We start from the raw sequence: 57671 nt of genomic DNA, 5'->3' as shown, positions 1-57671 counted from the left end.
GACCCGTCGGTGCACCGGCTGTGCGTGAGTCCGGACGCGACGCTCACCGTCGCTCCCAACGAAACCGCCGCCCGCCAAGCCCAAGCGCTCGGAGCCGATCGCACGCTCGTCTCGCGTCCGCTGGTCGCGCCCGCCTTCCGGCCCGCGGCCGGAATCGCCGAACGGCTGCGGCTCCGGCTCGCCTTCGGCCTTCCGCACGACGGCCCGCTCGCGTTGATCGTGGCCGGATCCTGGGGCGTCGGCCAAATCGGACAGACCGCCGGCGACCTTCTCGCGACCGGACTCATCGAGCCGGTCGTAGTGTGCGGGCGCAACGAAGCGCTGGCGGAAAAACTGCGGAAAACCGGACACCGGCACGTATTCGGCTGGGTCGACCGGATGCCGGAACTGATGCGCGCGTGCGACGTCGTGGTGCAGAACGCGGGCGGGTTGACGACGTCGGAGGCGCTCGCGACCGGCCTTCCCGTGCTGACCTACCGTTGCCTGCCCGGCCACGGCCGAGCCAACGCCGCCGTGCTGCACAATGACGGCATCGTCCCGTGGGTCCGTTCGCCGAGCGAGCTGGCCGAGGCACTGGAGTGGTTGCTGCCCCGACCGGTCAAGGCGGCCGGATGATCCGCGGTCTCGCCGCGGCAGCCCTTGTGCACGGAGCACCAGCCGCGTTCTTCGTACCGCAGCTGAGAACGCCCCGGCTTGCCGGACGAGGCGAGTTTGGCCACGTGGCATTGACCTTCGACGACGGCCCGAAACCGGAGTCAACGCCGCGATTCCTGCGAGTGCTCGAAAAACTGGACGTCCGTGCGACCTTCTTCGTGCTAGGCCGGGAACTGGCCGCCGCGCCGGAACTAGGCCAGGAGATCGCCGCGGCGGGGCACGAGATCGCAGTGCACGGCTGGGATCACCGCTGCTTCCTGCGCCGCTCGCCGAAGGCCCTTCACGACGAACTGGCGCACACCGTCGACCTGATCGAACTCGTCACCGGCACGCGACCACAGTGGCTGCGCGCGCCGTACGGAGTGTTCAGCGCGAGTGCCTTGGTCTCGGCACGAACGCTCGGACTTCAGCCCGTTTTATGGAGTACCTGGGGATTCGACTGGACCAGTCGCGCCACTCCGCGCTCAGTCGTGCGCACCGTGTGCCGAAAACTGACCGGCGGCGGCACGATTCTGCTGCACGACTCCGACGTCGCCGCCGCGCCGGGAGCGTGGCGATCAGCGCTCGGCGCAGTCCCGGTGCTGGTGTCGGAATGCCGGGAGCGCGGACTCGCCGTGGGTCCCCTGCGCGAGCACGCAAGCGGCGTGCTGCGCGGTCTCGAGTCCGGAGTGGAGATCGGTCGCCGCGTCGAGCGTGCTGGCCGCTGACCAGGTGCACGCGCCGAGCACGACCGCCACCGCCACGGCCGCCAACGGATTCCGCCGCGAACCGGACGGCGGGGCGGAAAGCAGTGCACGCACGCGTTGCGGCACCGGTCCGCCGGTCGCGGCAAGCGCGAGCGACGGCTGGGACCGGCTGGCCAGTGCGGCCTTCGCGACCGCCGTGGCCACCAGTTTCCGGTCGCCGAGGCGGTCCGCGGCCGCTTCGTCCGCCCAGCGTTCGAGTGCGAACCGGGCCGCCGAGCCGAGCGGTCGTAGCACCGGGTTGACCGTGGTCGCGACCGTCACGATCGCGGCGAAAACGTGGTGCCGCAGCCGCAGATGTGCGCGTTCATGCGCAAGCAGTGCGCGGCGTTCCTGGGGTTCCAGCACCGCGAGCATCCCGCTGGACACCGCGATCCGGCCGCCGCCTCCAGCCACCGCGAACGCGACCGGTTCCGCACCCGGCAGCAGAACGAAGCCAGCCTCGCGGGTGTGCGTGTTCAGCTCGGCGTGCACCTTCCGGTGCCAACGTGCGTGCCGCATCGCCGCCCGCGTCAACGCGACAGCGGTGACGACGAGCGCGACCCCGCTGACGATCGCCAGCGGCAGGTTCACCGCGTCGGCTCCGTGGAACGCGATCGCGGAGAAATCGCCCAGCTCGCCGACAAACGGCAACTGCGCGAGACCCGCCGCCGCGAGGACCGCGAGCGTCGCCGTGCTGCCGACGGCGAGCACCAGCGCGGAACCGGCGAGCAGCCAGCTGCCGAGCCGCGGCGGCAATCGGGGTGCGATCCAGCGCGCCACCGGCCAGGACGCCAGCGGCAGCAGCAGCGGAGCGAGCAGGTCGGGGTTCACGGTCAGCCGCCGTTCTGGCGCAGCAGGTCGCGCAGCACGGCCTCGTCCGATTCGGACAGGTTCGACACGAATTTCGCCAGCACGCTGGACCGGTCCGCTTCGGCGTCGAGCACCTTGCTCATCCGGCGGGCGGCGAGCCCGGGTTCGTCGTCGGCGGCGCGGTAGGTGAACGAGCGGCCCTGCTTCTCCCGGGTTGCCACGCCCTTCTCGAACAGCCGGGACAGGATCGTGACGACGGTGGTGTAGGCCAGCCCGCCGCCGATCCGCTCCTGCACGCCGGCGGCCGACATCGGCTCGTCGGATTCCCACAGCACCGCGAGCACCTCGGCCTCCAGCTCGCCGGGAGCCCGCCGGGCACTCTCGCCCCGTCCGTTGCGCATGCCCCAAATTCTACCTGCTTGTCGAAGCAGTTCAGTCAGCTACTACGTTCATGTAGAATTTCGACAGTTATGTAGTAATTGGAGGTGGGGCATGCTCGACCCGAAGTGGCTGCTGGCCGCGTTCGGCCCGCTCGGCGTCTTCGCGGTGATGTTCGCCGAGACCGGCCTGCTCGTGGGCTTTTTCCTGCCCGGCGACTCGCTGTTGTTCACCGCGGGGGTGCTGGCAGCCTCGTCGAAGCTGCACCTGCCGCTCGCGGCCGTCATCGTCGCAGCGGCGGCCGGAGCGCTGCTCGGTGCGCAGACCGGGTATGTCCTCGGCCGGCGCGGCGGCGGCGCGCTGCTCGCCCGGGTGCGCAGCAAGCACCTGCACGAGGGCGTCGCGCGCGGATCGGCGCTGCTCACCCGGTACGGACTCGGCAAGGCGGTAGTGCTGGCGCGGTTCATCCCGGTGGTCCGGACCGTGTTGAACCCGCTCGTCGGCATCGCCGGGATGCCCGCCGCGAAGTTCGCGTTGTGGCAGGTGCTCGGCGGTCTGCTGTGGACGGTCGGGGTGACGCTGGCCGGGTACGCGCTGGGAGCGTCGGTGCCCAACATCGACACGTACCTGCTGCCGATCATCGCTGTCGTGGTGCTGCTTTCGCTGAGCCCGCTGCTGGTCGAACTCGTCCGCGCACGCCGGAGCGTGCCGCGATGATCGACGCTGGCTGGTATCGCGATGTCACGGATTTCGCCTGGTCACAGCACTGGCTGGCGGGAATCGCGACGACGTTCAGCGAGTACGGGGTGTTCCTGGTGGTGCCGGTGATCCTCGCGGTGCTCTGGCGGGCGCGGACCAGGGGACCGGCGGCGCTGGCGGCCGCGGCGTGGGTGCCGATCGCGATCGCGGTGGCGCTCGCCGTGGACACCGTGCTGAAGTCGGTGTTCGCCGAGGTCCGGCCGTGCCGCGTGGTTCCGGGGGTGCACACGCTGCTGCCCTGCGACCCGCCGGCTGACTACGCCTTTCCCAGCAACCACACGGTCATCGTCGCCGCGTTCGCGGTGGCGTTGTTGCTGGTCAACCGCAAATGGGGACTCTGGGCGCTCGTTTTCGCGGTGCTGATGGGGATTTCGCGGGTGTACGTCGGGGCGCATTATCCGCACGACGTGCTAGCGGGATTCGTGGTCGGTGCCGGGATCGGGGCACTCGGGCTCGTGGTCGGCGAACGGCTGGCGAAGATGGCGGTTCGGCTGAGCCTGGCCGGGCACCGATGAGCTCTAAACTGGCTTTGTGCAAAGGGAAACGGGCGTCGCCTTGGTCACCGGCAGTTCGCGCGGGATCGGCCGGGCCATCGCGGAACGACTCGGCGCGGACGGGTTTTCCGTCGCGCTCAACTACCGCTCCGATCAGGACTCGGCCGAGGCCGTCGTCGCCAAGATCCGCGCGGACGGCGGGCGGGCAGTCGCCCTGCGCGCGGACGTCACTGACGACGCCGAGCTACGTGGCCTTTTCGACCGCGCGGAACAGGAATTCGGCGGCCTCGACGTGGTCGTCGCCAACGTGGGGATCGCCCGGTTCGTGCCGCTCGCCGAGGCCTCCGACGAGATCTTCGACCTGATCTTCACCACGAACCTGCGGCCCACCTTCGTGTCCTTGCGCGAGGCGGCCCGGCGAGTGCGCGACGGCGGCCGGATCGTCGTGGTGTCGAGCGGAGTGGTCCAGACGGCCCGGCCCGGCACCGGGATCTACGGTGCCGCGAAAGCAGCCGGAGACCAGTTCGTGCGGGTGCTGGCTAAGGAACTCGGCCCGCGCGGCGTGACGGTGAACAGTGTGCTGCCGGGCGCGGTCCGCACCGACGCGCTCCTCGCCGACGGGCCGCCCGGGGTGGTCGAGTACAGCGCGAGCCAGACGCCGCTCGGCCGGATCGCCGAACCCGGCGACATCGCGGACATCGTGGGGTTCCTGGCCTCGGAGCGGGCCCGCTGGGTCACCGGCCAGACGGTGCACGCGGGCGGCGGGCAGTTCTGACCCGGCGAGTTGTCGAGACGGACAAGGTCGTCTGTGCCGCGTCACTCGGTTACCCCGCCCGAGTGGCGATGCCGGGTGCGCTCGCCCGTCCGTGGTTAGGATGCGCTCGGACGGTCACCGGGCGAGAAGGGGTGCGCGAGCGTGCAAGCGGGGGACCTTGAACCGCCGGGGCCGCAGGCCGTTTCCGCACCGTTGACCAGGGCGGCGATCTTCCTGATGGTCCAGGTCGAGGCCGGTGCCGAGCAGACCGCGAAAGACCTGCTCGCCGACTTGGCCGGGCTGCAGCGCGCGGTCGGTTTCCGTGCCGCCGGGGCCGGGCTGACCTGTGTCGCCGGGATCTCCTCGGCGGCGTGGGACCGGATCTACGGCGGCCCGCGGCCCGCCGAGCTGCACGAGCTGCCGGTTTTCTCCGGCGAGAAGCACACGAGCGTCCGCACCGCCGAGGCCGACCTGCTGTTCCACCTCCGTGCCGAGCGGCTCGACCTGTGCTTCGAGCTGGAATCGCTGATCATGGACCGGCTGCGCGGTTCGGTGAAGGTGCTCGACGAGGTGCAGGGCTTCCGGTACTTCGACGCGCGCGACGTGCTCGGCTTCGTCGACGGCACGGAGAACCCGACCGGCAACGGCGTCAACCAGGCGGTGCTGGTGGACGACGACGAACCGTTCAACCGGGGCAGCTATGTGGTCGTGCAGAAGTATCTGCACGACATGGGGGCGTGGAACGCGCTCACCACCGAACAGCAGGAACTGGTGATCGGACGGCGCAAACTGTCCGATGTGGAGATGTCGGACGAGGAAAAGCCCGCCGACGCGCACATCGCGCTCAACGTGATCACCGACGACGAGGGCAACGAACTCGACATCCTGCGCGACAACATGCCGTTCGGCCGTCCGGGGCACGACGAGTTCGGCACCTATTTCATCGGCTACACCAAATCTCCGGCGGTGATCGAGAAAATGCTGGAGAACATGTTCGTCGGGTCGCCGCCGGGCACCTACGACCGGATTCTCGACTTCTCCACGCCGCACACCGGCGCGCTGTTCTACGTGCCGACCGCGGACTTCCTCGAAGATCCGCCGGACGCCCCGCCCGAGCCGGAACCACCGGCTGCCGCGACGCCCGCCGGGACGTCGCTGGGCATCGGAAGCCTGCGAAGGAGCATTCGGTCATGAACAACCTGCATCGCGAACTCGCCCCGATCTCCGCCGCCGCGTGGGCGGACCTGGAGGAGGAGGCGAAGCGCACCTTCGCCGAGTTCGCCGCGGCGCGCCGAGTGGTCGACGTCGTCGTCACCGATGACCCGGCGCTCGCCGCGATCGGCACCGGACGCCGCGAGCGCGTCGGCGGCAAGTTCGACGGCGTCGCGACGAGCCTGCGCACGGCACAGCGGATCGTGGAGCTGCGGGTGCCGTTCACGGTCTCGCGCGAGGAAGTCGATTCGGTCGAGTGGGGCGCGAAAGACGCGGACTGGCAGCCGGTGAAGGACGCCGCGCAGCAGATCGCGTACGCCGAGGACCGGATCGTGCTCGACGGTTTCGCCGAAGCGGGCATCACCGGGATCCGGCCGGCTTCGTCGTTGTCGCCGATCGCGCTGCCGTCGGAGGCCCCGAGCTATCCGAAGGCGATCGGAGACGCGATCGCCGAACTGCGCGACGCGGGCGTGGCCGGGCCGTACACCGTCCTGCTCAGCGACGACGAGTTCACCGCCGCGTACGAGGCGGCCAACCACGGTTATCCGGTGCTGGAACACCTGAAGCAGATCGTGGACGGCGAACTCATCCGCACGCCCGCGATCAGCGGCGCCTGTGTCCTGTCCACCCGCGGCGGCGACTACGAGCTCCACTTCGGACAGGATCTGTCCATCGGGTACTCCAGCCACGACGCGTCCACTGTGGAGCTGTACTTCTACGAGACGCTGACCTTCCTGGTCAACACCGCCGAAGCGGGGATCGGGCTGACTGCCTGAGGCGTTACCTGATCATGCGGTCTTGTTACGCGGCGCGGACGTTCGCCGAACCCTCCGGGGACACCCGCTCGCGATAGTTGCGGCGTGCTGCGGAACAAGATCAAACCAGTGTTGCTCGCGCTGCCCGCGGTCGTCGTCGCCGGGTGCTCCGGTCTCCCGGCGCTCGACGGCGATCCAGACCACGACCCGGCTCAGGGCGGCGCCCCGGAAGGCGTCACGCTCACGCCCTTCGACACGAGCTACCCCGCGGTCGGGAATCTCGATCCGGCGCTGCGGAAAGCGTTGCAGGAGGCGGCAACCGACGCTCGTCAGCGCAAAGTGGACATGCACATCGCGTCGGGCTGGCGGACGAAGGAGTATCAGCAGAAGCTGCTCGACGGCGGCATCGAAAAGTACGGCAGCCTGGAAGAGGCGCGGAAGTTCGTGAACACGCCGGAAAAGTCGACGCACGTGTCCGGCAAGGCCGTCGATGTCGCCCCCACCCGAGCCGCCGACTGGCTCATCCAGCACGGCGAGAAATACGGTCTGTGCCAGGTGTACGCGAACGAGATGTGGCACTTCGAACTGCTGACCACCCCAGGCGGAACGTGCCCGCCTGCCCGCACGGACGCCGCCGGTTAGCCGTCCGCGCGGGCGGGCCCGGGGTCACGGGGCCCAGTAGTTGCCGGACATCACCAGGTAGACGAGCAGTTTGATGGTCTCGCCGTAGTAGGTGTCGTCGTAGGGGTTGCCCGCCAGGTACTTCCACAGCGAATCGGTCCAGGCCTGGTCGCCCGCGACCATCGCCGCGACCCCGACCGGGTTGGCCGCGACCTCGGACTGGTCACTGGTCTTGGTCGGCGTGCCGTCGAGCCTGGTGTGCGGATAAATCTTGGCCGGGTTACCGCCGGAGTGGCTCTGGTAGCTGGCCGATTCCTTCTTGGCGACCTCGGTCGCGACCTTGCCGCCGTACAGCAGCGCATCGGTGCCCAGGTGCCAAGGCACCCGGACGGAGTTGTAGCCGACGATGTTGTCCGGCTGGTTCTCCAGATGATCCGCGGGCGCGGGTTTCGGGCTGGTGGTGTTCGCGCCGACCACGAAGTCCGACAGCAGATTCGCGTTCGGCGAGTACTTGGCGGTGAACTGCGTGATCAGCTGCTCGGTGCGGGTGACGACCTTGTTCCAGTCGTGCGCGGTGTCGTACTTCGCGAACGCGCGCAGGTGGTCAAGCATGAAGTCGGAGGGCCGGGTGTCGTCGTCGCCCGCGTCGTCGGCGATCTTGAGATGCCCATCGGAGGCGACGTCGTACTTGTAGATCTTGGCAAGCCAGTCCTTGGCGGCGGAGCGGTAGCCGCCCCATTGCTTGTCCGCGAGAATCAGCCCGTAGCCGACGTCGAGGTCGCCGTCGGTGGCCGAGTCAGGGGTGCCGTCGTCGGCGTACTCGCAGGTCTTGCCGTCGATCACCCACTGGAAGAGCCCCTTGCTGTCCCGGTGGTCCTGGACGAACTTCCACATCCCGGCGAAAATCGTCTTGGCCTGGTCGTCATACCCCGCCATCAACGGGACGATGTTCATCCCGTATCCCTGTGCCTCGGAAACCGTGCCCTTGTTGGGCGCGTCGTCGGTCGCCCAGACGAGGTAACCGCCGCAAGCCTGGCGGAGGTAAGTTTTCTTCCAGGAGTCGTACTGCTTCTTGACCGCGGCGTCCTGCTCGGTCTGACTGACCGAGGGGCGGACACCGGTCTGATAGGTGACGTGCGCCGGAAACGGACGCGCCACGGAAGCCGCGGCAGCGGGCCCAGCGCCAGCCAGCGCAGCAGCAAGCGAGACGGAAGCGGCGGCGAACAACGCCACCTTCCGGGAAGCGGGCATTTTCGGAGTCTCCTTGTTAGTAAACTTTCCTAACTAGGCGGCGTGAGAAGAGCCTGCTGTACCGGGTGTTTGGTGTCAAGATGTCCGGCCTCGAAGTCCAAGGTGAACCGGTTCCGTAGCGGTACGTGAGGGGAACCCTCACGGCCCCTGATTCCCTGAGGGTTCCCCTCACGACCAGCGACGGGTCCCTCCGCGGACAGCCCGCGCGCCCGCTGGCCCCACTCGCGAAACCGCAGCCAACGCACCCAGTGAACGGTGCACCCACACCGCCCCCGCACCCCGATACGAAGCCAGAATGCGGTCTGAGGATGCTTGTCAAGGCATCTTTCCCGCCTTGACAAGCACCCTCAAACCGTCAGCACAATCAAGCTTCGGGGTGCCCCACCGCGCGACCGACCCGCGATGTGCGAAGCACGAGCCGTCCAAAACGCCCCAGCGTTCCCAGCCCCACCGGCGCTCCCATGGGATCATCACCCCCGGCAACACCCCCAGGACCAGGGAGCCAGCATGACCACCGGCCGTCCGGCCCGTACCGAACTCAACAGCGGCATCCTCCCCGGCAACGTCCGGGCCGACGACTGGATCATGCTCGCCCTGGCGGTCGTCTCCACCGGAATGCTGGCCTGGCTCCTCATCAGCCCGCCCCCGTCGGACATCAGCCACTGGTTCTTCCTCGCGGACTGCGTCATCTGCGGCATCTTCTTCCTGGAACTCCTCCACCGCTGGCGCAAACAAGGCTGGCGCGCCGCCTTCCTGGCCCGCACCTGGTACGAAGTCTTCGCGATGATCCCCGTCGCCCACCCGGACTTCACCGCGAACCATCACGTCCTCGGCGTGATCCTCCTGATCATCCGGCTGGGAAGGGCCGCCGACCGCGCCGTGGGGGAGCAGTTCACCTACCGCCTGGTGGACAAGCTCTCCGAACCCATCGTCCGCGCCATCAAAAAACCGGTGACCATCGCCGTCCTGGACGAGGTGGTCAAGGTTCTCGAAACCGGAAACTACCCGGAGAACCTCGCCAAATCCCTCAACGAGAACAAGACCGAACTGCGCGCCATCATCACCGAAAAGATCTCCGAAGACCCGCAGCTGGGCAGACTGCGCAGGCTGCCGTTCCACGACGAGATCGTCCGCGCCACCGTGGACACGTCCTTCCGGGTCCTGCTGGAAGTCCTTCTGGACCCGCGGATCGACGACTTCTTCTCCTCCGTCGTGCGCGACAACCGCGAGCAGATCCGCCGTGCGGTCTCGCTCGGGCTGGCCGATGTGGACGACTCCCCGGACGAGCAGCTCCTGCGCGCCCGCACTCAGCGCACTGCCGCGCACGAGTACGACGCGAATCATCCGCGACGTTGATCATCCATTGTGGACGTATCTACGGTATGCCGTCGGGTGCGCACTCTCCGTTGCGGCACAGGAGATTCACAGCTGACGCCGGGCGGCGAAGGCGTCAACCGCTGAAAGAGTGCACTGTGGTCGCGCGGCACGCGCGCAGGTGGCTGGAGTAGGGTGAGATCTCCCGTTCCGTTGCTGCACAAGGGTTGTGTTGGCGCGAGTACGGGGCGTTCCCGGCGGAGCCGAGGCAGACTGGAGCCGGCGGGGAGGTTGAGCGCGGTTTGGAGTCGTGGACGTGATTGATAGCGGGCAGCAGGTACGCAGGTGTCGCAGGCGGGACTGCACGGAGGATTCCTTGTGGCGCGGACTGTGTTCCGTGCACTGGAACCGCTGGCAGAGCGGCGCGGACGCACTCGAGCTTCCAGACGATGACGTTCCCCCGCCGCCCGCGCAGGTCTGGTGGCCGCCGGAGCGTTCGCACGCGCCGCTGAGCAGCCGGGTGCCGGGCTCGTAGCAGTCTCCGGCGCGCGGCGAACACGGTCGGCGCGCGCCTGGTTACCTCACGCCACCGGAATCTGTTCCCAGGCCCGCGCGGATCCGGGAGCAAACGGCTTACCGGCGCGAACGCGGGATGTGCGGCTCGCCTGGTGCGGCGAGCATCCGCACCAGCCTGGCCCGCGCCACTCGGTAGAGCAGGTCGCCGTGCTCGTCGGGGACGACCCTGCCGTCGAGGTCCCGTCCGGCCGCCCGCACCACCACCTTGACCGCCTCGGCGGGCACCCGGCCCGCGAATTCCCCGGTCAGCCACGTGGTGACCTCGTCGGTCGCCCGGCTCCGCACCGTCATCGGACACTCCAGTCTCCGCTCGCGGGGCCGTTCGGGGCAGCCCCGGCACTGGTCCGACGGCCGCGCCCGGACCCCGTGACGCGAAACCCGGAGAGAAAGTCTTTCCCGGCGGTGCGGGTGAACCCGGGAGTAGGTCACCGCACCGCGTTACGGGCGATCACCTCCGCATACCACCGCGCGCTGCGCTGCTGGGTGTGGAAGTCGACGTGCACCAGGCCGAAGCGCTTCGCGTACCCCTCTGCCCATTCGAAATTGTCCAGCAGCGACCAGTAGAAATACCCGCGGAGATCAACGCCATGGGCCAGTGCGTCGTGCGTGGCTCGCAGATGCGCGTCGAGGAAGGCGATGCGGTCGTCGTCGGATACCTCGCCGTCGCGGATCGGGTCCGGATACGCGGTGCCGTTTTCGGTGACGTACAACGGCATCGGCGGATAGTCCCGATGCACTTGCCCCGCAGCGATTCGGTCAGCCCGCCGGGACGCACCTGCTTCCCGGCCGCGCCGAACCGGCCACCCGGTAGCCGCGGTAGTAGTTCACGCCCAGCCAGTCGATCGGCTTGCCGAGCACCGCCTCGTCGCCGTCGCGCACCACGGCGTCGGAGCCGAACCGCGCCAGGTCCTCGCGCAGGTCAGCGGGATAACCGCCGCGCAGCAGCGGGTCGAGGAACAACCGGTTCTGGAGTCCGTCGATCCGGCGGGCGGCATCGGCGTCGGCGTCGTCCGGCGAGTCCGCGACGACCGGGTACAGGTTCAGCGTGATCCCGGACGGGCTGCTCGTGTGCTGCCGGAGCGCGTCCATCGCCAGTCCGTGTCCCAGCAGCAGGTGATGCGCCGCCGCCACGGTGCCTTCCGGCGAGGTCCGGCCGGGCGCGTGGACGCCCGAGCCGTAGCCGAGCATCGCCGCGCACCACGGTTCGTTCAGCGTCGACCAGCTTGCCACGCGGTCGCCGAGCCGGGCCGCGATGGTCTGGGCGTATTCGGCGAACCGATACGCGGTGTCGCGCGCGGTCCAGCCGCCGCGATCCTCCAGTGACTGCGGAAGATCCGAGTGATACAGCGTCGCCCACGGCTGGATGCCCGCGCCCACGAGCCGGTCGTAGAAGTCCATTCCGCGCGGCTCCGGCTTGCCGTGCGACAGGATTCGCGGCCAGGAAAGGGAAAACCGGTAGGCGGTGAGCCCGAGCGAACGCATCAGCGAAGGTATCCCAGACGGACGTCTCGCGTCCGTCCACTGTGGTCGAGCCTTCGACCTGGAAGGCCGCCGTGGCGGCGCCCCAGCCGAACGCGTCCGGGAACGCGAGCACCTCGGGGATCGGCTGTGCGGACATGGTCACCCTTTCACGGCGCCTTGCATGATCCCGGCCACGATCTGGCGGCCGAGCAGGAGGAAGACGATGAGGATCGGAATCGTGGCCAGCGTGGTGCCCGCGAGCACCCGTGAATAGTCGACGTAGTAACCGCTTTGCGGTTTCTCCGGTGCCACCCGCACGGTCGGATTGCCCGCGTCGAGCACCACCAGCGGCCGGGCGGACCGCGGGCAGGCACACATTCCAGAAGACCCGGATCATGCTGCATCCGTCGACGCGCGCGGCCTCGATCAGTTCGTACGGCAAAGCGTCCACTGTGTACTGTCGCATCCAGAACACGCCGAACGCGGTGGCCGGGTTCGGCACGATCACCGACTGCAGCCCGCCCGCCCAGCCGAGCTTCGACACCGCGAGCGTCACCACGATGAACACGAACAAACCGTTGCGGCCGCGGAAGCGCAGTTTGGCGAAGGCGAACCCGGCCAGCGACGAGAACAGCACCGTGGTGAGTGTGACCGTGCCGCTGTCGGACGCCGGACGCGAGGTGCCCGGCGACGTCGCGGTGGTCAGCTTCGAGGACAACGCGGCGCTGGCACCGGCCATGACGCCGCCGTTGACCTCGGTGCACCAGGATCCGCGCGAGCAGGTCCACGCGATGGTCTCGACGCTGATGGGGCTGCTGGACGGCGAGGACGTCACGCCGGGCGCGCAGGTCCTGCCGGTGTCGCTGGTCGTGCGCGAGTCCAGCTAGCCCGGCTGGTCCGGGACCCCTCCCAGCCGGGTCGCCCTACCTTCCCGGGCATGGGAGCGAACGAGGGGCGCGGCCGGACCGCCGCGGCGCGGGTGCGGGAGGTGTCGACCCCCGAGCTGTACCGGCGCAACCCGTTCCGGATCGTCGGGCTCACCGCGGCCGCGACGCGGCGCGAGGTGCGGGAGCGGCGACTTCGAGTCCTGGGGGTGCTCGAAGTCGGCGGCGCGGTGCCGGACGGGGTGCCCGCGGACGCGACCGTCGACGAGGTGCGGGCGGCTTTCGACGCGCTCGGCAACACCGAGCACCGGCTCGTCGACGAGGTCTTCTGGACCTGGGGCCTGCCCGCCGACTGCGAATGCCCGCTCCCGCTCCACCGCGCACACGACAACGCGGTCGCCGCCTACGCGGCAGCCCTCGATGCGGAAGCCGACCGCACCGACGACCACCCCACTCCCTTGTGGACCGAAGCGGCTCGCTGCTGGACGGCGGTCCTGCGCAGCGAATCCTTCTGGCGGCATCTGAACCACCGCGTCGAGAAGCTGGGTGACCGGCGGCTCGACGAATCCACTGTGGACGGGCTGCGGACGGCGTTGCCGGACGCATTGCTCGCACCGTTGATCGAAGTAGCCACGCGCTCGGCTGAGCCGCGGCGGTTCACCGGATACCTTGCGTTGTTCGGAGCTGATCGGCACGCGGTCGAGGACGCGCGGGCGGCTATCGCGGACGGGACGTACCGGCGGGTCGAGGCGTTGCTCAAAGAGCTTCGGCGAGACCTGGACGGAAATCGGGTTCAGGCGGCCGCGGAACGAGCTATCGAAGAGACCGCACCGCTGCTCGACCGGCTCGAAGAGGTGGTTCCGCGGGCGGAATTCCGCCGGACCGCGTCGCTTTCGGAGTCGATCGCGGTGGTGGCGAACAACATCGGGGTCGCGCTCGCGGAGGTGCGCGGCGGGCCCGCGAGCCTGATCCGGGAGGTGTTCGCGGTCGCTCGTCGCTGCAGCCGCGACCCGGAGACCCTGGAAGCCGTGGCGCGCAACGAGGTCGCTGCCACGGCCGACGTCCCGGCTGCTCCGCCGGGGCGGGAACCGTCGGTGGCTCGGATCTTCGGTGCGTTGCTGCACGCGGTCGCGGCGACGGTGTTCCTCGCGTTCAAACTTCCGGAGGAAGTGTTTCCGGCGGTCATGTTTCTCGGAGCGGCGCCAGCAGCGCTGACGAATTGCGTGGTGGCGGCCCGGCCGTGGACCACACCGGGGCGGTACCCGGCTTTGCTGGGGCTGGACTTCGTGGTTTACCTCGCGCTCAGTCCGGTCGAGCTGCCGTATGGGGTGGCTATTGCCGTGGCGGCGGCGTTGTTGTACGTCGCCCCGTTCGTTCGGGTGCGGAGGAGCTTGTGATGCGAAACCGGCGAGGCGAACAAGCGCGGCAACGCAAGCAGCACAAGGAATTCCGGATCGCCGAACCTGGCCTTCAGCCAGAAGAACGCGCTCGGCTGCGGGAAGTGCTCGAACAGCTCTCCGCGGTATTGACTGCTAAGGACGACGCGCCGCCACTGTCCGAATCGGACTTGGCGGAGGCGGCGACGGCGTTGTGGCGGGCGCGGCGGAAGCTCGCCGGGGCTGAGGACCGCGCGGCGCGGCAGGCGGGCCGGTTCCTCAGCGCGAGCCAGGACGCGCTCGACGCGGCGGGGGTGCTGGTGCAGGACCACGACCGGATCCCGTTCGGCTCCGGGATGGCGCTCGAGGTGCTGTTGTTCCAGGACGAACCGGACCTGGACGTCGAGCGGGTGGTGGAGACCGTGCGGCCGTCGATTTACCTGACCGGCCGCCGGATCCAGATGGGACAGGTCATCGTCGGGCGCCCGGCCGCCCGGGGGAACGGGGAAGCGGATGCGTGACACGATCGATTTCGGGATCGACCTCGGCACCACGAACAGCGCGATCGCGGTGCTCGACGACGGTGCGGTGTCGGTGCTCAAGAACAACCTGCAGATGGATTACACGCCCTCCGCGGTCTGGTGCCGCAGGCGCGGCGTGATCGAGGTCGGGGCGGGGGCACGACGCAGGCTCGAAGACGACCCGGACAGTGTGCAGGTCGAATTCAAGCAGTCGATGGGACTGCCGGACGCGCGGCGGGAATTCCCGAAGGCCGGGGTCAGCATGACGCCGGTGGAACTGTCCGCGGAAGTGCTGCGGTCGCTGCGCGGTTCCGTCGCTCCGCGGGAAATGCCGGACGCGGCGGTGATCACCGTGCCCGCGGCGTTCCTGCTCAACCAGACCGAGGCGACCCAGGAAGCGGCGAAACTGGCCGGGTTCACCGGGAATTGCCCGCTGCTGCAGGAACCGACCGCGGCGGCGTTCGCGTTCGGCTTCCAGAACGAAAGCAAGGGCGCGCACTGGATGGTGTTCGACTTCGGCGGCGGTACGTTCGACTCCGCGGTGGTCAGCACTGCCGAGGGGGAATTGAGCGTGCTGCACCACGCCGGCGACACCCACCTCGGCGGACGCAACATCGACCACGCGGTGCTGGACCAGGTGCTGGCTCCGGAGGTGGTGCGACAGCTCGGGCTCACCGATTTCCGCCGGGACAATCCGCGCTGGCGACGGAACTTCGTGCGGCTGCGCAGTACCGCCGAAACCGCGAAAATCCAGCTCTCCCAGGCAGAACAGACTCAGGTGCTGCTCGACCTCGACCGGGGCGACGGGCAGGAGGAGATGTTCGAGTACACCCTGCGCCGCGAGGAGGTCGACCAGGTGGCGCGGCCGTTCTATCTCCGTGCCGTGCAGCTGTGCCGGACCGCGCTGGAGTCGGCAAACCTGCGTCCGGCGGACATCGACCGCTTGCTGCTGGTCGGCGGCCCGACCCTCGCGCCAGGGCTGCGCGAGCTGCTGGCCGATCCGTCGGCCGGGCTCGGCATTCCGCTCGACCACAGCCAGGACCCGAGCACGGTGGTGGCGCGCGGTGCCGCCGCATACGCCGGAACTGTGGCGCGCCCGCGGACGGTACGTCCGGCGAAACGCGGCGAGTACTCGCTGGAACTGTCCTATCCGGCCACCACCAGCCTGCCGAGCGTGCCGGTGTCCGGCCGTTGCTCGACGGACGGTTCGGCCGGCTGGGCGCGGTTCCGGATCGCGCTCAGCGCGCCGCAGCGCCAGCCGGTCTACCGGACGTCCGAGGTTTCGCTTTCCGCCGACGGCACGTTCACCGTCGACACGGTGCTCGACGAGCTGAGCACGAACCGGTTCGAGATCGAGCTGCTCGATCCGGCTGGCGCCCGTGTTCCGGTGCGGCCGGACTCGCTCACGATCACCCACCAGCTCAACGAAATGATGGGCCAGACGGTGGTCAACACGGTCGGCCTGACCGAGGCCGATGGGTCGTTCACTCCGATGCTGATGAAGAACGCGCCGCTGCCGGCGGCGAAACGGCAGACGTTCTTCACCACGGCGACGCTGCTGCGAGGCAACACGTCCTCGGTGATCCGGATTCCGGTCGCGGAAGGCGAACGCCGCCGCGGCGAGCGGAACCAGCAGGTGGGCGTCATCGAGATCCGCGCCAAGGACGTGCGGTTCGACCTGCCGCGCGGCAGCGAGGTCGTGATGACTTTCGAGATGGACGATTCGCGGCAGGTGTCCGTGGTGGCGGAGGTTCCGTTGCTGGACAACGAGTTCGAGGCGGTTATCGATCTCAAACAACAGCAGGTGCCGGATCCGCAGACCCTGCGGCGGCTGCTGAACGAGCTGGAAGCGCGGCACGAGCAGGTGCGGACGCAGGTCGAGGGGACGCGGTCGGACCGGGCGCGCGGGCTGCTGAACCGGCTGGACGAACAGGGCAGCGTCGCGGCCGTCCGCGACGAGGTGCGCTCCGGGGGAGCCGACGAGGGGGCCGCGGTCGCCGCGGAACGGCGGATGCGCGACGTGCAGGCGGATCTCGACGACATCGAGGCGGAGCTGCGCGTTCCCGAGGTGCTGGAACGGCTGCGGGACCAGATCGAGCACTGCCGCGAGCTGGTCGACCGGGCCGGCGCGGACGAGGACCGGACCGAGCTGGCCGGGATCGAGCGCCGGTACGCGGCCATCGCCGAATCACCCGACGTCGAGGCGGGCGAGCGGCTGTCGGATCGGGTGCTGGACCTGCAAGTGCTGTTGCTGCGCCGGGACGGTTCGCTGGACCTGGAGGTGTTCAACGCGCTGCGGGCCGCGCGCGACACGATGTCCGACCCGGCCCGCGCGCGGGAGTTGATCCGCGAGGGCGAGCACGTGGTCGCGACGTCGAACTGGGCGGCGCTGCCGGACGTCAACCGCCGGTTGCGCCGGCTGCTCCCGGACGACCGGCCAGGTCAGCCAGGCGGCGGGATTCTGCGCGGGGAGCGGGAATGAGCGGGCTTTCGCAGGCGCTGGAGCGGGAACTCGTCCTCGCCGAAGGAGCTGACCTCGCCCGGCGCGGCGACTACGAGGCGGCCGCCGCGCTTCTGGAACCGGATTCGGCCGGTGATCCCGCGCGGCTCGATCTGCTCGCTCGCGTGCACGCGCAGTCCGGCGATCTCGCGGCGGCGGACGCGGCGTGGGCAGCTGTCTTGGCTTTGCGGCCGGGCGATTCCGCCGCGGAGGCGGGACGTCGAGTGATCGCGAAAGTCCACTCTGGACGATTGCGGCGGCGACCGGTTCGCCGGTATCTGCTGACTGCCGGTGCGGTGGTGGTGCTCGGCGCTGCGATCGCGGGCGGGGTGGTGCTGACTGCGCGACAGTCGCCGCCACCTCCCGTCGCTACGGTGGCCAAGTCGGACGGCGGTCTCCGCGCAGAGCTGGATCGTCTCCACGGCGAGGAATCCCGCGATGCCACCGCTGCGAAGGAACGGCAGGAAAAGCTGAAGCAGCTGGCGGAGACGTTGGCGGCACCAGGTGTGTCCGCAAAGGCCGGTTCCGACGCGGTCATCGTCAGTTTCGACCGCAGCCTGTTCAGTCCTAATGCGACAACTCCGAACGAAGCCGGGCGAACTGCGTTGACGGACTGGGCTCGTGTCCTCAAGGGACAGTCCATTCGCGTCACCGTGATCGGCCACGGCGTCGCTGTCCCCGGCGGACCGGCGAGCGGCGGTTCGACGGTCTCCTTGGCTCGCGCGTCCGCTGCGGCCCGAGTGCTGGCCGCGGAGAGCGGATTGCCGCTGACCGCGTTCGCTGTCTCCAGCGCGGACCAAGGCGCGGACTCGGCCCGGACGGTCACGCTCGAAGTGCGACCGACCGGCGCATGAACGCCACGTAGAGCGCGCCGGGCACAATCAGTCCGAGCAGCCACGAGATGTCCGCGCCGCCGAGTAGCGGGGCGATCGGGCCGACGAAAATACCTTCGACGTTGGCGAACGGGATCTGCACCGCGATGCCGAGCACGTACGCGGCCAGCGCGGGCCAGGCCCAGCGACCGTAGCGGCCGTCCGGGTCGTAGAGCGCGTCGAGGTCGTACTTCTCCTTGCGCAGCAGATAGAAGTCGACCAGGTTGATCGAGCTCCACGGCGTGAGGAAGTACAGCAGGAAGTCAAGGAACAACACGAAGTTCGACAGGAATTGCCCGCGGCCGAGGATGGCGATGACCGCGCCGACCACGCCGACGCCGGCGATGTAGCCGATCCGCGTCGCCTGGGAGAGCGCCGCGCGGCGACCGAAACCGGTCAGCGCGGTCGCGACGGTCATGTAGCCGCCGTAGATGTTCAGCACGTTCACCGTGAACTTGCCGAGCGCGATGGCCAGCAGCAGCGGGATGAGCAGCGCCTCGCCGCCGAGGCCGACGACGTACGCGACTTCGTGGCCCTTGAACGCCTTCCCGGCAATGGCGTAGGCGAGCGCACCGAACGACATCGCCCACACCGCGCCGAGCACCGTGCCGCCGTAGGTCCACCAGAACGTCGCGCGCACCGACGTCGCCGAGGGCAGGTAGCGCGAGGTGTCGGCGACGTACGGGCCGAAGGTGAGCTGCCACGACGCAGTCAGGGAGACCGCGAGCAGGAACTTCGGGAAGTCCAGGTGCGGCGCGGCGAACACGGTGCCGAGGTCGTGCCCGCTGATCAGGCGAATCGTCAGGTAGAGGAAGACGACTACGGACAATGCGGACGCGATCCAGCCGAACCGGTGAATCAGCCGGTATCCGATGATCGCGAGCAGCGCCGAGGCGAGTGCGTAGACCGCGATCGCGACGTCCGTCGGCAGGTGGGTGATCTGGGCGACCGCCTGGCCGCCGAGCAGCGAACCGCTCGCGAAGTAGCCGAGGTACATCACCACGACCAGCACCAGCGGGAGCGCCGCGCCGTACACGCCGAACTGCGCGCGCGACTGGATCATCTGCGGAATGCCGAGCTTCGGACCCTGCGCGGCGTGCAGTGCCATCGGAATGCCGCCGAGCGCGTTGCCGGCCACGACCGCGACGATCGCCCACAGCGGATGCACGCCGACCAGCACGGTCAGCGCGCCGGTGACCGCCGACGTGATCTGCGTGTTCGCGGCGAACCACAGGGTGAAGAGACTGCGCGGGTGCCCGTGCCGCTCGGACTCCGGCACCGGGTCGATCGAGCGTCGCTCCAGCGTGGCCGCCACGTGCTCCTCCTGCGGTTCTTCGGTGAATGCGCTGGACGAACTCAACGTCAGCACGGCCCTTTCGGCCAAGTAGCCGCCGGCCGATTCTGTCTCGGATCCCAGACCCTGACTAGCTGTCAGCGCCTGGCAGCGCACTGCCAGCGGAGTGTGCGGCCGGTGCCAGCGATGCCAGCCACTCTTCAGACATCACCAGCTCACAGAGGAGAACAATGCAGACTCCAGTCACCATCATCGGCGCCGGCCTCGGCGGACTGACCCTGGCCCGGGTCCTGTACCTGCACGGGATTCCGGCCACGGTCTACGAGGCCGAACCGTCGCCGATGTCGCGGTCCCAGGGCGGGCTGCTCGACATTCACGATTACAACGGCCAGATCGCCGTCGAGGCGGCCGGCCTGATGGACGAGTTCCGCGGCCTGATCCTCGAAGGCCGCCAGCAGATGCGGATCCTCGATCCCGACGGCACCGTCCTGCTGGACCACCCCGACGACGGCACCGGCGGCCGTCCCGAACTCCTGCGCGGCGAGCTGCGGCAAATGCTGCTCGACTCGCTCCCGGACGGCACCGTCCGCTGGGGCCGGAAGGTCAGCGGCGTCCGCACGGTCGCCGACGGCCACGAGGTTTCCTTCGCCGACGGGGGTTCGGTCGTCGCGAAGCTGCTGGTCGGAGCGGACGGCGCGTGGTCGCGGGTGCGGCCGCTGCTGTCCGACGCGGTGCCGGAGTACCTGGGCCTCGCCTTTATCGAGACATATCTCTACGACGCCGAGACCCGGCATCCGGCGGCCGCGAAGGTCGTGGGCGGCGGCGGGATGGGCGCCCCAGGGCCGGACCGGCGCATCATGGTGCACTGCGAACGCGACGCCTTGCACACCTACGCGATGCTCAAGAAACCGGCGGAGTGGTTCGACGCGCTTGAAGGCCTCGACACCCCGGACGCGCTCGCCCGGATCGCGGCCGAGTTCGCCGAATGGGCCCCGGAAATCCGCGAGCTGATCTCCGGCGGCGACACCGCGCCGATCCTGCGCAGGCACTACACGCTGCCGGGCGTGCACCGGTGGGAGCGGGTCCCGGGCGTGACGCTGATCGGCGACGCGGCACACCTGCGCGGCCCGAACGGCGAAGGCGCGAACCTGGCCATGCTCGACGGCTCCGACCTCGCCCAGCTGCTGGCTGCGCATCCCGACGACGTCGAGACCGCGCTGGCTCTGCACGAGGAACGGATGTTCGCTCGCAGCGAGGAAGTGGCCGCGGAGTCCGCCGAGATGGTCAAGCGGATCACCGCCGACCACGGCAAGGACACCGCGAAGGTGGTCGCCGAGGGGTTCCGCCGGATGCTCGCCAAGAAGCGGGAACCGGTGGAGCGGGTCAGCTGAGGCGCGCCGTGCACGTACGTCAGTGGGAGACGCTGCCCAGCCGGTGCGCTTTGAAGAACTGAAGGATCACCGGGGTGGCGTCGATGGCGGCAGGGGTGTCGGAGTCGTTGTTCGGCCGGGTGCTGGGCCAGACGTGTCCGGCCCCTTCCACCCGGAAATGCGCCAGCGAACATCCCGGCCACCACTGCGTCACCACGCCGCGCACCGGAGAAACCGAGACCGGATAAGGGAAACACCGGTCACGCGCGGCCCAGCCGTTCAACCAGTCCGGAATGGACGGCAGTCCCTTGGCCGGATTGCCGGTGTAGGGAATGGTGGTGTCGGCCGTGCCGTGGAAGTCGAGCAGCGCGACCTTCCGGCTCGGATGGCAGGCACCGCCCTGGGGGTAGAACGCACCGGAAACCGGGGCGAACGCGGCGATCCGGTCGGCCATCCGGCACGCCAGCACGCCGACGAATCCGCCGCCGTTCGATTTGCCCGCCGCGTAGATCCGGGCCGGGTCCACGCACATCCGGTGCTGCAGCGAGGTGAGCAGATCGCCGGTGAACCGCACGTCGTCGACCGGGGCCGAGTAGGGCGCACCGGTCCAGGCGGATTTGCCGTCGGTTCCGGTGACGCCCTGCGGATACACCGCGATCACGTCCGAGCCGGAGAAGCCGGACAGTTCTTCTTGGTACTCCGCGGTGCGGCCGTGCCCGTGATAGGAGAGCACGACCGGGTACTGCCGGTGCGGGTTGTACCGCGCGGGCACGTAGATCCGGTACTCGCGATCGATCCCGCCGGAGGTCAGATGCTCGACGGTCGTGGCGCCAGGGCTGGCCACCGCCCGCCCGCACCCGGTCGTCGTCGATACCGGTTCGGCCGATGCTGGCGCGGCGACCACCCCGAGGCCGATCGCCGCCGCCAGTACGGCAACGCCTGCACGGAAACGTCCGGACATCCGATCCTCCTCGATCGACGGGCGAGCGCGACCATAGTCACCCCGGATCGGCCCCGGACGAACCTTTCGTTCATTGAGTTAACGGCTACGCTCGATCGTGTGACGGACGCGGAAGAGTCCTCTGTCAACCGCATCACCGGCGGCCAGTTCGACAAGGTCGTGATGGCCGGGGCGGTGCACGGCGACATCAACGTCGGCCGATCGGGCGACAGTTCGGCGGATCTGGCCGACCCGCTCATCGCCTCGGTCCGCCTGCGACCCGGCGGAACCCTGGCCGACCTGGTGCTCGACACCGATCCGCCGCAGGTCGCCGTGCCCGGCGGGACGGTCCACATCGTCACGGTGGAAGCCAGGACGAACCGCGCCGTCGTCCTGCAATCCGCGCGGGTCGTGGTCGTCTCGCGGACCCCGCCGCGCCCGGCCTGCCTGCTGATCCGGGTCGGCGGGATCCTGGAACCGCGCCCCTTCACGACCGACTTCGACGCCCCGTCGCCGCGGCTGGTCGCGCGGGGCCCGGACTTCCCGTTCACCGTCAGCGCGACCGACGTCGAGCAGTTCGAGATCGAACCGATCACCACCACCCGCGAGGTCGCCTGGCGGCTGGAAGTGGACTGGACCTGCGCGGGCCGCCATGGCACCACGGTCATCGACAACCACGGCGAGCCGTTCCACGCGTACCCGGTGCCCGTTCTCTACTCCGGCCGCTCGCACACGGTGCTCAGCTCCGGCTGTGACCTCTTCCACGAACGCGGCTGCCCGTCGAACCTGCTTGCCGCGTCGGGTGCGCCCGCTTCGCTCTGGGACCGCGAACAGCCGCCGCCCTACCCCGTGCTGCCACCTCTCAGGGATGCCCCGGCCTTCGTGGACCTGGATCCCGACCTGAAGGAATCGTGGCCCGAATACCGCAGGGCCGCCAATGCCATCCGGATGTCCGCCGCTGAGCCGGACTTCCGCGGCCACGAGCCACCGGAGTACCGCTCGTTGCTCATTCGAGTGCTGCGCTACCTCTTCGTCTCCGGCCAAGCTCATCCCGGCGTCGCACTGGGCAGGCTCATCCACGCCGAATGGACCACGGCGCTGGGCGCGGACCACCCGGACACCCTCGCCGCCGCCAACCGCCTGGCCGGTTGCCTGATCGGCACCACCGAGCACGCGGAGGCACGCGACCTGCTGTCCGACCTCCTGCCCCGGGCGAGTCGCGTCCTCGGCGAAGACGATCCGCTGACGTTGATCGTCGCGAGCAACCTCTGCGTGGCGTATATGGGGTTGAACGAATTCGAACGCGCTCGCGACCAGACGGAAGACGTTCTGGCCCGAACCCGCCGTGCGCTGGGTCCGGATGCGCTGGGCACCTTGCGGACTACCGGCAATCTGGTCCAGATCCACCTCCGCCTCGGCGACCGGGCTTCGGCGCTTGAGGTGTTGGACGATCTGCTGCCGAGATGCCGAAGGGCGCTGGGGGAAGACCATCCGCAGACGGTGAGTGCTGCCGCGGCGCTGGCTCAGATCCAGGAGTGAGCCAGGATGTGCCTTGCCGCGGGGCGGTGTCCGCCGCAGTGAGATGGTCCGGACCGATGCCCGCGGCGGGATGGACCGGGATCAGGGCGGTCGCGAGGCTTCCTCGGCGTTCGAGGAACCGCTGCCGGGCGCTCGGGAACAGCCCGAAGTCGTCATCGAGCCACGCCAAGGGCCGCCCCGCCGCGAAGTGTTTACAGTCCGGGTGCTGCTCGTAGGCGCGCACGCCAACCACGGAAAGCGCGGGCTCGCCGAGCGTCCGCCGCCCCGCCTTCCCTCCTCAGCGCGAGACGCGCCACGCGCTACCCAGCCCCTCGCCGGGTCAAGGACGACAAAACCCCTTCGCCGCCAACACCCGCTCCAGCGAGGCCGTCACCTGCGCCCCGGAAAGCTCCCCGCTCTCCACCGCCCGCTGGAGCCGGTCCACGACCGCCCCCACGTCGTTGTGCCCGGACGAGAACAACGCCTGATCCGCCCCCGCCTGCAATGCCTTCAGCACCGCATCCGGCAGCGCGAACCGGTCCGTGATCGCCTTCATCCCGCCCAGATCATCGGTGATCACCGGGCCGGTGAAGTGGAACTCGTTGCGCAGCAACTGATACGCCTGAGGCGCCAGCGACGCCGGCTCGTCCCCGGTCAGCCCCGGCACCTCAAGATGCCCGACCATCACCGCGACCTGCCCGTACTCCGAGATGTCCCGATAAGGCACCAGATCAACCCGGCGCAGCTGATCCAGCGGCGGCGTGACGACGGTTCCCCGGTGCGAATCGCCCGAACCATGGCCGTGGCCAGGGAAATGCTTCAGCACCGGCTGCACCCCGCCCGCGCGCAGGCCCTCGGCGAAGGCCATCGCGTACTGCCGCACCTTCTCCGGGTCCGGGCTGTAGGAACGGTCGCCGATCACCGCGTCGTCGGGTTCGTCGCTCACGTCCGCGTCCGGTGCGTAGTCGACTGTCACCCCACGTGCCCGCAGTTGCTTGCCCCGCTGCTCGCCGATCGCGCGCACCTCGTCCGGTGTCTTCGAGGCCGCCAGTTGCCGGGCGCTCGGGAGCGAGCCGTCGAGGTCGTCGATGCGCTGCACGCGGCCGCCCTCCTCGTCGACGGCGACCGAAACCGGGATCTTCGCCGCCCGCTGGACGCCGTCGAGCGCGCCATTTTGCAACAGCGTGGTCTTTTTGTCTCCCACGAAGATCCCGCCGACCTGCTGCGTCCGCACGAGGTCCGCGACGGCCGCCGGATCGCCCGCGTTGACGCCCGGCACCACCAGTTGCGCCACGCGCGCCCGCGGATCCATCGCCGACACCGCCGAGGCGCAGGTCCCCTGTCCCGGCACAGTCCGCGCCGGCGAGGTTGACGCAGGTGGAGCGGCTTGCGGCGAACTTCCCTCGCTCGGCGGTGCGAGCGGGGCGGGCGTTGCTGTTCCGGAAACCGAACGATCCCCGGAACACGCGGAAAGCGCACATATGAGCGCTAATCCGCTGACGGCGCCTGCGATGCTCCAGTGGGGTCGTGCGTGCGCCTTCATCATTTCCTCTGCTGGTCCGGACGGGTCTCCGTGACGGTAACCGAACCCCACCGGCGGGCCCAACTTCACGCTGTGAAGAATGAGCGCGTCCCGACTAGAGATTTCGTGAAGCCGCGGTAGGCACACTTGCTGGCACACGACAGGCGAGTGCTCTGCACCGGGGAGGCAGCGATGAATCAGGTCAAGGTGGCGGCATGGGCTTCGGACCCGATCACCCTCGCGGGCCTCATCGACCATTTGCGCACGCGCCGCGAGGTGCGGGTGATGCCGGGCCAGCAGCGCGGTGAAGCCGCGGTGCTGGTGTTCGCCGCGAACCGCGTCACCCGCGAGGTGAAGGCGGCGCTGCGGGCCGCGGCCTCGGAGACCCCCGCGGCGATCGTGTTCGTCGCCGGATACGTGGACGCCGACGATCTGGCCGAGCTGGCCGCCTGGCACGTCGCCGCGGTGCTGCCGCGCGACGCGATCGGCGGCGACCAGCTGGTGCGCAGCATCGTGGCCGCCGCTTCCGGACGCGAGACCTCGATGCGGGATCTGCTGCAGCAGGCGGAGACCCTGCGCCGCAACGGCGACCGCACCAACCTGTCGCCGCGCGAGGTCGACGTGCTGCGGCTGATGGCCGAGGGCTGGGACACCGCGGAAATCGCGAACAAGCTCTGCTACTCGGAGCGGACCGTGAAGAACGTGATCTACGGAATGACGAACCGGCTCAAGTTGCGGAACCGTCCGCACGCCGTCGCCTACGCGCTGCGCGCCGGAGTGATTTAAAGGATGCTCACCACGTGCGAAAGCTGACCCGGCGCCCGGCCGTTGCCGCGCTCGCCGCCGCATTCCTGTTACTGGCGGCCGCGTGCGGTTCCGCCGCGTCCTCGGGGAAGATCACGCTGAGCGTGGCCACGTTCGGCGAGTTCGGCTACGCGCCGTTGTTCGAGCAGTACGAGAAAGACCATCCGAACATCGAGATCCGCGGCCGGGTCACCGATTTCGACACGCATTTCAAGAGCCTCGCCACCCAGCTGGCGGCCGGTCGCGGCGCGGCCGACGTCGTCGCGGTCGAGGAGCAGTACATCCCGAAGTACATCCGGGCCAAGGACAAATTCGTCAACCTCGCCGATTACGGCGCGGACAAGCTCAAGCAGCAATGGGCGCCGTGGAAGTGGGCGCAGGGCACCGCGGGCGATTACGTCTTCGGGCTCGGCACCGACATGGGCAGCCTCGCGATGTGCTACCGCCGGGATCTGTTCCAGCAGGCCGGATTGCCCACCGACCGCAAGGCCGTCGCCGAGCTGATGCCGGACTGGCAGGGTTACGCGAACGTCGCCGGCCGGTTCACCGAAAAGCTGCCGAAGGTGAAGTTCGCCGATTCGGCGGGCACCGTCTACACCGCGATGCTCAACCAGTCGCCGGAGAACTACTTCTCCGCCAAGGACGATTCCTATATCGCCGACCGCAATCCCAGCGTGCGCAATGCTTTCCAGTTGTCCGGCGGTCTCGCCCAAGCCCACGAGACGGCAGGCGCGACCACCTACACCCAGGCCTGGAACGTCGCGATCAAACAGGGTGCCTTCGCCACCATCGCGTGTCCGGCGTGGATGCTTGCGCAGATCAAGGAAGCCGGCGGCGACGCGGGCAGCGGCAAATGGGACGTCACCACGGTGCCGGGCAACAGCGGCAACCAGGGCGGTTCCTTCCTCGCCGTGCCGAAGCAAAGCGCGCACCCGAAGGAAGCTTACGATCTCGCGCAGTGGCTGACCGCGCCCGCGCAGCAGAAACGGCTTTTCCTTTCCGACGGAATCCTGCCGAGCGAGCCCAGCGTGTACCAGGATCCGCAGGTCGTCGCGCACACCGATCCCTATTTCTCGAACGCCCCGGTCGGCCAGATCTACGCGGCGTCGGCGGACCGGCTGCGGCCGAACTACCGCGGCCTGCACGACGCGGACGTGCGTCCCGAGTTCGGCCGCGCGCTCGGCCGGATCGAGGACGGGACCGAGAACGTCGAGCAGGCGTGGGCCGACGCGGTCCGGATGGGCCGGGACGCGATCAAGTAGCTGTCGTGGACCGGAAGCTCACCCCCTACGTCTTCATCCTGCCGTTCTTTGTCCTTTTCGGGGTGTTCGGCGCGTTCCCGCTGCTGTACACGTCGTGGGTTTCGCTGCACCGGTGGGATTTGCTGTCCGGTCAAGAAGGCGGCCTCGGCCTCGCGAATTACGCGGAGCTGTTCAGTGATCCGCGGTTCTACAACGCGTTTTTCAACACCGTCAGCATCTTCCTGCTCGCCGCGATTCCACAGTTCTTCCTCGCCCTCGGAATTGCCGCGCTGCTGAATCGGCCACTGCGCGCGGCGACCTGGTGGCGGGCCGGGCTTTTGCTGCCGAACCTGGTGTCCGTGGTCGCCGTTGGGCTGGTGTTCGCGCAGTTGTACAGCTCGGGCTACGGCGTGGTCAACGAGGTGCTCGGCTGGTTCGGGGTGCCGCCGGTTTCCTGGCAGTCGCACCAATGGTCGTCGCATCTCGCGGTCGCGAGCATGGTGATGTGGCGTTGGACCGGCTACAACGCGCTGATCTACCTGGCCGCGATGCAAGCGGTGCCCCAGGACCTGTACGAGGCCGCCGCGCTCGACGGCGCCTCGCGCTGGCGGTCGTTCTGGTCGATCACCGTGCCCGGCATCCGGCCGACGATCGCGTTCACCGCGGTCGCGGGGACGGTCAACGGCCTCCAGTTGTTCGCCGAGCCGCAACTGTTCGATGCCACCGGCAACGGCGGCGCGGGCGGCAACGACCGGCAGTTCCAGACCCTCACGATGTACCTGTACGAAAAGGGCTTCGGTAAATTCGACGCCGGATACGCGGCGGCGTTGTCCTGGGTGATGTTCCTGATCTGCCTGGTGTTCGCGATCTTCAACTACCGGCTCGTGCGCCGGTTCGTGGGTGCGCCGTGATCCGCCGGGGCCGGGCCGGGGGCTGGGTGTACGCGGTGCTGGTGGGGCTGGTCGCCTCGTCGCTGTTCCCGCTGTACTGGTCGTTCGTGGTGTCCACTCGGGACAACGCGGCGATCGGCGAGACCTCTCCGCTGCTGCTGCCCGGCGGCCATCTCTTCGACAACGTCCAGCGCGTCTTCACCACTGTGGATTTCTGGCTGGCGATCGGCAATTCGCTGATCGTCGCGACCACCGTCATGGTGTCCAATGTGGTCCTGTCCAGCTTCGCTGGCTTTTCCTTCGCCCGGCTCCGGTTCCGCGGCCGCAACACGTTGTTCCTCATCGTGGTCGGCTCGGCGATGGTGCCCGCACAGCTGGGAGTCGTTCCGCTTTACCTGGTGGTGAGCGATTTCGGCTGGTACGGCCGGCTTGAGGCGGTGATCGTGCCCGCGCTGGTGAGCGCGTTCGGGGTGTTCTGGATGCGCCAGGCGTGCGAGGGTTCGATCGACCAGGACCTGGTTGACGCGGCCACTGTGGACGGAGCGTCGGTCCTGCGCACGTTCTGGCACGTGGCAGTCCCGGCGATCCGTCCACAAGCGACCGTCCTGGCGATGGTGACCTTCCTCGGTGCCTGGAACGACTACTTCTGGCCCCTGGTGGTCCTTGACCCGGCGCAAACGCCGACCGTGCAGGTGGTCCTGTCCCAGCTGGCGAGCGGCTACTTCACCGACTACGCCCTGATGCTCACCGGCGCGACACTGGGCGTGCTGCCGGTGATCGTGCTGTTCCTGCTGCTGGGGCGGAATCTGGTGCGCAGCATCTCGACTGGGCTCAGGACGTCGTGAGTGTTGATCACGGTGAGCACCGTGATCAACACTCACGACACATACCGCCCGAAGAACCCCGCAATCGCCGCCCGCTGCACGCTGATGCTCGCCCGCGGGTCAATCGTCCCGATCCGCGTTCGCCGCACCTTGGGATCAACCGGTACCCGCTGCGCCAGCTTCGGCAGAAACCACTGGACGTCGGTGTAGCTGTAGTGCATCGCGGTGGCCAAAGTGATGTCCTGCTTCGGCACCGACGTGTGCTCCCACAACGACTTCCATGCTGGCGATGTCCGATGGCTGCGCGCCTGGCCGTCGCTGGTGCTGCCGGACGACCCCATCAGCAGCACCGGCCGCGACACCCCATCCGCGCCAGCACGCGTGAGCTGCTCGCCGTCGACGTCGTAGGCGAGCCAACCATCCAGGTCGGCCGCGGCGTCCACTCGGGAGTCCACCGTGGACACTTCGGCGGCCGTGTCCCCGCCGAACGAATGCCCGATCGCACCGACTCGGCTCATATCCATCGCCTTGCCGAGCCCAGGAATACCGGGCAGCTGGTCAAGGGTGAACCGGACATCCGCGACCCGCGTCCGCATTCCGGCGACCAGGTCCTTGCTCTGCTGGGAGAACACCACGCGTCCGCCGGGGAAAACGACGAACGGCGCCTCGCCGGTGTGGTCGATGGTCACTACGACGTATCCGCGGCTGGCGAGATCCTCGGCGGTCGCGCTGCCCAGCGCCCGCAGCGACGCCCAGCCCGGCGAGTACACGACCACCGGCCATCGCCCCCGCACCGGCGCGTTCGCCAGGGCATGCGTCTCGACCGCCGCCCAGTCGACCTTGCCGGTCGGCAGCCCCAACGCCGGTGCCGCGCCCTGGTCGAAGTACGGTACGGCCGCCGCGGGCAGATAGCGCGCCTTGGGCCCAGCGCCAGGCCGGGTGGGGTACCAGACGCTGATCATCAGCTCCCGGTTCCGCGCCTGGTCGACGAGGTGGACGTCGCGTTCGCCGATCGCGTGCGGCCCGGACGGCGTGGGCAGGTCGAAGGTGATCGCGGTTTCAGCCGCAGCGGGTGCGGTGCCCAAAGCGGTCACGAGGAGGGCGGCGGCGAGGACTGTTCGGAAGCGCATGCCCGAACCCTGCCGTTCCAGCCGGGGTGCCCGCGCCTGCTGACAGTCGCCAGCAACCCCCGACTTTCGTCAACCCGTCCGGCGCGCCACGGTGATCGCCAGCTCGCTGCGCGACGGCGCGTCCAGCTTCCCGAGCAACCGCACGACGTGCGCCTGAACCGTCCGCCGAGGCAGGCGCAGCTCCGTGGCGATCTCCGGGTTGGACCGGCCAGCAGCGACGAGCCGGGCGATTCGGACCTCCAGCGTCGACAGCGACTCCCAGCCGTGCTCCGGCCGCGCCGACGCCAGCGAAGCCCCACGCTGCACGCCGACCGCCTGCAACCGCGTCTCCGCGTGCTCCAGATTCCACGCCGCCGAGAGCTCCGTGTACAGCGAAGCCGCCTCATCGAACGCGGCCTGCGCGGCATCCAGCCGGCCGACGCGAGCCAGCAGCACCGCCGCGTCCTCAAGCGCGCTGGCCAGCTCCGGTTTCCTCCCCACCGCACGGAAATGCCCGACCGTCCGCAGGACCGGATCCGGATCCTCGCCCAGCAACCCCCGGCACCATTCAGCAGCCGCGAACGCCCGCGCCGGTTCGAGTTCCTTCTCCGCCTCTTCGACACACACCGCCAGCGCCCGCTCCGCCGCCGCCCGGTCGCCCGCCGCCAATGCGATCTGCGCGAACTGCGGCAGCCACTGATGCCGCAGCATCATCTGCGCGTAAGTCGGATTCAGGATCGGCTCGAACACCGTGATCGCCTTCTGCAGATCACCCTGCTGATAGGCGACCAGCGCGTGCGCGGCAAGCAAGAAGTCGAAACTCTCCCGCTCGGCACTGGTCGCGGGCGCGTGTTCCTCCGCCGCGTCGAGCAGCGCGGCCGCCTGCGCGCGCTCGCCTCGTCGCGCCGCGATGAGCGCCGCGACCCCGTGCAGCAGCAGCGCCGCCGCACCCGGTTCCCGCAGGCCGAAGAAGGTGATCGCCGGACCGTCTTCGGTCACCGTGTCCAGTTCGACCAGCGCTTCGTCCCACCGGCCTTCCCAAAACCGGTGCACCGCCACGGAAACCTGCAACCCGCTCGGCATGCTGTGCCGCCGCGTCACCTCGGCGGCCTCCTGCAGCGTGCGGTTCGCGTCGTCCAGCCGGTCGAGGTTCTGCAGCGTGAAGACGCGGTTGTCCAGCAGATCCAGGTGCAGATCGGCCAGTTCGTGCTCGTCGCCGACGGCCGCGATCGCCTCGTCCACGTGCTTCAGCGCGCTGGCGTGATGCCGCCGCACGGAATCGACCAGCCACAACGTCTGCAGCGCGTGCGCGGTCAGGTAGCGGTCGCCGTCCGCCTCGGCCCGCGCGCGATGCGCGGTCTTCTCCGCGACATCGAGGTCGTCGAGTCCGCCGCGCCGGAAGTTCGCGAGCAAATGGCGGCCGCGGACCCGCCACAGCTCCGGGACGCCCGGGTCCGTCGCCGGATTCCCGAGCGTCTCCACCGCGAGCTGCACGTCGCCGCGGCGGAACCGCATCGCGGACACTACGTGGCGCATCTCCGCCGCGTTGTCCGGATCGCGGGACAGCGCCAGTGCTTGCAGCGCAAGGTCTTCCGGGTTCCGTTCGAGCCGGAACAACACTCGCACCAGCGCGACCAGCAACGGTTCGCGGCGAGGATCGTCGTCCTCGACCACGGCGAGCGCGCGCTCCAGCAGCTCGACCGCGATCAGCGGGGCCCGGTTCGACACCGCGCTCTGCTGTGCCACGAGCCAGTCCAGCACCCATGGATCCACAGTGGACGGAACGGCGACGAGCTGCTCGGCGACCCGCTTCACCGGCGCGCCGATCCTGGCCAGCGCTTCGGCCGCCTGCCGATGCTGCGCGGCCCGCGTTTCCGGCGGCAGATGGTGGTACAACGTCTGGCGCAGCAAGGGAAGCCGGAACGCGAGCTGGGTTCCGGTGTCGAGCAGGATGTTGTCCGCCACGGCCGCTTCGAGCGGGCCGAGCAGGTCTGAGGGACGCTGCCCGAGCACCGCCGCGATGTCGCCGACCGCGAACTCCATGCCGAGGATCGCACCCCAGCCCAGCACATGCCGGGTCTGCGCGGGCAGCAGTTCCAGCCGCCGGTTGACCGCCGCGACGATCGATTCCGGCGGCTCGAACCGCAGCGGATCCGGGACGTCGGCGAGCCCGTCGCGGTGCTCGACCGCGCCCGAGTGCACCAGCGCGTCCAGCATTTCCTTGAGGTACAGCGGATTGCCGCCTGCCCGCGCGGTCAGATCCCGCAGCCGCGGCCCGGGATCCGCGCCGATCTGCCGACGTAGCAGGGACAGGACGTGGTCCTCGCCGAGCGGGCCGAGGTCGAGCACGATCCCGTCCCGCGTCTCGACGCCGCGGCGCAGCTGGGTCATTTCCGGCCGCTCCGGTGCCGGTCGCGTCGCGGCGACCAGCAGCAGCGGCAGCTGCCGGGCGGCCGCGGACAAGCGGTGCCACACCAGCACGCTCGATTCGTCCGCCCACTGCAAGTCGTCGACCACGAGCAACAACGGCGATTCGGCACACAGTTCGTCGACGAGCGCCAGCAGCCGGTCCACCGAGTCCAGCACCGGATCGCCGACGCGCCGCACCGGCTCTTCGCTGCTCAGCGCGACGCGTGCCCGGCGCGGATCCGGCGAATGCGGATCGATCGCCAGGCATTCGTGCATCACCTGCAACGGGAACCGCATGCTCAGCTCGTCCGCGGTGACCCAGGCGACCTGGAGGCCACCGGCGTCGCCGAACGCGTGCGCCAGCAGCTCCGACTTCCCGATCCCGGCCTCGCCCTCGATCCACACCGCCCGGCCGCGGCCCGCGCGGACGCCGTCGAGCAGCTTGCGCAGCTTGCCGACCTCGGCTTCCCGGCCGAGCAACAGGTCTCCCGGCGCCCGTACGACCGGTTCCGGCACCTCGGGGCGCGGCAGATCCAGCGCCGGGTCCTCGGCGAGCACGCGCTGGTGCAGTTCACGCAGCCCGGGTCCGGGCTCCACCCCCAGCTCGGCGCGGAGCGTGCGGCGCGCTTCGCGGAACACATCGAGCGCGTCGGAATGCCGTCCGCTGCGGTAGAGCGCGAGCATCAGCGAGGCCCGCAGCGATTCGCGCAGCGGATATTCGGCGGTGAGCGCGGTCAGCTCGGCGATGATCTCCTGGTGGCCGCCCATTTCCAGCCTGCTGCGGGCGGCTCGGTCCAGGGTGTCCAGCCGCAGCTCGGCCAGGTACGCGCGATGCCGCTCGGCGAAATTTCCGGGCACCCCGGACAGCGCTTCGCCGTGCCAGAGCTTGAGCGCGGCGCTGAATTCGGCCACCGCCCGGTTGTGCGCCCCGGCCTCGGCCTCGCGCTTGCCGTTCTCCCGGTGCTGCTCGAACTTCGCCGCGTCCAGCGCTTCCGGCGCGAGGTCGAGCGTGTAACCCGCCGGACCGGATCCGAGCACGGTCGAGGCGGACCACCGGGTGCGTTCCGGCTCCAGCGCGCGGCGCAGTCCGGAAATATAGGTGTGCACGCTGCCTTCGACACTGGCCGGCGGCGACTCGCCCCATACGCCCGCGATCAGCTCCGCGCGCGACACCGGCCGTCCGGCGGCGACCGCCAGCATGGCGAAGACCGCCCGCTGCCGCGCGGGTCCGAGCGAGATCTCGGTCGTCCCGCGCCAGGCGCGCAGCGGGCCGAGCGCCGTCACCCGCAAATCCCCTGGCATGCCGTTCCATTCGCCGTGTTGACCGAGTTTACCGCCTCGATCATGGACGCGAGTCCACCCCGGTTCACTCTCCTGCCGCACGCGCGCGGACCGGACTGGCCCGCCGGATGCCGTACGGCTGCATCCGTGTCTCGGCCCTTCGCACGTCCCAGGCCGCGCCGACCGAGGTGTAGCTGGTGAGTGCCGCGAGGAAAGCCGTGCGCGCCTCGTCGAGGCGGCGGTACTCGGCGAGCAGGATCGCGGCGTCCTCGCTGGCCCGAGCGTGCTTGAGCATCCGACCGGCGGATTCGTAGTGCGTGGCGGCGCCGAGGATCGCGTCCGGATCCGCGGTGACCAGGCCCCGGCAGTGCGCGGTCGCCGCGGTGTGCGACGGCGGAGTGTCGTATCCGCTGGTGTCGCCCATCAGCCGCAACGCCCGGAACGCGTGCGGCTGGTCGCCGAGCTGCATGGCGAGCCGGGCGAGGTCGGGCAGCCACTGCTGGCGCGCCGCGGGCGGGTAGTTCTGGTCCAGCAGCGGGAGAAGCGCGGCGAGAGCGGCTTCCGGGTCGCCTTCCAGCTCGGCGAGCTGGGCGCGCGCGGCGAGCAGGTAGTCGCCGCCGTTCGGTTCGAGACCGTGCGGGAACTGGTGCCGGGCGGCCGTGTCGAGATGCGCGCGCGCCTCGTCCGGTTCGTCCCGGTGACTCGCGATCAGCGCGCCGACGCCGTGCACCAGCAACGCCGATCCCGGGCTGCGCAACACATACGACGCGGTTTCGGCACCGCCCCGGATCACCGTGTCGAGTTCGGCCAGCGCCTCGCCCCAGCGGCCGCGCCAGTAATAGTGCACCGCGCCGGCCAGGTGCATCTCGCCGGGCACCGCCCGGGTCGCGGCCAGCCGGCGCGCGGTGCTCAGGTCGGCGTCGTTGTCGAGCCCGTCCAGCACGCCCAGTTCGGACAGATCCGGCGCGGCCGCCTGATGGTCGACGGCGAACCGCTCGATGGTGACGCGCAAGGTTTCGTGCCGCCCGCGCCACATCTCCGGCACCTTCGGATCGGCCAGCGTGCGGCGGACTTCCGCGGAGGCTTCGGCGAATTCGCCGCGGCGGTAATAGATGTAGGCGAGGATCCAGCGCATTTCCGCGGCCTGCCTGCTGTCCTGGGTGCGCGCGACGACCGACCGCGCCTCCGCCTCCGGCTCCCGGCCGAGCCAGAACAGCAGCCGGGCGAGCGTGGCGGTGAGCGGTTCGCGGGCCTCGGCGGGCAGCACGGCCTGCTTGACCACCTGTTTGAGCAGATCCACCGCGGTCCGCGGCGACTGCGCGGCGACCGTGCCGATGTGCTCGACCAGCCAGTTCGCCACCCACGGATCCACCTGCGCGGGCGCGGCGGCCAGTTGTTCGGCGACGCGTTCCGCGCCCGCACCCGCTCCATCGAGCGCTTCGGCCAGCTGCCGGTGCAGCGCTACGCGCATCGCGGCTGGCGTCTTCTCGTACAACACGCGGCGCAGCAACGGATGCCGGAACGCGAGCAGATCACCGGACTCGACCAGCACCCCCGCGGTGAGTGCCTCCTCGACCGCGGGGACGAGCGCGGTCGGCGCGCGTTCGGTGGCGATCGCGATGTCGGCGAGCGAGAACTCCTTGCCCAGCAAGGCCGCCCAGCGCAGCAGGTCGCGCGCCGAGCTGGAGAGGAAGATCAGGTACAGCGTGATTCGCGAGCCGAGCGGCGACGGGATCGAACGGCACGAGGAACCGTCGACGATCGCGTGCGCGCCGTCGAGCAGGATCATCGAATTGGCGAGCAGCGTCTCGATGATTTCCGTGGCATAGCGCGGGTTTCCAGCGGCGTGACTGAGCAGCAGCGAGAACATCCGGTTCGGCGGCGCACCGGTCAGGTCGGCCGAGAGCTTCCGGATCTCGCTGTCTGGCAAGGGTTCCAGCCGCAGCAGCGAGGTCGCGCCGGACGACAGGTCCGCGGCGAGCGCTTCGAGCGCGGCCGAGCGGGGGAGCGGACGGCTCGCTCCGACGAGCAGCAGCGGCAGCCGCCGGGTCTCGCGCGCGAGATGCTGCCACACCTGCAACGTGGTTTCGTCCGCCCACTGCAGATCGTCGACCACGAGCGCGAGCGGGCCGTCCGCGCACAGCTGCCGGACCAGTCCGAGAATGCCCTGGACGGGATCCAGCTCCGGGTTCTCGGCGAGCGCCACGGCCAGTTCCGCGCGGCGCAGGTCCGAGGCCCGCGGGTGCACGCCGAGCGCGTCCAGCAGCGGACGCAGAGCAAAGCCCTGGTCGAGCGAGTCCGCGGCGGCGAACAGCGCGGGGTACCCGGCTTCGTGTGCCAGCGCGACGGTTTCGGCCAGCAGCGCGGTCCGGCCGATTCCCGGTTCGCCCTTGACCCACACCGAACGGCCGAGGCCGCCGCCGAGACCGGCGACGGCCTCGCTGAGCAGCTGCAGCTCGTCTTCCCGCCCGGCAAACGTCGCCGGACGCGGCGGCAGCACTGGCAACGGGAAGCGCGGAACCTTCGTGACTGGCGCGGGCGCGACCGCTTCGTCGGCGGCCAGCAGCTTTTCGTACAGCTCCCGCAGCGCTGGACCCGGCTCGGTGCCGGACGCTTCGATCAGCCGCTCGCGCAGCTCGGTGTAGACGGTGAGCGCCTCGTGATGCCGGCCCGCCTGGTCGAGTGCTCGCATGAGCAGTCCGTGCAGCGGCTCGCGGAACGGGTGTTCCGCGGCGAGCTCGCCGAGCTGCGCGCCGAGCCCGGCGGACTCGCCCGAGTCCATCGCCAGCTCGGCCCGGCGTTCGACGGTCGCCAGCCGGAGTTCCTCCAGCCGCACCCGCTGCGCGGTGGCGTAATGCCCGGTGAGACATTGCAGCGGCGTGCCGTCCCACTCCGCGAGAGCCTCGTCGAGCACGCTCCGCGCCTCGGCCCGGCGTCCCTCGGCGAGCAGCCGGTTGCCGAGGTCGCGCAGCGCGCTGAAGCGGTGGACGTCGATCCGCTCCGGATCGACGCAGAGCGAGTAGCCGGATCCGGTGGACGCGATCAGCTGCGATTCGGCGCCTTTGCGGCGGCCAGGTTCGAGCACGCGGCGCAGGCCGGAGATATAGGTGTAGATGCTCCCTTGCGCACTGGCCGGGGGTGCGTCGCCCCACACCGCGTCGATGAGCACTTCGCGGGAGACGGTGCGGTTCGCGGAAAAGGCGAGTACCGCGAAGATTGTGCGCCGATGAGCAGAACCGAGGTCGAGCTGCCGGTCGCCGAGCCAGGCTCGCACCGGTCCGAGCAGCTGGATTTCCGGCGCCGGGACGCCGCCGGATGCCGACATCGGTCTCCCTTCACGCGCTGACGGATCGTCACACGCCGGATGCCACTGGTGAGCTTACGCCGAAAAGGTGACGTCGCGGGACCGCTCCGGGTTGCTTTTGCCGGTCTTGTCCAGCGAATTGTCCGCCTGACAGAGTCGCGGGGGAGGCCCGGCGGTGAACGCCGGGCAAACCGGCCGGGCGGTCCGGCAGGCACACCTGTCCCGACAAAGGGGCATCGGCCGCGCTCCCCGGTTTCCGAACGGGAATCCCTGCGGCAGCCTCGATGAGGAACCCGCGCGCTCGATTCGCGGCTTCGGCGCGGCGACGGTGAGGAGGAGGCGTGGACCCGGTTCCGGCCCCGGCGAGGGCGAGGTTCGCGGCGGCGATCGACGCGGCGAACGCCTGTTTCGGCACGGTGAACAGCGAAATGGCGGCGCTGCAGGCGTCGTGGCGCGGCGAGGCGGCGGTGCGGTTCGGCCAGGCGATGAACGATTGGGAGCAGCAGTTCGATCGCATTCTGGCAAGTCTGGCAGATCTCGTGGACGGCGCGCGCGGTACGGCCGCGTCCACCACCGCAAAGTGCTCAGATGAGCGCGTGCGGTGCGCCGATCACCGATGAGCGGCGACCCCGGCTTCGACCAGGCCGCCGAGGTGCTGTCCCGGATCCGCCGCACCACCGGCGACCTCGGCGCGGTGCTCGCCGAACTGGAGTCCGCGGTGGAACCCGAGGTGGCCGGCTGGCCCGCCGCGGCGCGCGCTCGCTACCGGGAGGCCAAACGGGAGTGGGCCACCGCGCTCGACCGGATGCCCGAATGCCTCGACCGGGCGGCGCAAGCGTTCCGCGAGATCTCTTCCGAAGACCCGAAAAGAGGCCGCTGAACAGGGAAAACCCCGATTTTCTTCACCGGCCTTCACCAGCACGCCAGAAAACGTGAAGTCTCGCCCGGCACAGTGGGTCCAGGCAATGTGGAGGGGGTAGTCGTGAAGCTCGTCAAGGTCGCAGTGCTCGCCTCGGACCCGATCACCCGGGCCGGAGCCGCGAGCCTGCTGGGTTCGCGCCCGGAGCTGGTCATGGTCGGCCAGGACGCGGCGAGCCAGGCGGACGTGGTCCTCGTGATGGAGGAGCACGTGACCGACCGGGTGCTGTCGCAGGTGCGGGACCTGGGCAGGCAGTCCGAGCAGCTGACCGGACCGCATCTGGTGATCGTGGTCGACCATTTCCGCGAGAGCGACCTGATGACGGCGGTCGAGTGCGGGGTCGTCGCGATCCTGCCGCGTCGCGAAACCGGCGGCGGCGAACTGGTCGCGGCAGTGCTGGCCGCGGGTGACGGCACCGCGACGCTCCCGCCGCGGCTGCAGGGGGCGCTGCTCGCGCAGGTGCAGCGGATGCGCCGCGACGTGCTGGAGCCGAACGGCCTCACGCTGTCCGGCCTGGCGTCGCGCGAATGCGACGTGCTGCGGCTGGTCGCCGAGGGCTACGGCACCGAGGAGATCGCGACGAAGCTCTGTTATTCGGAGCGGACGGTCAAGAACGTGCTGTACGGCCTGATGACCCGATGCGGTCTGAACAATCGTGCGCACGCCGTGGCCTATGCCCTGCGCGCAGGCGCGATCTAATCTGCTGATCATGGTGCAGACGGCGGTAGAGATCGCCCGCGGAGTGCGGGCAGGAGAGCTGGACCCGGTCCAGGTGACCGAGGAAGCTCTCGCCCGGATCGCGGCAGCGGACGGCGTCGTCGGCGCTTTCCGCCGAGTGCGCTTCGCCGAGGCCCGAGCCGAAGCCGCCGAAGTCGCGGCCCGCCCGGACCTGGCTTCGCTGCCCCTGGCCGGCGTCCCCGTCGCGGTCAAGGACGTCACCGAGGTCGCTGGCGAGTACCTGGGCTGGGGCTCGGAAGCGGGCCCGCGCGAGGCGGCGGCCGCCGACGGTCTGATCGCCACCCGCCTGCGCGCGGCCGGCGCGGTCATCGTCGGCCTGACCCGCGTGCCGGAGCTGTGCATCTTCCCGACCAGCGACGACCCCGCCGGGATCGCCCGCAATCCCCGCAACCCGGCCTTCACCGCAGGCGGTTCCTCCGGCGGCAGCGCCGCCGCGGTAGCCGCGGGCCTGGTCCCGATCGCCCACGGCACCGACGGCCTGGGATCCATCCGCCTCCCCGCCGGAATGTGCGGAATCGTCGGCCTGAAACCGGGCCGGGACGTGGTCTGGGAAGAGAACCCAGGCTGGTTCGGCCTCTCCACCCACGGCCCGCTGACCACGACGGTCGCCGACGCCGCCCTCCTGATGTCCGTCCTGGCCGACCGCCCGGAATGGGCAACGACGGCGACTTCGGGCCCCTTGCGCATCGCGACCTCCACCCAGGTCCCGTTCACGCGCGCCCCGCTGTCTCGCCCGCTTCGCGCCGCCGTCGAGCAGGCAGCCGAACTCCTGTCGGCCGGCCACTCGGTCACTTCCGCGACCCCCGCCTACCCGCTCCGCGCCCTGGGCGGCCTGGTCGCTCGCTGGCTCGCCGGTCCGGCCGAGCAGGCCGTGGGCTCCTTCGACCTGTCCCGCCTCCAGCCCCGCACGCGAACCCACGTCCGGGTAGGCCGTCTGACCGCACGCCTGGTCAACGACCGCGCCCGAGACGAATGGGAGGCGATCGCGGCGCAGTTCTTCGAGTCCCACGACGTGCTGGTGACCCCGACGTTGGCGACGCTGCCGCTGAAAGCCCGCCGCTGGCACCGCGAATCCTGGCTGGCGAACGCGGTCCCGTCATCGAGAGTGGCGTCGTTCACCGGTCCGTGGAACCTCGCCGGATACCCGGCGCTGTCCGTTCCGGTGGCCCGGCATCCCGTCCATGACCTGGCGATGTGCGTGCAGTTGGTCGCTCGCCCCGGCGGGGAGCCGGTGCTGCTCGGGCTGGCGGCGGAACTGGAATCGGCGAACCCCTGGCCGCGGACGGTCTAGGGGGGCCTGCGGTCCGTGAGGGGAACCCTGAGGGAATCAGAGTCCCTGAAGGTGGCTCTCATGGACTTGGCCTGGGCGCACGTTGGCGGGCAGCGCGACTACTAGCGCGCGCCGCGAACCCCTGAGGGCGGGCCAGCTTCGCGCGGTGGTCCGTTGTTCCTTCCAATCTGCGTGTGGAAGGCCTGCTCGGATAGCCGCAGCTGACTGCCCGCCACCCCGTCGTCCGGGCTGGCGGGCTTACTGCCGGTTGCGGCTCAGCTGCTGGGCTTGCCCGCCGCCTGCGGCTGGGACTTCGCGCCGTTGCTCGTCGAACCGTTCCCGTTCTTCGCGCCGTTTCCAGCCGAGCTTTCCGTCGCCCCACCGCTCCCGGACGAGCCGTTCCCGGTCGTGGCCTTGGCACCCGAACCGTTCCCGCTCTTCGGCTTCGGCGACGGTGCGGCCTTCGGCTCAACGGGCCCCGGCGAGGGGTCCGGCTGGGCCGGGTCGTCGCCGCCGACCAGCTTCGACGCGGCGGGCAGCACCGATTCCGACGGCAGCGCCGTCAGCAAGTTTTCGCTGCGGCCGAGGACCTCGTCCGCCATCGCCAGGTTCTTGCGGGCCTGTTCGCGGATCTCGGCGAGCCGCTCCACCTTCCGTGTCGCCGCGGTGGTGCGCTGGGCCGCCTGCGTGGTCGCCTCGTCGAGACGGCGCTTGGCCTCCGCCGTCGCCTCCTCGACGCGGCGGGTCGCCTCCGCGGTGGCTTCCGAGATGCGGCGCTCGGCCTGGTTCTTGCTGGCTGTGCGCTGGTCAGCGATCATCTTTTCGTGCGCGGTGCGCTCGGCGGTGATCTTCGCGTCGAAGTCGCGCTCGATCTTGCGGCGCTTGCGCTCGGCTTCGTTGTCGAGGAGTTCCCGGCGCTGCGCCGCCTCGACCGTCAGCCGCTGCACTTCGGCGCGGGTCTCCTGCAGCGCGGCCTCGTGCTCCGAGTGCAGCGCTTCGGCCTGCTTGTCCAGCTCCTCGACCAAGCGGTGGTACCGCTCGCGCAGCTTCGTGGACGCCTCGGTGGACGACGCCCAGTGCTTCTCGGCCGCCACCTGCGCGCGCTTGGTGATCTCCTCGGCCCGCGCGTTCGCGAGCGTCACGGTGCGCTGCATCCGCTCGTCCAGGTCCTCGAGCCGCTCCGGCGGCTTCATCAGTTCCTCGACCCGCGACTGCAGCTTCGACACCTCGCCGCGCGTCGTCTCGAGTTCGCGCGACAGCGTGGCGACCTGGGCGGCCGCCGCGTCGCGGTCGGTGATCAGCCGGTGCAGCTGGCCTTCGAGGTGGTCGAGGTACTGCCGCACCTCGGTGCGGTCGAAGCCGCGCCAGGCTTCGGTGTACTCGCGCCGCAGCGGGAGGAGGCCGTTGTCTCGCTCGGGAACCATGCCCACGACCGTACCCGCGCACCTGGCGTGCGTGCCGCCAGGAGTGGTGAATCACCGCCCCGGGTCGATTCTTCGCGGCGATCTCGCCTGAACGGCCTCACCCGCCGCGCGAAGCAGTCACTACCAGTGGAACCCGCGCGACAGCCGGGCCAGCGCCATCGCCGCGCGGGACAGGTGTTTCTCGCCCCGCCCGATCTTCAGTTTCCCGCTGCCGCCCGCCGCCGCGGAGTCCGGGAAAATCCGGAATCCCTGGTACGCGATCGCGTCGGTGAGCCCCGGCGCGAGCGTGTAGGTCAGCCCGATCGCCTGGCCCGCCGGGGTGCCGATGTGCTTCGGACGCTGGATCAGCGCTTTCAGCACCATGTCCGCCGCCTGCTCCGGCGATTTCGTGGGGAACGCGTCGTAGATCTTCGTCGGCCGGATCATCGGCGTGCGCACGAGCGGCATGTGGATGGTGGTGAAGGTGATCCCGTCGCCGTGCGTTTCGGTCGCCGCGATCCGGGAGAAGTAGTCCAGCGCGGCCTTCGACGCGGCGTAGGCGGAAAACCGCGGCGCGATTCCCTGCACGCCGATCGAGGAAACGTTCACGATGTGCCCGAATTTCCGCTCCGACATGTGCGGGAGGACCGCCAGGATGAGCCGCACCGCGCCGAAGTAGTTGATCGCCATCGCGCGCTCGTAGTCGTGCATCCGGTCGTAGGACAGCTTGATCGAGCGCCGGATCGAGCGGCCGGCGTTGTTCACGAGCATGTCGATCCGGCCGTGTTCGGACAGCATCGCGTCCACGGCCTTGCGCACCGAATCCTCGTCGGTGAGGTCCGCCGGGTACACCGACGCGGTGCCGCCCGCCGTGATGATCTCGTCCCGCACTTCTTCCAGTTCGTGCTGCCTGCGCGCGACCAGCAGCGGCACCCCGCCCGCCGCGGCGACCTTCAGCGCGGTCGCCCGGCCGATGCCCGACGACGCGCCGGTGATGATCACCCGGCGGCCGTCCAGTTCGCCGCGCGGACCGTGCTTGCGCGCGCGGAACGGGTCGAGGTGTTCGCGCCAATAGCGCCACAGCGTCGCGGCGTATTCCTCGAGCTGCGGCACCTCGACGCCGCTGCTGGCCAGCGCCTTCCGCGTTTCCGTCGACGCGAACACCGACGGGAAAGCCATCGTTTCCAGCAGCACCGGCGGAATGCCGAGCCGCTCCAGCACCGCGTCGCGGGCGATCGTGAACCCCGGAATGTGCTCGCTGAGCTTGACCAGCCCGACGATTCCCTTCGACACCTTGTCGCCGAGCTGCACGGTGATCGTCGGCGCTCCGGCGGCGCGGGCGAACGCGTTGTAGACCGCCACCACCGGCTGCGGTTCGGGGTTGACGAGGTGGAAGGCGCGGCCGTCGAGACCCGGCGTGGTGACCAGTTCCAGCAGCGCCTTCGCGACGTAGTCGACCGGAACCACGTTGGTGTCGCCCAGATCCGGCCCGGCGGACGGGATGTCGGGCAACCCGGCGAGCCTGCTGATCGCGGGGAAGAGGTAGTACGGGCCGTCGATCTTGTCCATCTCGCCGGTCTGCGAATCGCCGACCACGACCGCCGGCCGGTACACCCGCCAGGGCACCTCGTGCTGGTCCCGGACGAGCTTCTCGGCCTCGAACTTGGTGCGGTGGTACGGCGTGATCAGCCGCTGGCCCACGTCGAACATGTCCTCGGTGAACAGTCCTTCGTGGTCGCCCGCGACGGCGACCGACGAGACGTGGTGCAGACACCCGGCGTTCAGGTCCGCGGCGAGGTCGATGACGTTCTGCGTACCGTCCACATTGGCCCGGATGCTGGTTTCGTCGTCGGCGGTGATGTCGTAGAGCGCGGCGAGGTGGATGACGTGGTCGACGCCGCGCAGCGCCTCCCGGTCCGTTTCGGACACTCCCATCAGCGGTTCGCCGAGGTCGCCGGTCACCAGCGTCACGCGGTCTGGATGCGGCCATCCGTCGACGAGCGCGGCCAGCTTCTCCCGCGACGACGCGCGCACCACCAGCGCGACCCGTTCCACCTCCGGCCGGGTGAGCAGCTGCCGGGTGACCTGGCGCCCGATCAACCCGGTCGCGCCTGTCACCAAGAACGTCGCCATCTCCATCACCCTCCGCCGTGCCGCCGCCTGGACCCATGGGCATTCTGCTGCATGGACGCCGCCCTGACCACAACGCGGCAGGGTGAGGTTACTCGCAAGTAACTTAGTGTCCGCAGGAGGTTCCGCAGGTGGCAGCGGATTTCCGCGAGCGACGGATCGGCCAAAAACTGCGCGAATGGACCCCTCGCGCGGTTTTAGCGGGTCACGAGGGGACCCCTCACTCCGGGTCCGCGATCACGACGCGGTTCTCCTCGTACCCGTCGCTCCCGCCGATCCAGCGCCCGCCGCAGGTCACCAGGACCACCCGGTGCGGACCGGCCTGGCCGAAGAGATCGTCGGCGCGGCCCGGCAGATCGTTCTTGTGCACGGTGACCAGCTGCGAAATCCGGTACCGGCTCGTCTTGCCCGCGCGGTCCACGATCGTCACCACGCCGCCGATGCGCTCGCTCCACAGTTCGGAGAACGGCCCGGTCGCGCCGCGCCAGTTCACGTGGCCCGCGAACACGCTCGCGCCGCTGACCGCTTCCAGGTCCGCGCCCCACCACGCCGCCTGGCCGATGTCCGACGGCACCGGCAGCGTGCTGCCCGGCCCGAGGTCCTGGCGCACCATCGCCGCGGTCCCGCCGCCGGGCAGCCGGATCGTGCCCGGCGCCTGCGGCCCCGGTTCCGGGGCTTGCCGGTGCTCCGCGGGCGCGGCCGGCGGTGCGGCCGCCGAACTGCTAGGCGGCACCGCACTGCTCGACGGCGGTGGCGCGGGAGCCAGTTGCTGCGGGGGTGCGGCCGGAACCGCGGCGGTGACCGGGGACGCGCTCCCGGCCACCACCGTCGTCGGCGGCGAACTGATCACGACCGTCGCGAGTTCCACCGCCAGCACGCTTGCCGCGCCGAGCACGAACCCACCGACCAGCCGTCCTTTTCCGCTCATTGCCCTTACTGCTTTCGCTTACCGCCGGGCCGACCGCCGAGCGGCGAACCCGACCAGCGCCGAACCGACGAGCACCAGCGCCGCGAGACCCGCGATGCCGCCGGTGGAGAAGCTCGTTTCGACCGTGCCCTTGGCCATTGTCACCGGCAGGTCGCCGGCGGGGATCGCGTGCGGCACTTCGTTCGGCGTGTTGGCCACAGTCAGCGCAAGTGTGCCGCCCGGCGCCAGCGATCCGCACGCGGCGGGCGGGTTGTTCGGGTCGAACGCGTTGGTGTAGCCCGGCGGCGCGTTCACCTCGACCACGCAGACCTCCTGCGGGGCCAGCAGATTCTCGACGGTCGCGGTGCCGTTGTCGCCGCTGGTGGTGACCACGGCGGGCTGGCCGTCCGGCCCGGTGAGCGGCTTGCCGTCCTGGCTGGTGGCCGCGGTCTTGCGGTCCTTGCCGGTGACCCGCAGCGTCGCGCCGCCGATGCCCTTGCCGGTCTTGGCGTCGGTCTTGGTGACCTGCACCTTGCCCGGCTTCGCTACCGCGACCACGCCCTGCGCGGTCAGTTGCTTTTCCCCGCCGGTGCCGACGACGCTCTGGATTCCGTCCGTGGTCTTGACCGGGTTCTGCACCTTCGGCTTGTCGGCGGGCGCGGACAACGACGCGACAAGCTTCGGCTGGTAGCCGGTCGGCGTGACCTTCACCGTGACCGTGCCGTTGGCCTCGGTCTTCAGCGTCGTGTCTTTCTGTGCGGCCTGCGGCGCGGAGTTCCCGGAGGAAGAGTCCGAAGCCTTCTCCGTGTCCGACTGCTTGTCCGCTTGGCCGATAGTCCCGTCGGTGGCGGTCAGCTTCACCGGAACGTCCGGAATGCCTTTGCCCTCGGAGTTCTTCACCGTGACCGTCCAGGTCGCGGGCTGGCCGATGTGCTGATCGCCCTTCGGCGCGGTGACTGACGCGGTCCACGGGCCGCGGTTCGCCTTGGCCTCGGCCTTCATCGTGGCCACATCCTTGGCGGCTTCCGGGGTGAGGAGCTTGAAGTACTTGTCCTCGGGATAGGCCGCCTTGTTCGGGGGTGTGCCGAAGTCCGTGTCGCCGGGCGTTTGCGTCGGAGCCGTCCACGAGTGCAGCAGGTGGGCCAGCGCGGCGGCCTCGTCGTCATTGGAGGTGGTGCCGTAACGCAACAGCAGGTACGAGATGTTGCCTGCGATGTCGGGCTCCAGCGGCTTGCCCCACTTCGTCAGCAGATCTTGACCTGGTTGGTACTCCTCGTCGCTGTCCGGTGCCTTCAGGTGGAAGCTGACGCAGAACACGTCCTTGCCGCCCACCTTGTAGGAGCCGAGCCAATCCTTGTACGTGACGCCGTCTGCCTCTTTGTGCTCGATGTTTCGGCCGTGGCCGGTGATGGCGTCGGCCGAGGCCGGAGCAGTCCCCAGCGCGGTTACGGAGAGTGCGCCGAGCAGCGCGGTCGCGACCAGCCCAGTAGCCGCGCGCCAGCGAGCGCGCGGGCGTGAGATCCACCCCATGGTGTGTTGGCTCCTTCGACGTGCCCGCCGACGCCGGAACGACGTCTTCGCAGTTCACCTGATCGAATAACTCCCCGACGCGCGTTCGGTCACTTCCCGGACACGCGATGTGAAGGTTCGCGGGTCACCATGGGGGTTGTCTAGAGACCATCGGGTGACCTGCGGTGAACGGTCGTGACCTTCATCGCCTACGGTGGCCGTAACGGGGGTCGTCCCACCCGCGCGGGTGATGAGTAAAATCGGCTTTACCCGAACGGGAACCAGCGAGCCGCCGCGGTCGTTGAACCCGATGCAAGGTGCCATAAAGTCCAGGAGGACAGGTGCGTTCCAGCAGCAACCCGGCGTTCCGCAATCTCCCGCGCGGCGCGGCCGCGACCGGGCAGTACGGGCCGAACGTCGGCTTCGACCAGCCCTACGGCCAGCCGCAGGGCCAAGGCGGCGTCCCGGGTTACGGCCCTGGCCAGATGGGCACCGCCTCCGCCGACCGTCCGATGACGGTCGACGACGTCGTCATCAAGACCGGCATGTCGCTCGGCGTCGCGCTCGTCATCGGCGTGCTCACCGCGGTCTGGGCGCAGACCCAGCTCGTGCGCGATTCCCTCGGCAGGCTTTCGCCGAGCGGTCCGCTCCTCGGCGCGCTGATCGGCGGGCTCGTGGTGGGCCTCGTCGTGTCGCTGGTCATCATCTTCAAGCAGAAGCCGAGCGGTCCGCTCACGCTCGTCTACTCCGGTGCCGAGGGCCTGTTCCTCGGTGCGCTCAGCGGCCTGTTCGAGGTGTTCCTGCCGGGTATCGCCCTGCAGGCGCTCATCGGCACCGCGGGCGTGTTCGTCGCGATGCTGGTCGTCTACAAGACCGGCGCGGTGAAGGTCACGCCGAAACTCACCAAGTGGATCGTCGGCGCGGTCGCGGGCGTGGCCATCCTCATGCTGGTCAACCTGGTCACCGCGGTGTTCTTCGGCTTCAACCCGCTGCGCGACGGCAGCCCGCTGGCCATCGTCTTCAGCCTGGTGGTCATCGGCATCGCCGCGTTCAGCTTCCTGCTCGACTTCGACCAGGCCGACAAGATGATCCGCGCCGGCATGCCGTCGAAGTGGGCCTGGTACGCCGCCTTCGGCCTGATGACCACGCTGGTGTGGCTGTACCTCGAGATCCTGCGTCTGCTGTCTTACCTGCGCGACTAGCTTCTCGCGCAGGTTTCCCGGGAAGGGGCGCTCCGCGTTACGCGGAGCGCCTTTTCTGGTTTCTGCCTCGAAGCTCTGCGAGCCCCCGCGGCCGTCGTGTTGGATGTGCCCGGTCGGAATCTTTCTTTCGGGTTTGCGAGGCATCACGTGAGCGTTCCCCCGCACGGGCACGGACCGCAGCCGGGCTACGGCCAGAACGGCCCGTCGCCGTTCCAGCAGCACTACGGTCCGAGCGGGATGCCGCCGCGGCCGGGTCCGAAGCGCGCGTTCCCGACCCGGACCGTGGTGCTGATCGCCGTCGCGGTGGTGGTCGTGGCGGCGGGGGTCGTCATCGGCTTCTTCAAGTTCGGCAACTCGACCAGCAACACCCACGCCAGCGACTGCATGCACATCGAGAAGTCCGGCTCGACCACGACGACGAAAACCGTCGACTGCGCCGACCCCGCGGCGAACGTCAAGGTCGCGGTCGTCCGCGCCAACCGGAGCGGCACCTGCCCGCGCGGCGACTACTACCGCTACACCACCGGCGGCAAGAACCACCGCGTGCTCTGCCTCGTTCCCAACGTGCGGCAAGGGGATTGCCTGGCCGGGCTCCAGACCGCGACGACGACCTACCGCAAGGTCGCGTGCACGGACCCGCGGAAGAACGCGGAAATCGTCAAGCTGGTGCCCGGCGCGAAGGACCGCTCAGCGTGCGAGGGCAGCGGCTCGACCGCCGCCCGCTGGTACTCCGACCCCGCGGAAGCGATCTGCGTCAAGAGCTGACCGGGGCGGTACAAAGGGGCCGTCCGGACGCCCGGTTTCGGCCGTTCGTCGCACTCCGTGAGACAGGCTGCGTCCGGGGCGCACGGGGACCTAACGTGGATTGCCGCCCGCCGCCGGGCGGGCCCCGTTCATCCCCGACACCCCCAGGAGACGTGGTGGCGACCACCGATTCCCCTGTCGACGAGCGAAAACTGCTCGATTTCCCCACCTCCTGCGCGGCTCCGGCGCCTCAACCGGAGGAGCCGGTCAAGGTCGTCCCGCTGGCCGTCGCCGCAGTGCTCGCGGTCGGCCTGACCGCCTACGTCTGGGCCGCGCACGGCGCGAAGTTCGGGGTCCTGCTCGTGCTGGGGCTGGCGCTCGGCCTCGCGCTTTTCCACTCCCGCTTCGGGTTCACGTCCGCCTGGCGGCAGCTGATCGCCGTCGGCAACGGCCAGGGACTTCGCGCGCACACCCTCCTGCTCGGCACCGCCGCGACGCTCATCGCTCTCATCTGCGGCACCGGTGCGGGACTCTTCGGCAGCAAACCGGTGCCGGTGGCGAACGTCGGGCCGATCGGGCTCGCGTTGTTCGTCGGAGCCACGCTGTTCGCGATCGGCATGCAGCTCGGCGGCGCGTGCGCGTCCGGGACGTTGTTCGCGGTCGGGGCCGGGCAGTCGACAATCGTGCTGACCCTCGGCGGGTTCATCACCGGTTCGGTCCTCTACACCTGGGGCTACCCGCTTTTCACCGGCTGGCCGCAGGTTTCCGGATTCCTGCTGGCCGACCACGTCGGCTGGTTCGGTTCGTGGGCGATCACGATCGCGGTGCTCGCCGCGATCGTCCTCGCGACCCGGGTGGTGCAGAAGCGGCGCGTGCCGCCGCCGGTCGACACGGTGCCGACCGCGCGCGGGTTCGCCCGGATCTTCCGCGGCTCCTGGCCGATCCTCGTCGGAGCCGTCGTGCTCGGCGTGCTGGCCGGCGCGGTGTACCTGGTTTCCGGCGGCATCTGGGGCGTCACGAGCGCGTTCAGCCTGTGGGGCGCGAAAATTCTCCAGGTGTTCGGGCTGCACCCGGAGCAGTGGGAGTTCTGGCAGCTGAAGGCGAACGCGACGTCGCTGTCCAAGCCGATCTGGCAGGACAAGACGAGCCTCACCGACATCGGCATCATGATCGGCGCGTTCGTCGCCGCGGCGGCCGCGGGCGCGTGGAAGATCCACAGCTCGATCCCGTGGCGTACCGCCGTCGCCGCGATTCTCGGCGGAATCCTGATGGGCATCGGCGCGCGGCTGGCGAACGGCTGCAACATCGGCGCGTACCTCGGCGGAATTTCCGTCGGCAGCCTGCACGGCTGGCTGTGGGGCGCGTTCGCGCTTTTCGGCACGTGGATCGGGCTGAAACTGCGGCCGTTGTTCGGTTTGGGCAACCCGGTGCGCACAGACAGTATCTGCTGACCCGAGCGGGGGGCTTTTCGCAGGTCATGGCGACCGCGCGAAAAGTCCCCACGTGTTCGGCCGGAAGCGAAAATGGCTGCGTCGCCGCTTGCCGCTCGGCTAGTCTGGAGCGCGCGCAAGGGGGAACCGCGGTCGTACTGTCGCGTCGCGGGCTTGCGCATCACCACTAACAGATGGGGTTCCGCATGTCCGCACCCGCGACTCCGGCCGCGCCGGATGCCGGTGACAAACTCGACCGGGGAGTGCTGAAGGTCGCCTCCGTGGTGGTGCTCGGCGCCATCATGGCGATCCTCGACACCACCGTGGTCAACGTCGCGCTCCAGAAGCTCACCATCCAGTTCGCCACGTCCTTCGACACCATCCAGTGGGTCGCGACCGGCTACATGCTGGCGCTGGCGACGGTCATCCCGGTCACCGGATGGGCGTCCGACCGGTTCGGCACGAAACGGCTGTACCTGCTCGCGATCGGCACCTTCCTGATCGGCTCGATGCTCGCCGGGCTCGCCTGGAACGTCGAATCGCTGATCGCGTTCCGCGTCGTGCAGGGCCTCGGCGGCGGCATGCTGATGCCCGCGGGCATGACGATCCTGACCCGTGCGGCCGGTCCGCAGCGGATCGGCCGGGTGATGGCCGTGCTGGGCGTGCCGATGCTGCTCGGCCCGATCTGCGGCCCGATCCTGGGCGGCTGGCTGGTCGACGCGGTGAGCTGGCGCTGGATCTTCTACATCAACGTCCCGATCGGGCTGATCGCCTTCCTGCTCGCGCTGCGGCTGCTGCCGAAGGACGAGCCGGAACCCGGCAACCGGTTCGACTTCCTCGGCATGCTGATGGTGTCGCCGGGCCTGGCCGCGCTGATCTTCGGCGTTTCGCGGATTCCGTCCACCGGCACCGTCGCCGACCTCGAGGTGTGGCTGCCCGCGCTGGCCGGGATCGTGCTGCTCGTCGCGTTCGTGCTGCGGGCGCGGACCATGGAGCACCCGCTGATCGACCTGAAGCTGTTCGGCAACCGCTCGTTCTCGGTCGCGATGATCACCATGGCCGTGTTCTGCGTCGGGTTCTTCGGTGCGATGCTGTTGCTGCCCACGTATTTCGTGCTGGTGCGCGGCGAAACCGCGTTGAACGCGGGACTTTTGCTCGCCCCGCAGGGGCTGGGCGCGATGCTGGCGATGCCGATCACCGGGCGGCTGGCGGACAAGATCGCGCCGCGCCGGATCGTGCTGCCCGGCCTGGTCCTGATCGTGCTGGGCATGGTGGTGTTCACACAGGTCAGCGCGACCACGCCGTACTGGCAGCTGCTGGCCGCGCTGTTCGTGATGGGCGTCGGCATGGGTTGCACGATGATGCCGATCACCTCGGCCGCGCTGCAGACGTTGCGGTCCAAGGACATGGCGAAGGCCTCGACCGCGACGAACATCCTGCAGCAGACCGCGGGCGCGATCGGGTCCGCGGTGATGTCGATCATCCTCGCGGCGCTGCTCGCCGGGAAGTTCGGCGTCCCGACGAGCCAGGGCCAGCTGGTCGCCACCGCGGCGACGATGAACCCGGCCACCCACGACGCCGCGGCCCGCCTCGCGGGCGAGTCGTTCGCGACGACGTTCCTGTGGGGCACGATCCTGCTGGCGCTGTGCCTGGTGCCCGCGTTCTTCCTGCCGAAGAAGCGCGTGGTGCCCGCGGCCGCGGAGTCCGACGAGGTCGCTCCGCCGGTGCTGATGCACTGACGCTCCACGGAAAAGGGCTGCCCGCGATCATCAGCGGGCAGCCCTTTTCTTTGCGCGGCGGGGAAAGCACCCCAGCACCGAGTGGCTCTCTCCGCTCCCGGACGTTCATCGCGCCTTTTCGTCGAACGGCGTCGTGAGTGGCAGTCGCGGTTCAGAACCGCGATCGCCACTCCCGAGCGCTCAGGAAAGCCGCTCCAGCACCATCGCCATGCCCTGCCCGCCGCCGACGCACATCGTCTCCAGGCCGAACTGCTTGTCGTGGTGCTGCAGGGAGTTGATCAGCGTCGAGGTGATTCGCGCGCCGGTCATGCCGAACGGGTGGCCGACCGCGATCGCGCCGCCGTTGACGTTCAGCCGGTCGAGGTCGATGCCAAGGTCGCGGTAGGACGGGATGACCTGCGCGGCGAACGCCTCGTTGATCTCGACCAGGTCGATGTCCGAAATGGACAGACCGGCGCGGGACAGCGCCTGCTTCGACGCCTCGACCGGGCCGTAGCCCATGATCTCCGGCGACAGCCCGGTGACACCGGTGGACACGACGCGCGCCAGCGGCGTCAGGCCCAGTTCGCGCGCCTTCGTGTCGGACATGATCACGACAGCCGCCGCGCCGTCGTTGAGCGGGCAGCAGTTGCCCGCGGTGATCCGGCCGTCGGGGCGGAAGACCGGCTTCAGCCCGGACACGCCCTCGATCGTGACACCCGCGCGCGGCCCGTCGTCCTTCGACACGACGGTGCCGTCCGGCAGCGTGACCGGCGTGATGTCCTTGGCCCAGAAACCGTCCGCGATGGCCTTCTCGGCGAGGTTCTGCGACCGCACGCCGAACTCGTCCATCTCCTCGCGGGTGACGCCCTTGAGCCGCGCGAGGTTCTCCGCGGTCTGGCCCATCGCGATGTAGACGTCCGGAAGCTGCCCGTTCTCGCGCGGGTCCTGCCAGCTGTCCGCGCCGGACTCGGCGGTGGCCTTGGTGCGCGCCTCGGCGTCGGCGAACAGCGGGTTGTGGGTGTCCGGCCAGGAGTCGGAGCTGCCCTTCGCGAACCGCGACACGGCCTCGACGCCCGCTGAGACGAAGACGTCGCCCTCGCCCGCCCTGATCGCGTGCAGCGCCATCCGGGTGGTCTGCAAACTGGAGGAGCAGTACCGGGTGATCGTGCAGCCGGGCAGGTGGTCGTAGCCGAGTTCGACGGCCACCGCGCGGCCCATGTTGAAGCCGGACTCGCCGCCGGGCAGGCCGCAGCCGAGCATCAGGTCGTCGATGTCGGCCGGGTCCAGCTGGGGCACCTTGTCCAGCGCCGCGCGCACCATCTGCACGGCCAGGTCGTCGGGGCGCATCCCGACGAGCGAGCCCTTCCCGGCGCGGCCGATCGGGGAGCGGGCGGTGGAGACGATGACGGCTTCGGGCATGACAGACACATCCTCGGGTCGGCGGCACTAAGCGGTTGCTCACCATCTTGCCGCGTCCGGCGTCCGTTCGAAAGCCGAAGGCGACATGCACCACCTTGCGTCCGTGGGAGGATTTCTGCCGTGACAGAGCGCAACCGGGTGTTGTCCACCCGCACGATCGCCTGGTGGGGGACCGGCATCGTGCTGCTCGCGGCCGTCGCGGCGGCGCTGCTGCTGTGGCTGCTCGGCGGCGGCACCCCGGCCGATTCGTCGCGGCTCGACGCGCTGCGCACGGCCTCCAGCATCGTCGTCGGGACCGGCGGCGCGGCCGCGCTCCTGCTCGCCGCGCGACGGCAGCGGTCCGCCGAGCTGGATCTGGAACAGAAGGACCACGACGCGACCCAGCGCCGGATCACCGACATGTACGGCAAGGCCGCCGACCAGCTCGGCAGCGACAAGGCCCCGGTCCGGCTGGCCGGGCTGTACGCGCTCGAACGGCTCGCGCAAAGCCACGCGGACCAGCGGCAGACCATCGTCAACGTGCTCTGCGCGTATCTGCGGATGCCGCTGGACGGCACGGACGAAGAGGCGCAGGTCCGCAAGGCCGCGCAGCGGATCCTGATGCTGCACCTGCGTCCGGGCGGCGGCGAGGAGCCGAACGGGTCGTACTGGCCGGACATCGACCTCGACTTTTCCGGAGCCAAGATCATCGCGCTCACCCTCACGCACTGCCGAATCCGTTCCATCGTGTGCTATCAGACTGAATTCCAGGAATTCGCGACGTTCCGCGGCACCGAATTCCGCACTAAAGCCGATTTCCACGAAGCGGTGTTCCTCGAACGCGCGGACTTCCGCGGCACCGTTTTCGGCGGCGAGCGCGACGTCTTCCGCGGCGCGAAGTTCGAGAAACACGTGGAATTCGGGGTGCACTCGGAAGCCGGGCTGGCCGGTGTGCTCGCGAAGCCCGGCTACAAACGCTCCTGGCCGCCCGGCTGGACCGAAGAACGCGGCGACGACGGCTGGCTCCGGCTGGTTCCTTCGGGTGTTTCGAAATAACCGCGGAACCACTAAGATCCGTGAAGAGTCAACAAGAAGAAGGATCCCCATCAGGAGGTGAACCGGTCATGGTGGCCATCAAGCGTTACTGCGCGGCACTGCGGGCCGGGACGGATCTCCGGGACGGGATCACGGATCGGCGTGCGGCGGCCCTCGGGCCGACCCCGGTGTCGACGCGCGGCTTGGTGGCTGCCTGAGGTCCGCGCCGGGGAGGCTCGACCTCGCCTGGCGCCGCCCGTGGCCCCGACGCGCACCCGGAGACCGCCTGCCGGTCCCGCGCTGGCCCGTCTGGCACCCGGCTGTTTAGGCTGGTCGCGTGGAGTACGCAGAACACATCGTGGACCTCGTGGGCAACACCCCGCTGGTCAAGCTGAATTCGCTTACGCGGGGGCTCAAGCCGCTCGTGCTCGCCAAGGTCGAGTACGTCAACCCGGGCGGCAGCGTGAAAGACCGGATCGCGCTGCGGATGATCGAGGCCGCCGAGGCCTCCGGCGAGCTGCGTCCTGGCGGCACGATCGTGGAGCCCACCTCGGGCAACACCGGGGTCGGGCTGGCCATGGTCGCCCAGCGCAAGGGTTACCAGTGCGTGTTCGTCTGCCCGGACAAGGTGAGCGAGGACAAGCGCAACGTGCTGCGCGCGTACGGCGCCCGCGTCGTCGTGTGCCCCACCGCGGTCGCGCCCGAGCACCCCGACTCGTACTACAACGTGTCCGACCGGCTCGTGCACGAGATCGAGGGCGCCTGGAAGCCCAACCAGTACGCCAACCCGGAGAACCCGGCCAGCCACTACCACTCCACCGGCCCGGAGCTCTGGCGGCAGACCGACGGCAAGATCACCCACTTCGTCGCGGGCGTCGGCACCGGCGGCACGATCTCCGGCACCGGCAAGTACCTGAAGGAGGTCAGCGACGGCCGTGTCCAGGTCGTCGGGGCTGATCCCGAGGGCTCGGTGTACTCCGGCGGCACCGGACGGCCGTACCTGGTCGAGGGCGTCGGCGAGGACTTCTGGCCGGAAACCTACGACCGGAACGTCGCGGACCAGATCATCCCGATCAGCGACGCGCACTCCTTCGAGACCACGCGCAGGCTCGCGACCGAGGAGGGCCTGCTCGTCGGCGGGTCGTGCGGGATGGCCGTGGCCGCCGCGCTGAAGCTGGCCGAGGGGCTGACCGAGGACGACGTCGTGGTCGTGCTGCTGCCCGACGGCGGCCGCGGCTACCTCACCAAGGTGTTCAACGACGCTTGGATGTCGTCCTACGGCTTCCTCCCGCCGGATTCCTCCGGCGCGACCGTCGGCGACGTGCTCACCCGCAAATCCGGCGCGCTGCCCAGCCTCGTGCACTCGCACCCGAACGAGACGGTCGCCGAAGCGGTGGCCATCCTGGCGGAATTCGGCGTGAGCCAGATGCCCGTGGTCAGCGCCGAACCGCCGGTGATGGCCGCCGAGGTGGTCGGCGCGGTCAACGAGCGCGACCTGCTCGACGCGCTGTTCACCGGCAAGGCACACATGGCCGACCGGCTGGAAACGCACATGTCGCCGCCGCTGCCCACGATCGGGGCAGGCGAGCAGGTGAGCGCGGCGATGAAGGCGCTCGAAGGGGCCGACGGCGCGCTGGTGCTGATCGACGGCAAGCCGGCGGGCGTCGTCACCAGGCACGATCTGCTCGCGTTCCTCGCGGGCCGATAGCCGCAAGCTCACGGCGACCGGCCGGGGCGTCTGCGCGCGTCCCGGCCGGGCATCCGATAGCGTTACGGCCGAATAGAACTTTTTCGCGTCCTCGTCAAGGGGGTTCAAGACCCACATGAGTGCTCCGCAGCCACCGAACCAGCCCTGGGACGGCGGCCAGCAGCCGCCGCAGGGCCCGTCGAGTGGTCCTACACCGCAGCAGGACAGTCCCTTCGGCGCGTCGGAGCCGACCCAGGTGGTCCAGCCGGGCCAGCCGCAGCAGCCCGCTCAGGGCGGCGGCACCTTCGGCGACACCCCGGAACCGACGCAGGTCGTGCAGCCGGGACAGCCGGCTGACTCGAACGCCACCCAGGTGGTCAACCCCGTGAGCGCCGAGGGCAACGCCGAGTCGACGCAGCTGGTCCCGCCGAGCCAGCAGCCGCAGAACATCCCGTACGCCCCGCCGCCGAGCGCGGCGGACAACCCGGCCGCGGTCGCCGGGTTCGGCGCCCCGCAGGGCTTCGGCCAGCCGGGTCAGCCCGGGCAGCCGGGTCAGCCGGGTCAGCCGCCGCAGGGCTTCGGCCAGCCGGGCGGGTACGACCAGGGCGGCTTCGGCACCCCGCCGCAGGGCGCGTTCGGCCATCCGGGTCAGCCGCCGCAGGGCTTCGGCCAGCCCGCCCCGTTCGGTGCGTCCGCCGCGCCGTCGGCAGGCGGCGGGAACGCGCTGTACGGCTACATCGCCGGCGGCGTCACCGCGGTGCTCGGCCTGATCGCGCTGATCGTCTCGTTCAGCTACATGAGCGACACCAGCGACTACTCGAAGCTGTACGACAGCTCGAGCCGGTACCAGAAGCTGTTCGACGAGGCCGGTCTCGCCTCGCCGGGCACGCTGTGGTTCTACGTGATCATGATCCTGGTCGGCGCGGTGGTCGCGCTGGCGGGCGGCGTCGCGCTGGCTCTCGCCTCGCGCGCGGCCGTGATGCGCAAGCTCGCCCCGATCGGCGTGCTGGTCGGCGGCGTGCTGTTGCTGCTGTTCTCGATCCTGGCGAAGTCCGGGACCTCGGTCAGCAGCTCCTTCGCCGACAAGTACGGCGGCGCCTCCTCCAGCGCGACGAGCGGCGGCGGCATGCTGACGCTGATCCTCGGCATCATCATCCTGATCATCGGCGTGGTCGCGATCATCCCGGCGACCTCGCAGTACGTCGGCCTCGGTTCGTCCTCGGGCGGCCCCGGTGGTTTCGGCGGTCCCGGTGGCCCCGGTGGCCCTGGCGGCCCGCAGCAGCCGGGCGGTTTCGGCGGCGGACAGCCGGGCTTCGGTCAGCCGCAGCCCGGTGGTTTCCCGCCTCCCGGCGGCCCGAACCCGAACAGCGGGGGCTTCCCGCAGCCGGGCGGTCCGAACCCGGGCAGCGGCGCGAACCCGCAGCCGGGCTTCGGGCAGCAGCCGCCTCCCGGTTACGGCCAGCCAGGCCCGCAGCCGGGCTACGGCCAGCCGCCGCAGCAGCCGGGCGGCTTCGGCCAGCCGGGCCAGTACCCGCCGCCGGGCGGGCAGCAGCCCCCTCCGGGCTACGGCCAGCCGGGCCAGCAGCCGCCGCAGCAGTGGTGACTCGCTGAATCTCCGCGAAGGGCGCCTCCGTCTCCCGACGGCGGCGCCCTTCGTCGTTCCCGGTCCGTTTTTCGCGGGGTTCGCGGGGAGCTGGTGGGCTTTTCCCGGCGGTTCCGGCAGCTGGGGGAATTGCGCCGCACATGCGCTCGCGCCGGTCCCCAACCGTGCGTTTCCGGGCTAGGGTGAGCGCCGTCCGAATCGCCTTTCCAGCCCGAGGGGGGCCTGCCGTGAGCGGCCTGCACGGACTTCCGGCACGGCAGCGGGAACGGGCATCCTCCTTGGCGGAGCCGGCTCCGCACCGGCCGAACGGGAGCACCGCGATCGCGGCCGGGCTGTTCGGGCTCGTCGCCGCCGCGACGTCCGGCTACCTTCCGGCAAGGCTGTTCCTCGACATTCCTTCCGGATTCAGCCTCGGTGACCTCTCGCCGCTGACACTCGCCGATCTCGCCGCGTACCTTGCCGCTTCGCTGGCCCTGCTGATCGGCGCGATCGCGACCTTTTTCCGCGCGACAGCCGGTGCGGTACTGCTGATCGCGGGCGCGTTGCTCGCCCTCGTCGCGCTGCTGCTGGAACCAGCGCTGAGCGGTTCCCCGGCGTACGTCCAGTACTTCCGGACCATGCTGCGGTTCGAGAATTTCGCCGCGCTGGACCGCGTCGCGCTCGCCGCCGCCGCGCTGCTGGTGCTCGTGCTGGCCGGGCTGCCGCGGACCTTCGGCTACCTGCGGTACCGCGCACCCGTGGTGCCTGCTTCGTCACCCTCGCGACAGTGGTAAATCCGCCCCGAAACCGGGACGGACCTGGCACGATACAAGCACTCCGCCCGCCGCCCGGCGGGACCAGATGCACCGAGGACTCCCCGTGACCTACCCCCAGAACCCGCAGGGCCAGCCCCAGCAGCCGCAGAGCGGCCCGTTCCCCGGGCAGCAGTACCCGGCGAGCCAGCCGACCCCGGCCCAGCCGTACCCGGGCGCCCCGCAGCAGCCGTTCGCCCCGCCCGCCGCGGGTCAGCCGTACCCGGCGTACCCGGGAGGACCGGGCATGTACCAGCAGAAGCCGAACGGCGCGACCGCGATCATCGCCGGGATCCTCGCGATCATCGGCGGGATTTTCGCGATCATCTCGGTCATCGTCGCGGTGGTGGCGATCTCGGCCATCCACGTCACGGTCTGGCAGCTCTACGCGTCGATCGTGGTGAACGCGGTGCTGGTCGGCCTGCTGTTCTTCGGCGGCATCGGCCTGTTCCTGCACAAGCCAGCCGCCCGGCTGTGCACGATCATCGGCTGCGGGCTGGTGATCGTGTACACCGTTCTGAGCGGCATCCTCGCCGGCGTCATGACCGCGGGATACTCGGGCAGCGCGCGGCTGCTGGGCGCGGGCATCGGCGGTGCCCTGATCGGGTTGATCCCGCCGATCGCGACCCTGGTGCTGGCGATCGTGAAGCCGACCGCCGACTGGGTGAACTACCGCCCGGACGCACCGGCCCAGGGCGGTTACCCGGCTCCGCAGGGCTGGTGACCGCGGGCTGCCGGTGCGGGTTTGTACCGGCAGCCTC

48 protein-coding genes and 4 pseudogenes (1 of these 52 cut by a window edge) are annotated in these 57671 nt (G+C 69.8%); 34 read left to right on the top strand and 18 right to left on the bottom strand.

The annotated features are described in order from the left end of the window. Window positions 1–615, top strand: the 3' portion of a protein-coding gene (locus BM362_RS13955; RefSeq protein WP_093573341.1) for a glycosyltransferase. The gene continues 396 nt to the left of window position 1, outside the view; only the last 615 of its 1011 coding nucleotides appear in the window; its start codon lies beyond the left edge, outside the window; its stop codon occupies window positions 613–615. Further along, window positions 612–1055: pseudogene (locus BM362_RS48205) on the top strand (polysaccharide deacetylase family protein); the annotation flags it as partial. The gene BM362_RS13955 and the pseudogene BM362_RS48205, both read left to right, overlap by 4 nt. Window positions 1056–1211: 156 nt before the next feature. Here the strand turns inward: BM362_RS48205 and BM362_RS13945 are convergent. After that, a complete protein-coding gene (locus BM362_RS13945; protein WP_067575776.1) occupies window positions 1212–2210 on the bottom strand; it encodes a M56 family metallopeptidase in 999 nt (332 codons plus the stop codon). A 2-nt stretch (window positions 2211–2212) separates the two neighbouring features. Continuing rightward, on the bottom strand, window positions 2213–2590 hold the full coding sequence (locus tag BM362_RS13940) for a BlaI/MecI/CopY family transcriptional regulator (RefSeq protein ID WP_043828018.1): 378 nt from the start codon (window positions 2588–2590) through the stop codon (window positions 2213–2215). Window positions 2591–2681: 91 nt separating this feature from the next. On the opposite strand from BM362_RS13940, the gene BM362_RS13935 reads away from it, so the two are divergent. The 6 genes from BM362_RS13935 to BM362_RS13910 all read left to right on the top strand — a co-directional run bounded on the left by BM362_RS13935 (window position 2682) and on the right by BM362_RS13910 (window position 7183). After that, entirely contained in the window at window positions 2682–3284 is a 603-nt protein-coding gene (locus tag BM362_RS13935) for a DedA family protein (RefSeq protein ID WP_067575778.1), read from the top strand. Beyond that, a complete protein-coding gene (locus BM362_RS13930) occupies window positions 3281–3841 on the top strand; it encodes a phosphatase PAP2 family protein (RefSeq protein ID WP_093573339.1) in 561 nt (186 codons plus the stop codon). The genes BM362_RS13935 and BM362_RS13930 overlap by 4 nt, the downstream gene beginning before the upstream one ends. A 16-nt stretch (window positions 3842–3857) precedes the next feature. Next, on the top strand, window positions 3858–4595 hold the full coding sequence (locus BM362_RS13925) for an SDR family oxidoreductase (protein ID WP_067575783.1): 738 nt from the start codon (window positions 3858–3860) through the stop codon (window positions 4593–4595). Window positions 4596–4736: 141 nt separating this feature from the next. Next, the gene (locus BM362_RS13920) at window positions 4737–5768 is read left to right on the top strand and encodes a Dyp-type peroxidase (protein WP_093573338.1); all 1032 of its coding nucleotides are present in this window, start codon (window positions 4737–4739) and stop codon (window positions 5766–5768) included. Beyond that, on the top strand, window positions 5765–6562 hold the full coding sequence (locus BM362_RS13915; protein ID WP_067575787.1) for a family 1 encapsulin nanocompartment shell protein: 798 nt from the start codon (window positions 5765–5767) through the stop codon (window positions 6560–6562). The genes BM362_RS13920 and BM362_RS13915 overlap by 4 nt, the downstream gene beginning before the upstream one ends. A gap of 84 nt (window positions 6563–6646) precedes the next feature. Beyond that, entirely contained in the window at window positions 6647–7183 is a 537-nt protein-coding gene (locus tag BM362_RS13910) for a M15 family metallopeptidase (RefSeq protein WP_093573337.1), read from the top strand. 24 nt (window positions 7184–7207) lie between these two features. On the opposite strand, the gene BM362_RS13905 is transcribed toward BM362_RS13910, so the two are convergent. After that, window positions 7208–8413, bottom strand: a complete 1206-nt coding sequence (locus BM362_RS13905) for a glycosyl hydrolase family 8 (protein WP_093573336.1) — start codon at window positions 8411–8413, stop codon at window positions 7208–7210. Between the two features lie 507 nt (window positions 8414–8920). Between BM362_RS13905 and BM362_RS13900 the strand changes: the two genes are divergently transcribed. Beyond that, window positions 8921–9769, top strand: coding sequence for an ion transporter (locus BM362_RS13900; protein ID WP_067575792.1), 849 nt, complete (start codon window positions 8921–8923; stop codon window positions 9767–9769). A 591-nt stretch (window positions 9770–10360) separates the two neighbouring features. Here BM362_RS13900 and BM362_RS13890 read toward each other — a convergent pair. From BM362_RS13890 to BM362_RS13880, 4 genes and pseudogenes are all read right to left on the bottom strand, one after another. Then, a complete protein-coding gene (locus BM362_RS13890; protein WP_093573335.1) occupies window positions 10361–10594 on the bottom strand; it encodes a hypothetical protein in 234 nt (77 codons plus the stop codon). Between the two features lie 134 nt (window positions 10595–10728). Then, window positions 10729–11019, bottom strand: a complete 291-nt coding sequence (locus tag BM362_RS50260) for a family 1 glycosylhydrolase (protein ID WP_342029800.1) — start codon at window positions 11017–11019, stop codon at window positions 10729–10731. 40 nt (window positions 11020–11059) lie between these two features. Further along, a pseudogene (locus BM362_RS13885) lies at window positions 11060–11921 on the bottom strand (glycoside hydrolase family 1 protein). A 2-nt stretch (window positions 11922–11923) separates the two neighbouring features. After that, a pseudogene (locus tag BM362_RS13880) lies at window positions 11924–12425 on the bottom strand (carbohydrate ABC transporter permease); the annotation flags it as partial. Here BM362_RS13880 and BM362_RS13875 point away from each other — a divergent pair. The 5 genes and pseudogenes from BM362_RS13875 to BM362_RS13855 form a co-directional block, all read left to right on the top strand. After that, window positions 12424–12651: pseudogene (locus BM362_RS13875) on the top strand (substrate-binding domain-containing protein); the annotation flags it as partial. The pseudogenes BM362_RS13880 and BM362_RS13875 overlap by 2 nt on opposite strands. Before the next feature lie 50 nt (window positions 12652–12701). Further along, window positions 12702–14045: a hypothetical protein gene (locus BM362_RS13870; protein ID WP_093573334.1), complete on the top strand. Its 1344-nt coding sequence runs from the start codon at window positions 12702–12704 to the stop codon at window positions 14043–14045. Next, the gene (locus BM362_RS13865; RefSeq protein ID WP_067575801.1) at window positions 14045–14545 is read left to right on the top strand and encodes a hypothetical protein; all 501 of its coding nucleotides are present in this window, start codon (window positions 14045–14047) and stop codon (window positions 14543–14545) included. The genes BM362_RS13870 and BM362_RS13865 overlap by 1 nt, the downstream gene beginning before the upstream one ends. Then, on the top strand, window positions 14538–17027 hold the full coding sequence (locus BM362_RS13860; protein ID WP_093573333.1) for an Hsp70 family protein: 2490 nt from the start codon (window positions 14538–14540) through the stop codon (window positions 17025–17027). The genes BM362_RS13865 and BM362_RS13860 overlap by 8 nt, the downstream gene beginning before the upstream one ends. Next, on the top strand, window positions 17024–17899 hold the full coding sequence (locus BM362_RS13855) for an OmpA family protein (RefSeq protein ID WP_093573332.1): 876 nt from the start codon (window positions 17024–17026) through the stop codon (window positions 17897–17899). Before BM362_RS13860 ends, BM362_RS13855 begins: the two co-directional genes overlap by 4 nt. On the opposite strand, the gene BM362_RS13850 is transcribed toward BM362_RS13855, so the two are convergent. Continuing rightward, window positions 17868–19232 carry a purine-cytosine permease family protein gene (locus BM362_RS13850; protein ID WP_067576526.1) on the bottom strand — a complete coding sequence of 455 codons (1365 nt, stop codon included), beginning with the start codon at window positions 19230–19232 and terminating at the stop codon, window positions 17868–17870. The genes BM362_RS13855 and BM362_RS13850 overlap by 32 nt on opposite strands. Window positions 19233–19441: 209 nt before the next feature. Here BM362_RS13850 and BM362_RS13845 point away from each other — a divergent pair, with 209 nt between their 5' ends. Beyond that, window positions 19442–20602 carry an FAD-dependent oxidoreductase gene (locus BM362_RS13845; protein WP_093573331.1) on the top strand — a complete coding sequence of 387 codons (1161 nt, stop codon included), beginning with the start codon at window positions 19442–19444 and terminating at the stop codon, window positions 20600–20602. 19 nt (window positions 20603–20621) lie between these two features. Here the strand turns inward: BM362_RS13845 and BM362_RS13840 are convergent, their stop codons facing one another. Continuing rightward, entirely contained in the window at window positions 20622–21542 is a 921-nt protein-coding gene (locus BM362_RS13840; RefSeq protein WP_067575809.1) for a CE1 family esterase, read from the bottom strand. A gap of 99 nt (window positions 21543–21641) precedes the next feature. Here BM362_RS13840 and BM362_RS48200 point away from each other — a divergent pair, with 99 nt between their 5' ends. Continuing rightward, window positions 21642–23060 carry a tetratricopeptide repeat protein gene (locus BM362_RS48200; RefSeq protein ID WP_208865179.1) on the top strand — a complete coding sequence of 473 codons (1419 nt, stop codon included), beginning with the start codon at window positions 21642–21644 and terminating at the stop codon, window positions 23058–23060. 319 nt (window positions 23061–23379) lie between these two features. Here the strand turns inward: BM362_RS48200 and BM362_RS13830 are convergent, their stop codons facing one another. Next, a complete protein-coding gene (locus BM362_RS13830; RefSeq protein WP_067575810.1) occupies window positions 23380–24351 on the bottom strand; it encodes a glycoside hydrolase family 3 N-terminal domain-containing protein in 972 nt (323 codons plus the stop codon). A 402-nt stretch (window positions 24352–24753) separates the two neighbouring features. On the opposite strand from BM362_RS13830, the gene BM362_RS13825 reads away from it, so the two are divergent. Genes BM362_RS13825 through BM362_RS13810 form a run of 4 tightly spaced genes read left to right on the top strand, consistent with a single transcriptional unit; the run spans window position 24754 to window position 28341 of the window. Continuing rightward, window positions 24754–25347, top strand: a complete 594-nt coding sequence (locus tag BM362_RS13825; RefSeq protein WP_009083220.1) for a helix-turn-helix transcriptional regulator — start codon at window positions 24754–24756, stop codon at window positions 25345–25347. A gap of 14 nt (window positions 25348–25361) precedes the next feature. Further along, window positions 25362–26627 (top strand): ABC transporter substrate-binding protein, encoded by a 1266-nt coding sequence (locus tag BM362_RS13820; protein ID WP_067575811.1) that lies wholly within the window; start codon window positions 25362–25364, stop codon window positions 26625–26627. A gap of 5 nt (window positions 26628–26632) precedes the next feature. Then, a complete protein-coding gene (locus BM362_RS13815) occupies window positions 26633–27517 on the top strand; it encodes a carbohydrate ABC transporter permease (protein WP_167545284.1) in 885 nt (294 codons plus the stop codon). Then, window positions 27517–28341, top strand: coding sequence for a carbohydrate ABC transporter permease (locus tag BM362_RS13810; protein ID WP_208865203.1), 825 nt, complete (start codon window positions 27517–27519; stop codon window positions 28339–28341). The genes BM362_RS13815 and BM362_RS13810 overlap by 1 nt, the downstream gene beginning before the upstream one ends. 32 nt (window positions 28342–28373) lie before the next feature. Here BM362_RS13810 and BM362_RS13805 read toward each other — a convergent pair whose 3' ends face one another. From BM362_RS13805 to BM362_RS13795, 3 genes are all read right to left on the bottom strand, one after another. Continuing rightward, entirely contained in the window at window positions 28374–29450 is a 1077-nt protein-coding gene (locus BM362_RS13805; protein WP_093573329.1) for an alpha/beta hydrolase family protein, read from the bottom strand. A 69-nt stretch (window positions 29451–29519) separates the two neighbouring features. Further along, complete coding sequence (locus BM362_RS13800; RefSeq protein ID WP_067575814.1) at window positions 29520–33140, bottom strand: ATP-binding protein; 3621 nt, start codon at window positions 33138–33140, stop codon at window positions 29520–29522. A gap of 64 nt (window positions 33141–33204) precedes the next feature. Then, a complete protein-coding gene (locus tag BM362_RS13795; protein ID WP_067575815.1) occupies window positions 33205–36444 on the bottom strand; it encodes an ATP-binding protein in 3240 nt (1079 codons plus the stop codon). 320 nt (window positions 36445–36764) lie between these two features. Here BM362_RS13795 and BM362_RS13790 point away from each other — a divergent pair, with 320 nt between their 5' ends. The 4 genes from BM362_RS13790 to BM362_RS13775 all read left to right on the top strand — a co-directional run bounded on the left by BM362_RS13790 (window position 36765) and on the right by BM362_RS13775 (window position 39371). Beyond that, window positions 36765–37043, top strand: a complete 279-nt coding sequence (locus BM362_RS13790; RefSeq protein ID WP_067575817.1) for a WXG100 family type VII secretion target — start codon at window positions 36765–36767, stop codon at window positions 37041–37043. After that, window positions 37040–37303, top strand: coding sequence for a hypothetical protein (locus tag BM362_RS13785; RefSeq protein WP_167545283.1), 264 nt, complete (start codon window positions 37040–37042; stop codon window positions 37301–37303). Before BM362_RS13790 ends, BM362_RS13785 begins: the two co-directional genes overlap by 4 nt. Before the next feature lie 102 nt (window positions 37304–37405). Then, on the top strand, window positions 37406–38041 hold the full coding sequence (locus BM362_RS13780; RefSeq protein ID WP_067575820.1) for a response regulator transcription factor: 636 nt from the start codon (window positions 37406–37408) through the stop codon (window positions 38039–38041). Between the two features lie 10 nt (window positions 38042–38051). Beyond that, entirely contained in the window at window positions 38052–39371 is a 1320-nt protein-coding gene (locus tag BM362_RS13775; RefSeq protein ID WP_093573326.1) for an amidase family protein, read from the top strand. Window positions 39372–39625: 254 nt separating this feature from the next. Here the strand turns inward: BM362_RS13775 and BM362_RS13770 are convergent, their stop codons facing one another. The 4 genes from BM362_RS13770 to BM362_RS13755 form a co-directional block, all read right to left on the bottom strand. Then, window positions 39626–40774: a coiled-coil domain-containing protein gene (locus tag BM362_RS13770; RefSeq protein ID WP_067575823.1), complete on the bottom strand. Its 1149-nt coding sequence runs from the start codon at window positions 40772–40774 to the stop codon at window positions 39626–39628. Between the two features lie 120 nt (window positions 40775–40894). Next, window positions 40895–42886: an SDR family oxidoreductase gene (locus tag BM362_RS13765; protein ID WP_067576532.1), complete on the bottom strand. Its 1992-nt coding sequence runs from the start codon at window positions 42884–42886 to the stop codon at window positions 40895–40897. Between the two features lie 217 nt (window positions 42887–43103). Beyond that, on the bottom strand, window positions 43104–43811 hold the full coding sequence (locus tag BM362_RS13760) for a class F sortase (protein ID WP_093573325.1): 708 nt from the start codon (window positions 43809–43811) through the stop codon (window positions 43104–43106). Window positions 43812–43829: 18 nt separating this feature from the next. Then, entirely contained in the window at window positions 43830–45320 is a 1491-nt protein-coding gene (locus BM362_RS13755) for an MSCRAMM family protein (RefSeq protein WP_093573324.1), read from the bottom strand. A 320-nt stretch (window positions 45321–45640) separates the two neighbouring features. Between BM362_RS13755 and BM362_RS13750 the strand changes: the two genes are divergently transcribed. The 4 genes from BM362_RS13750 (at window position 45641) to BM362_RS13735 (ending at window position 50414) form a co-directional block, all read left to right on the top strand. Continuing rightward, entirely contained in the window at window positions 45641–46501 is an 861-nt protein-coding gene (locus tag BM362_RS13750) for a Bax inhibitor-1/YccA family protein (protein ID WP_067575829.1), read from the top strand. 147 nt (window positions 46502–46648) lie between these two features. Further along, window positions 46649–47266 carry an LppU/SCO3897 family protein gene (locus tag BM362_RS13745; RefSeq protein WP_198545136.1) on the top strand — a complete coding sequence of 206 codons (618 nt, stop codon included), beginning with the start codon at window positions 46649–46651 and terminating at the stop codon, window positions 47264–47266. Window positions 47267–47418: 152 nt separating this feature from the next. After that, window positions 47419–48696, top strand: coding sequence for a YeeE/YedE family protein (locus tag BM362_RS13740; protein WP_369805798.1), 1278 nt, complete (start codon window positions 47419–47421; stop codon window positions 48694–48696). A 185-nt stretch (window positions 48697–48881) separates the two neighbouring features. Then, window positions 48882–50414 carry a DHA2 family efflux MFS transporter permease subunit gene (locus BM362_RS13735; RefSeq protein ID WP_067575835.1) on the top strand — a complete coding sequence of 511 codons (1533 nt, stop codon included), beginning with the start codon at window positions 48882–48884 and terminating at the stop codon, window positions 50412–50414. A gap of 180 nt (window positions 50415–50594) precedes the next feature. Here BM362_RS13735 and BM362_RS13730 read toward each other — a convergent pair whose 3' ends face one another. Then, the gene (locus tag BM362_RS13730) at window positions 50595–51815 is read right to left on the bottom strand and encodes an acetyl-CoA C-acetyltransferase (RefSeq protein ID WP_093573323.1); all 1221 of its coding nucleotides are present in this window, start codon (window positions 51813–51815) and stop codon (window positions 50595–50597) included. A gap of 120 nt (window positions 51816–51935) precedes the next feature. Between BM362_RS13730 and BM362_RS13725 the strand changes: the two genes are divergently transcribed. The 6 genes from BM362_RS13725 (at window position 51936) to BM362_RS13705 (ending at window position 57634) form a co-directional block, all read left to right on the top strand. Next, window positions 51936–52850, top strand: coding sequence for a pentapeptide repeat-containing protein (locus BM362_RS13725; RefSeq protein ID WP_093573322.1), 915 nt, complete (start codon window positions 51936–51938; stop codon window positions 52848–52850). A 68-nt stretch (window positions 52851–52918) separates the two neighbouring features. Continuing rightward, a complete protein-coding gene (locus BM362_RS49925; protein WP_255366053.1) occupies window positions 52919–53047 on the top strand; it encodes a hypothetical protein in 129 nt (42 codons plus the stop codon). A gap of 119 nt (window positions 53048–53166) precedes the next feature. Next, window positions 53167–54537: a cystathionine beta-synthase gene (locus BM362_RS13720; RefSeq protein ID WP_067575839.1), complete on the top strand. Its 1371-nt coding sequence runs from the start codon at window positions 53167–53169 to the stop codon at window positions 54535–54537. A gap of 235 nt (window positions 54538–54772) precedes the next feature. Then, on the top strand, window positions 54773–56119 hold the full coding sequence (locus BM362_RS13715; RefSeq protein WP_167545309.1) for a hypothetical protein: 1347 nt from the start codon (window positions 54773–54775) through the stop codon (window positions 56117–56119). A gap of 227 nt (window positions 56120–56346) precedes the next feature. Then, the gene (locus BM362_RS13710) at window positions 56347–56892 is read left to right on the top strand and encodes a hypothetical protein (RefSeq protein WP_244287140.1); all 546 of its coding nucleotides are present in this window, start codon (window positions 56347–56349) and stop codon (window positions 56890–56892) included. 85 nt (window positions 56893–56977) lie between these two features. Continuing rightward, complete coding sequence (locus BM362_RS13705) at window positions 56978–57634, top strand: hypothetical protein (RefSeq protein WP_093573319.1); 657 nt, start codon at window positions 56978–56980, stop codon at window positions 57632–57634. The last annotated feature ends 37 nt before the right edge of the window (window positions 57635–57671 follow it).

The sequence above is a fragment of the Amycolatopsis rubida genome (genome assembly GCF_900115345.1).
Taxonomy (GTDB): Bacteria; Actinomycetota; Actinomycetes; order Mycobacteriales; family Pseudonocardiaceae; genus Amycolatopsis; species Amycolatopsis rubida.
Note: the sequence above shows the minus strand (reverse complement) of the source record. Positions and strands in the feature narration are given on the sequence as shown.

Coding starts and splice junctions, on each gene's coding strand:
- BM362_RS13825 (WP_009083220.1), top strand. CDS start 24,754: ATGAATCAGGTCAAGGTGGCGGCATGGGCTTCGGACCCGATCACCCTC.
- BM362_RS13860 (WP_093573333.1), top strand. CDS start 14,538: ATGCGTGACACGATCGATTTCGGGATCGACCTCGGCACCACGAACAGC.
- BM362_RS13845 (WP_093573331.1), top strand. CDS start 19,442: ATGCAGACTCCAGTCACCATCATCGGCGCCGGCCTCGGCGGACTGACC.
- BM362_RS13765 (WP_067576532.1), bottom strand. CDS start 42,886: ATGGCGACGTTCTTGGTGACAGGCGCGACCGGGTTGATCGGGCGCCAG.
- BM362_RS13785 (WP_167545283.1), top strand. CDS start 37,040: ATGAGCGGCGACCCCGGCTTCGACCAGGCCGCCGAGGTGCTGTCCCGG.
- BM362_RS13805 (WP_093573329.1), bottom strand. CDS start 29,450: ATGCGCTTCCGAACAGTCCTCGCCGCCGCCCTCCTCGTGACCGCTTTG.
- BM362_RS13930 (WP_093573339.1), top strand. CDS start 3,281: ATGATCGACGCTGGCTGGTATCGCGATGTCACGGATTTCGCCTGGTCA.
- BM362_RS13800 (WP_067575814.1), bottom strand. CDS start 33,140: ATGCCAGGGGATTTGCGGGTGACGGCGCTCGGCCCGCTGCGCGCCTGG.
- BM362_RS13855 (WP_093573332.1), top strand. CDS start 17,024: ATGAGCGGGCTTTCGCAGGCGCTGGAGCGGGAACTCGTCCTCGCCGAA.
- BM362_RS13865 (WP_067575801.1), top strand. CDS start 14,045: ATGCGAAACCGGCGAGGCGAACAAGCGCGGCAACGCAAGCAGCACAAG.
- BM362_RS13940 (WP_043828018.1), bottom strand. CDS start 2,590: ATGCGCAACGGACGGGGCGAGAGTGCCCGGCGGGCTCCCGGCGAGCTG.
- BM362_RS49925 (WP_255366053.1), top strand. CDS start 52,919: ATGGTGGCCATCAAGCGTTACTGCGCGGCACTGCGGGCCGGGACGGAT.
- BM362_RS13730 (WP_093573323.1), bottom strand. CDS start 51,815: ATGCCCGAAGCCGTCATCGTCTCCACCGCCCGCTCCCCGATCGGCCGC.
- BM362_RS13890 (WP_093573335.1), bottom strand. CDS start 10,594: ATGACGGTGCGGAGCCGGGCGACCGACGAGGTCACCACGTGGCTGACC.
- BM362_RS13795 (WP_067575815.1), bottom strand. CDS start 36,444: ATGTCGGCATCCGGCGGCGTCCCGGCGCCGGAAATCCAGCTGCTCGGA.
- BM362_RS13905 (WP_093573336.1), bottom strand. CDS start 8,413: ATGCCCGCTTCCCGGAAGGTGGCGTTGTTCGCCGCCGCTTCCGTCTCG.
- BM362_RS13935 (WP_067575778.1), top strand. CDS start 2,682: ATGCTCGACCCGAAGTGGCTGCTGGCCGCGTTCGGCCCGCTCGGCGTC.
- BM362_RS13760 (WP_093573325.1), bottom strand. CDS start 43,811: ATGAGCGGAAAAGGACGGCTGGTCGGTGGGTTCGTGCTCGGCGCGGCA.
- BM362_RS13755 (WP_093573324.1), bottom strand. CDS start 45,320: ATGGGGTGGATCTCACGCCCGCGCGCTCGCTGGCGCGCGGCTACTGGG.
- BM362_RS50260 (WP_342029800.1), bottom strand. CDS start 11,019: ATGCCGTTGTACGTCACCGAAAACGGCACCGCGTATCCGGACCCGATC.
- BM362_RS13900 (WP_067575792.1), top strand. CDS start 8,921: ATGACCACCGGCCGTCCGGCCCGTACCGAACTCAACAGCGGCATCCTC.
- BM362_RS13870 (WP_093573334.1), top strand. CDS start 12,702: ATGGGAGCGAACGAGGGGCGCGGCCGGACCGCCGCGGCGCGGGTGCGG.
- BM362_RS13735 (WP_067575835.1), top strand. CDS start 48,882: ATGTCCGCACCCGCGACTCCGGCCGCGCCGGATGCCGGTGACAAACTC.
- BM362_RS13775 (WP_093573326.1), top strand. CDS start 38,052: ATGGTGCAGACGGCGGTAGAGATCGCCCGCGGAGTGCGGGCAGGAGAG.
- BM362_RS13840 (WP_067575809.1), bottom strand. CDS start 21,542: ATGTCCGGACGTTTCCGTGCAGGCGTTGCCGTACTGGCGGCGGCGATC.
- BM362_RS13915 (WP_067575787.1), top strand. CDS start 5,765: ATGAACAACCTGCATCGCGAACTCGCCCCGATCTCCGCCGCCGCGTGG.
- BM362_RS13830 (WP_067575810.1), bottom strand. CDS start 24,351: ATGGATCCGCGGGCGCGCGTGGCGCAACTGGTGGTGCCGGGCGTCAAC.
- BM362_RS13770 (WP_067575823.1), bottom strand. CDS start 40,774: ATGGTTCCCGAGCGAGACAACGGCCTCCTCCCGCTGCGGCGCGAGTAC.